The organism is Sphingomonas antarctica, assembly GCF_965137005.1.
Lineage (GTDB): Bacteria > Pseudomonadota > Alphaproteobacteria > Sphingomonadales > Sphingomonadaceae > Sphingomonas_O > Sphingomonas_O antarctica.
This window is the reverse complement of record NZ_CBCRXM010000006.1, coordinates 109,165-166,835: the sequence shown is the minus strand read 5'-3', so window position 1 is coordinate 166,835 and position 57,671 is coordinate 109,165. Positions and strand designations below refer to the sequence as shown.

At 64.0% G+C, this 57,671-nt stretch carries 51 protein-coding genes (2 of these 51 only partly in view); 27 read left to right on the top strand and 24 right to left on the bottom strand.

Annotated elements, in window-relative coordinates; genetic code table 11:
- On the top strand, positions 1 to 2,443 hold the 3' portion of the coding sequence (locus ACM9ME_RS08825; protein WP_415643091.1) for a translocation/assembly module TamB domain-containing protein. The gene continues 1,682 nt to the left of window position 1, outside the view; the window shows 2,443 of its 4,125 coding nt (coding positions 1,683-4,125); its start codon lies off the left edge, out of view; the stop codon is at positions 2,441 to 2,443.
- Between the two features lie 31 nt (positions 2,444 to 2,474).
- Positions 2,475 to 4,352 carry a CHASE3 domain-containing protein gene (locus ACM9ME_RS08820; protein WP_415643090.1) on the top strand — a complete coding sequence of 626 codons (1,878 nt, stop codon included), beginning with the start codon at positions 2,475 to 2,477 and terminating at the stop codon, positions 4,350 to 4,352.
- Here the strand turns inward: ACM9ME_RS08820 and ACM9ME_RS08815 are convergent.
- The 7 genes from ACM9ME_RS08815 to ACM9ME_RS08785 are packed head-to-tail and all read right to left on the bottom strand — an operon-like array spanning position 4,336 to position 12,037.
- The gene (locus ACM9ME_RS08815) at positions 4,336 to 6,270 is read right to left on the bottom strand and encodes a polysaccharide biosynthesis protein (protein WP_415643089.1); all 1,935 of its coding nucleotides are present in this window, start codon (positions 6,268 to 6,270) and stop codon (positions 4,336 to 4,338) included. The genes ACM9ME_RS08820 and ACM9ME_RS08815 overlap by 17 nt on opposite strands.
- Positions 6,271 to 6,312: 42 nt before the next feature.
- Positions 6,313 to 6,873, bottom strand: coding sequence for a sugar transferase (locus ACM9ME_RS08810; protein WP_415643088.1), 561 nt, complete (start codon positions 6,871 to 6,873; stop codon positions 6,313 to 6,315).
- Positions 6,873 to 8,345 carry an aminotransferase class I/II-fold pyridoxal phosphate-dependent enzyme gene (locus ACM9ME_RS08805; protein ID WP_415643087.1) on the bottom strand — a complete coding sequence of 491 codons (1,473 nt, stop codon included), beginning with the start codon at positions 8,343 to 8,345 and terminating at the stop codon, positions 6,873 to 6,875. Before ACM9ME_RS08805 ends, ACM9ME_RS08810 begins: the two co-directional genes overlap by 1 nt.
- On the bottom strand, positions 8,345 to 8,968 hold the full coding sequence (locus ACM9ME_RS08800) for an acetyltransferase (RefSeq protein WP_415643086.1): 624 nt from the start codon (positions 8,966 to 8,968) through the stop codon (positions 8,345 to 8,347). Before ACM9ME_RS08800 ends, ACM9ME_RS08805 begins: the two co-directional genes overlap by 1 nt.
- Complete coding sequence (gene neuC / locus ACM9ME_RS08795; protein WP_415643085.1) at positions 8,958 to 10,079, bottom strand: UDP-N-acetylglucosamine 2-epimerase; 1,122 nt, start codon at positions 10,077 to 10,079, stop codon at positions 8,958 to 8,960. The genes ACM9ME_RS08800 and neuC overlap by 11 nt, the downstream gene beginning before the upstream one ends.
- A gap of 3 nt (positions 10,080 to 10,082) precedes the next feature.
- Entirely contained in the window at positions 10,083 to 11,114 is a 1,032-nt protein-coding gene (neuB, locus tag ACM9ME_RS08790) for an N-acetylneuraminate synthase (RefSeq protein WP_415643084.1), read from the bottom strand.
- Entirely contained in the window at positions 11,111 to 12,037 is a 927-nt protein-coding gene (locus ACM9ME_RS08785) for an NAD-dependent epimerase/dehydratase family protein (protein WP_415643083.1), read from the bottom strand. The genes neuB and ACM9ME_RS08785 overlap by 4 nt, the downstream gene beginning before the upstream one ends.
- 217 nt (positions 12,038 to 12,254) lie before the next feature.
- Here ACM9ME_RS08785 and ACM9ME_RS08780 point away from each other — a divergent pair, with 217 nt between their 5' ends.
- The 5 genes from ACM9ME_RS08780 (at position 12,255) to ACM9ME_RS08760 (ending at position 18,444) form a co-directional block, all read left to right on the top strand.
- Positions 12,255 to 13,538 (top strand): hypothetical protein, encoded by a 1,284-nt coding sequence (locus ACM9ME_RS08780; protein ID WP_415643082.1) that lies wholly within the window; start codon positions 12,255 to 12,257, stop codon positions 13,536 to 13,538.
- 87 nt (positions 13,539 to 13,625) lie between these two features.
- Positions 13,626 to 13,868 (top strand): acyl carrier protein, encoded by a 243-nt coding sequence (locus tag ACM9ME_RS08775; protein WP_415643081.1) that lies wholly within the window; start codon positions 13,626 to 13,628, stop codon positions 13,866 to 13,868.
- 105 nt (positions 13,869 to 13,973) lie between these two features.
- Positions 13,974 to 15,878, top strand: coding sequence for an HAD-IIIC family phosphatase (locus ACM9ME_RS08770; RefSeq protein WP_415643080.1), 1,905 nt, complete (start codon positions 13,974 to 13,976; stop codon positions 15,876 to 15,878).
- Between the two features lie 15 nt (positions 15,879 to 15,893).
- The gene (locus tag ACM9ME_RS08765) at positions 15,894 to 17,327 is read left to right on the top strand and encodes an MBOAT family O-acyltransferase (protein ID WP_415643079.1); all 1,434 of its coding nucleotides are present in this window, start codon (positions 15,894 to 15,896) and stop codon (positions 17,325 to 17,327) included.
- A gap of 1 nt (position 17,328) precedes the next feature.
- Complete coding sequence (locus ACM9ME_RS08760; RefSeq protein ID WP_415643078.1) at positions 17,329 to 18,444, top strand: hypothetical protein; 1,116 nt, start codon at positions 17,329 to 17,331, stop codon at positions 18,442 to 18,444.
- 10 nt (positions 18,445 to 18,454) lie between these two features.
- Here ACM9ME_RS08760 and ACM9ME_RS08755 read toward each other — a convergent pair whose 3' ends face one another.
- The 10 genes from ACM9ME_RS08755 to ACM9ME_RS08710 form a co-directional block, all read right to left on the bottom strand.
- Positions 18,455 to 20,494: an acyltransferase family protein gene (locus tag ACM9ME_RS08755; protein WP_415643077.1), complete on the bottom strand. Its 2,040-nt coding sequence runs from the start codon at positions 20,492 to 20,494 to the stop codon at positions 18,455 to 18,457.
- Positions 20,495 to 20,548: 54 nt separating this feature from the next.
- Positions 20,549 to 21,661 carry a hypothetical protein gene (locus ACM9ME_RS08750; protein WP_415643076.1) on the bottom strand — a complete coding sequence of 371 codons (1,113 nt, stop codon included), beginning with the start codon at positions 21,659 to 21,661 and terminating at the stop codon, positions 20,549 to 20,551.
- Positions 21,662 to 21,773: 112 nt separating this feature from the next.
- A complete protein-coding gene (locus tag ACM9ME_RS08745) occupies positions 21,774 to 23,162 on the bottom strand; it encodes a hypothetical protein (protein WP_415643075.1) in 1,389 nt (462 codons plus the stop codon).
- Positions 23,159 to 24,385 (bottom strand): hypothetical protein, encoded by a 1,227-nt coding sequence (locus ACM9ME_RS08740; protein ID WP_415643074.1) that lies wholly within the window; start codon positions 24,383 to 24,385, stop codon positions 23,159 to 23,161. The genes ACM9ME_RS08745 and ACM9ME_RS08740 overlap by 4 nt, the downstream gene beginning before the upstream one ends.
- Positions 24,386 to 24,400: 15 nt before the next feature.
- Positions 24,401 to 25,204 carry an SDR family oxidoreductase gene (locus ACM9ME_RS08735; protein ID WP_415643073.1) on the bottom strand — a complete coding sequence of 268 codons (804 nt, stop codon included), beginning with the start codon at positions 25,202 to 25,204 and terminating at the stop codon, positions 24,401 to 24,403.
- A 1-nt stretch (position 25,205) separates the two neighbouring features.
- Positions 25,206 to 26,576, bottom strand: a complete 1,371-nt coding sequence (locus ACM9ME_RS08730; protein WP_415643072.1) for a glutamate-1-semialdehyde 2,1-aminomutase — start codon at positions 26,574 to 26,576, stop codon at positions 25,206 to 25,208.
- A 2-nt stretch (positions 26,577 to 26,578) separates the two neighbouring features.
- Positions 26,579 to 27,253 (bottom strand): LbetaH domain-containing protein, encoded by a 675-nt coding sequence (locus tag ACM9ME_RS08725; protein WP_415643071.1) that lies wholly within the window; start codon positions 27,251 to 27,253, stop codon positions 26,579 to 26,581.
- A complete protein-coding gene (gene hisF, locus ACM9ME_RS08720) occupies positions 27,250 to 28,023 on the bottom strand; it encodes an imidazole glycerol phosphate synthase subunit HisF (RefSeq protein WP_415643070.1) in 774 nt (257 codons plus the stop codon). The genes ACM9ME_RS08725 and hisF overlap by 4 nt, the downstream gene beginning before the upstream one ends.
- Positions 28,017 to 28,640 (bottom strand): imidazole glycerol phosphate synthase subunit HisH, encoded by a 624-nt coding sequence (gene hisH / locus ACM9ME_RS08715; RefSeq protein ID WP_415643069.1) that lies wholly within the window; start codon positions 28,638 to 28,640, stop codon positions 28,017 to 28,019. Before hisH ends, hisF begins: the two co-directional genes overlap by 7 nt.
- A 44-nt stretch (positions 28,641 to 28,684) precedes the next feature.
- A complete protein-coding gene (locus tag ACM9ME_RS08710; RefSeq protein WP_415643068.1) occupies positions 28,685 to 29,854 on the bottom strand; it encodes an acyl-CoA dehydrogenase family protein in 1,170 nt (389 codons plus the stop codon).
- Between the two features lie 316 nt (positions 29,855 to 30,170).
- On the opposite strand from ACM9ME_RS08710, the gene ACM9ME_RS08705 reads away from it, so the two are divergent.
- From ACM9ME_RS08705 to acs, 12 genes are all read left to right on the top strand, one after another.
- Positions 30,171 to 30,419, top strand: a complete 249-nt coding sequence (locus tag ACM9ME_RS08705; protein ID WP_415643067.1) for a hypothetical protein — start codon at positions 30,171 to 30,173, stop codon at positions 30,417 to 30,419.
- Positions 30,420 to 30,526: 107 nt separating this feature from the next.
- Positions 30,527 to 31,939 carry an O-antigen ligase family protein gene (locus ACM9ME_RS08700; RefSeq protein ID WP_415643066.1) on the top strand — a complete coding sequence of 471 codons (1,413 nt, stop codon included), beginning with the start codon at positions 30,527 to 30,529 and terminating at the stop codon, positions 31,937 to 31,939.
- A 27-nt stretch (positions 31,940 to 31,966) separates the two neighbouring features.
- Positions 31,967 to 32,680, top strand: a complete 714-nt coding sequence (locus tag ACM9ME_RS08695; RefSeq protein WP_415643065.1) for a polysaccharide biosynthesis/export family protein — start codon at positions 31,967 to 31,969, stop codon at positions 32,678 to 32,680.
- Between the two features lie 11 nt (positions 32,681 to 32,691).
- The gene (locus ACM9ME_RS08690; protein WP_415643064.1) at positions 32,692 to 34,887 is read left to right on the top strand and encodes a GumC family protein; all 2,196 of its coding nucleotides are present in this window, start codon (positions 32,692 to 32,694) and stop codon (positions 34,885 to 34,887) included.
- Complete coding sequence (locus ACM9ME_RS08685; RefSeq protein WP_415643063.1) at positions 34,856 to 36,076, top strand: tetratricopeptide repeat protein; 1,221 nt, start codon at positions 34,856 to 34,858, stop codon at positions 36,074 to 36,076. The genes ACM9ME_RS08690 and ACM9ME_RS08685 overlap by 32 nt, the downstream gene beginning before the upstream one ends.
- Positions 36,073 to 37,197, top strand: a complete 1,125-nt coding sequence (gmd, locus tag ACM9ME_RS08680; protein WP_415643062.1) for a GDP-mannose 4,6-dehydratase — start codon at positions 36,073 to 36,075, stop codon at positions 37,195 to 37,197. Before ACM9ME_RS08685 ends, gmd begins: the two co-directional genes overlap by 4 nt.
- Positions 37,194 to 37,664, top strand: coding sequence for a dTDP-4-dehydrorhamnose 3,5-epimerase family protein (locus ACM9ME_RS08675; protein ID WP_415643061.1), 471 nt, complete (start codon positions 37,194 to 37,196; stop codon positions 37,662 to 37,664). The genes gmd and ACM9ME_RS08675 overlap by 4 nt, the downstream gene beginning before the upstream one ends.
- A complete protein-coding gene (locus tag ACM9ME_RS08670) occupies positions 37,661 to 38,446 on the top strand; it encodes a glycosyltransferase family 2 protein (protein WP_415643060.1) in 786 nt (261 codons plus the stop codon). Before ACM9ME_RS08675 ends, ACM9ME_RS08670 begins: the two co-directional genes overlap by 4 nt.
- Positions 38,443 to 39,171 carry an acylneuraminate cytidylyltransferase family protein gene (locus tag ACM9ME_RS08665; RefSeq protein ID WP_415643059.1) on the top strand — a complete coding sequence of 243 codons (729 nt, stop codon included), beginning with the start codon at positions 38,443 to 38,445 and terminating at the stop codon, positions 39,169 to 39,171. Before ACM9ME_RS08670 ends, ACM9ME_RS08665 begins: the two co-directional genes overlap by 4 nt.
- A gap of 30 nt (positions 39,172 to 39,201) precedes the next feature.
- On the top strand, positions 39,202 to 40,368 hold the full coding sequence (locus tag ACM9ME_RS08660; protein WP_415643058.1) for an N-acetyl sugar amidotransferase: 1,167 nt from the start codon (positions 39,202 to 39,204) through the stop codon (positions 40,366 to 40,368).
- Between the two features lie 15 nt (positions 40,369 to 40,383).
- Positions 40,384 to 42,387: a TonB-dependent receptor gene (locus ACM9ME_RS08655; protein WP_415643057.1), complete on the top strand. Its 2,004-nt coding sequence runs from the start codon at positions 40,384 to 40,386 to the stop codon at positions 42,385 to 42,387.
- A gap of 11 nt (positions 42,388 to 42,398) precedes the next feature.
- Entirely contained in the window at positions 42,399 to 44,309 is a 1,911-nt protein-coding gene (acs, locus tag ACM9ME_RS08650; protein WP_415643101.1) for an acetate--CoA ligase, read from the top strand.
- Between the two features lie 6 nt (positions 44,310 to 44,315).
- On the opposite strand, the gene chrA is transcribed toward acs, so the two are convergent.
- Positions 44,316 to 45,779, bottom strand: coding sequence for a chromate efflux transporter (gene chrA, locus ACM9ME_RS08645; RefSeq protein WP_415643056.1), 1,464 nt, complete (start codon positions 45,777 to 45,779; stop codon positions 44,316 to 44,318).
- Between chrA and ACM9ME_RS08640 the strand changes: the two genes are divergently transcribed.
- The 7 genes from ACM9ME_RS08640 (at position 45,758) to ACM9ME_RS08610 (ending at position 53,504) form a co-directional block, all read left to right on the top strand.
- Positions 45,758 to 46,633 carry a glycosyltransferase gene (locus ACM9ME_RS08640; RefSeq protein WP_415643055.1) on the top strand — a complete coding sequence of 292 codons (876 nt, stop codon included), beginning with the start codon at positions 45,758 to 45,760 and terminating at the stop codon, positions 46,631 to 46,633. The genes chrA and ACM9ME_RS08640 overlap by 22 nt on opposite strands.
- A complete protein-coding gene (locus ACM9ME_RS08635) occupies positions 46,630 to 48,234 on the top strand; it encodes a cation:proton antiporter (protein WP_415643054.1) in 1,605 nt (534 codons plus the stop codon). Before ACM9ME_RS08640 ends, ACM9ME_RS08635 begins: the two co-directional genes overlap by 4 nt.
- Positions 48,231 to 49,496 (top strand): DUF418 domain-containing protein, encoded by a 1,266-nt coding sequence (locus tag ACM9ME_RS08630; RefSeq protein ID WP_415643053.1) that lies wholly within the window; start codon positions 48,231 to 48,233, stop codon positions 49,494 to 49,496. The genes ACM9ME_RS08635 and ACM9ME_RS08630 overlap by 4 nt, the downstream gene beginning before the upstream one ends.
- A gap of 36 nt (positions 49,497 to 49,532) precedes the next feature.
- Complete coding sequence (locus tag ACM9ME_RS08625; protein WP_415643052.1) at positions 49,533 to 50,198, top strand: tetratricopeptide repeat protein; 666 nt, start codon at positions 49,533 to 49,535, stop codon at positions 50,196 to 50,198.
- Complete coding sequence (locus ACM9ME_RS08620) at positions 50,195 to 51,520, top strand: outer membrane protein assembly factor BamB family protein (protein ID WP_415643051.1); 1,326 nt, start codon at positions 50,195 to 50,197, stop codon at positions 51,518 to 51,520. The genes ACM9ME_RS08625 and ACM9ME_RS08620 overlap by 4 nt, the downstream gene beginning before the upstream one ends.
- A 141-nt stretch (positions 51,521 to 51,661) precedes the next feature.
- Positions 51,662 to 53,035, top strand: a complete 1,374-nt coding sequence (der, locus tag ACM9ME_RS08615; protein ID WP_415643050.1) for a ribosome biogenesis GTPase Der — start codon at positions 51,662 to 51,664, stop codon at positions 53,033 to 53,035.
- A 34-nt stretch (positions 53,036 to 53,069) separates the two neighbouring features.
- On the top strand, positions 53,070 to 53,504 hold the full coding sequence (locus ACM9ME_RS08610) for an Hpt domain-containing protein (protein WP_415643049.1): 435 nt from the start codon (positions 53,070 to 53,072) through the stop codon (positions 53,502 to 53,504).
- Here the strand turns inward: ACM9ME_RS08610 and panB are convergent.
- The 3 genes from panB to ACM9ME_RS08595 are packed head-to-tail and all read right to left on the bottom strand — an operon-like array spanning position 53,501 to position 55,040.
- Positions 53,501 to 54,373 carry a 3-methyl-2-oxobutanoate hydroxymethyltransferase gene (gene panB / locus ACM9ME_RS08605; RefSeq protein WP_415643048.1) on the bottom strand — a complete coding sequence of 291 codons (873 nt, stop codon included), beginning with the start codon at positions 54,371 to 54,373 and terminating at the stop codon, positions 53,501 to 53,503. The two genes, ACM9ME_RS08610 and panB, sit on opposite strands and share 4 nt — an antisense overlap.
- On the bottom strand, positions 54,373 to 54,654 hold the full coding sequence (locus ACM9ME_RS08600) for a DUF427 domain-containing protein (protein WP_415643047.1): 282 nt from the start codon (positions 54,652 to 54,654) through the stop codon (positions 54,373 to 54,375). Before ACM9ME_RS08600 ends, panB begins: the two co-directional genes overlap by 1 nt.
- The gene (locus tag ACM9ME_RS08595; protein ID WP_415643046.1) at positions 54,651 to 55,040 is read right to left on the bottom strand and encodes a RidA family protein; all 390 of its coding nucleotides are present in this window, start codon (positions 55,038 to 55,040) and stop codon (positions 54,651 to 54,653) included. Before ACM9ME_RS08595 ends, ACM9ME_RS08600 begins: the two co-directional genes overlap by 4 nt.
- 45 nt (positions 55,041 to 55,085) lie before the next feature.
- Here ACM9ME_RS08595 and ACM9ME_RS08590 point away from each other — a divergent pair, with 45 nt between their 5' ends.
- Positions 55,086 to 55,496, top strand: coding sequence for an EVE domain-containing protein (locus ACM9ME_RS08590; RefSeq protein ID WP_415643045.1), 411 nt, complete (start codon positions 55,086 to 55,088; stop codon positions 55,494 to 55,496).
- Here the strand turns inward: ACM9ME_RS08590 and ACM9ME_RS08585 are convergent.
- The 3 genes from ACM9ME_RS08585 to ACM9ME_RS08575 form a co-directional block, all read right to left on the bottom strand.
- On the bottom strand, positions 55,493 to 55,834 hold the full coding sequence (locus tag ACM9ME_RS08585) for an ArsC family reductase (RefSeq protein WP_415643044.1): 342 nt from the start codon (positions 55,832 to 55,834) through the stop codon (positions 55,493 to 55,495). The two genes, ACM9ME_RS08590 and ACM9ME_RS08585, sit on opposite strands and share 4 nt — an antisense overlap.
- A 373-nt stretch (positions 55,835 to 56,207) precedes the next feature.
- The gene (locus ACM9ME_RS08580) at positions 56,208 to 56,888 is read right to left on the bottom strand and encodes a PEPxxWA-CTERM sorting domain-containing protein (protein WP_415643043.1); all 681 of its coding nucleotides are present in this window, start codon (positions 56,886 to 56,888) and stop codon (positions 56,208 to 56,210) included.
- A 334-nt stretch (positions 56,889 to 57,222) separates the two neighbouring features.
- Positions 57,223 to 57,671, bottom strand: the 3' portion of a protein-coding gene (locus tag ACM9ME_RS08575; protein WP_415643042.1) for a tyrosine-type recombinase/integrase. It continues 184 nt past the right edge of the window; only the last 449 of its 633 coding nucleotides appear in the window; its start codon lies beyond the right edge, outside the window; its stop codon occupies positions 57,223 to 57,225.

Here is a 57,671-nt window from a genome sequence, read left to right as displayed (position 1 = left end):
GGTGCAGGCCCGCTATGGTCCGGTGCGGCTGATCCTCGACGGCAAGATCGACCGCCCGCACCTCGACCTGCGCCTCGCACGGCCGTTCGACGCGCTGGGGCTGCGCGATGTTCACGCGATCCTCGTGCCGACCGCGCAGGGTTATGGCTGGCAGGCAACCGGCGGCGGGTCGCGGCTTGGACCCTTTACGGGCAATGGCGCGATCCTGTTGCCGCGCGGGCAGGCCGCGGTGATCCAGATCGCGACGCTTAACGCGTCGGGGCTGAAAGCGAGCGGCAGTTTACGCTCGGTACCCGCCGGGTTCGACGGCACGCTGGCCCTCGCCGGATCGGGGGTCAGCGGCAGCCTCGTGTTCAAGCCGCAGGGTGATATCCAGCGGATCGACGCGGATCTGGCGTTCAAGGATGCCCATCTGGCCGGGCCGCCGCTGATCACCGTCCGCCAGGGCAGCATGAAGGCGGCGTTGCTGCTCGATCCTGCCGGCCTGTCGACCGATGCGACGTTCCAGCTCGCAGGGGTCCGCTACGGCGCCGTCAGCCTCGGGCGACTGAACGGCACGGCCAAGCTGCGCGGCGGGACCGGCGAAGTGCGCGCGTCGGTGGCCGGGTCGCGCGGGCGGCCGTTCGACCTCCAGACCGTCGCGCAGATTTCGCCCAACCGCATCGTCGTGCAGGCGCGCGGGACGCTCGACCGGCGGCCGCTGGTGCTCAACCAGCCCGCAGTGCTGACCTATGGCCCGAATGGCTGGACGCTCGCCCCGACCGCTTTGACCTTTGCCGGGGGCGACATTCGGGTCGGCGGGACCTTCGGCGGCGGCACCACCGCCTTCGATGCGACGCTCGAGCGGCTGCCGCTGGGCGTGCTCGATATCGCCTTCCCCGGCCTTGGACTGGGTGGCAGCGCGTCGGGTACGGTGTCGTATCGCCAATCCGCCGACGGCGCCGCGCCCAGCGGGACCGCGAACCTTCGTTTCAGGAGCTTGACGCGCTCGGGGCTGATCGCCTCGTCGCAGCCGATCGATCTGGGCATCAACGCCGTCCTCAACGGGTCGGGGCTGGCTCTGCGCGCGGTCGGTGAAAGTGGCGGGCAGATCATTGGCCGGGCGCAGATGCGCGCCGCGCCGCTGGGTGCCGGCGGCACGATCATCGAGCGCATCCAGAACGCGCCGCTGTTCGCGCAGGTCCGTTACAACGGCCCAGCCGATACCTTGTGGCGACTGGCCAATGTCGAAGGGTTGAACGTGTCGGGTCCGGTCGCGGTCGGCGCCGATATTTCGGGCACGCTGGCGCGCCCGCAATTGCGCGGGTCGTTGACGACCAACGCGCTGCGCGTCGAAAGCGCGGCGTCGGGCACGGTCCTGACCAACCTCAAAGGCACCGGCATGTTTTCCGGATCGCGCCTGGTCATTCCGCAATTCACCGCCACCGCCGGGCGCGGCACGCTCAGCGGACGGGCGGCGTTCAGCCTGTCCTCGGCCGAAGGATTCGGTATCGACATTTCCGGAACCGCGCAGGACGCCGAACTGATCCGCCGCGACGATATCGGCGCGACGGTCACCGGCCCGCTGGCGATCAAATCGCAAGGCGCCAGCGGGCTGATCTCCGGTGACGTCACCGTCAATCGGTCATCCTACCGTTTGGGCCGCGCCACGGCCGCGGCGGCGATCCCGCAGTTGAAGGTGCGCGAACTCAACCGGCCGGCGGACGAGGCCGAGCCCGCCGCGCCGCCGACGACGTGGCGCCTGGCGATCAAGGCGCGCATCCCCAATCGGCTGACGGTCACCGGCTTGGGCCTCGACAGCGAATGGCGCGGCGACATCGACCTTGGCGGCACGCTCACCGCGATGATGATCAACGGGCGGCTGGAGCAAGTCCGCGGCGGTTACGAATTCGCCGGCAAGCGTTTCGACCTGCAACGCGGGGTCATCCGCTTCACCGGCAATTCGCCCCCCGATCCGGTGATCGACGTCGTCGCCAATGCCAGCGTCAATTCGGTCAATGCGACGGTCAGCGTACAGGGTGTCGCATCGCGGCCCGAAATCACCTTCGCGTCCACCCCCAGCCTGCCGCAGGATGAACTGCTCAGCCGCATCCTGTTCGGCACGTCGATCACCAATTTGTCGGCGCCCGAGGCGTTGCAGCTGGCGGCGGCGGTCAATGGCCTGCGCGGCGGCAGCGGCATCGATCCGATCAACGCGATCCGCAAGGCGGTGGGCCTCGACCGGCTGCGCATCGTTCCTGCAGATGCGACGACCGGTCAGCAGACTTCGATCGCGCTCGGCAAATACATCACGCGCCGCGCGTATGTGGAGGTGATCAGCGACGGTGCGGGCTATTCGGCGACGCGCGCGGAGTTCGAGGTGACCCGCTGGCTGTCGCTGCTGTCGACCATCTCGACGATCGGGCGGCAATCGGTTTCGGCACGGATTTCAAAGGATTATTGACGCGGTGGCGGCCAGGGTTAGTGGCGTATCGATGCTGCGCAAATCAGGTCTGAGGGCGATTCCGCCGGTGCTTGCCGCAGCTCTGGGGATTCTGGTTGCGATTGCCTTGGCCGGGTTCGCGCTTTCGATTTCGCTCAACCGCTCGGCACAGCGCCAGGAACAGCTGAATTATTACGGGCGCGCCATCGCCGACGTGATCACTTATCTTCGCGCCGCCGAAAGCGGCCAGCGCGGTTATTTGCTGACCCATAACGATATTTACCTCGATCCATACTCGCAGAATGCGAAGAAAGTCGTGCCCGCGCTCCAACAGGTTCGCGACAATGAGGGGCGGGTCGATCGGGACGCCTATCGGCGCTTTACGCCGATCGTCGAGGCGAAGCTGGACGAGATGGCCCAGACGATCGCGCTGGAACGCAGCGGCGATCATGCCGGTGCGATGGAACGGGTGCAGCGCGGTGACGGGCAGAGCGGCATGGCGATGGCCGAGACGCTGTTGTTCACCGAGCGTGCGTTCGTGCGCGAACAACTCGCCACGAGCGCCCGAACCTCGATCCGCCGCGCGCAGCTGATCGCCGTGGCGCTGTTGCTCGGCGCGTTGGCGGTGATCGCATTCTCGCTGATCTGGTTGCGCCAGGCCCGGGCCACCGTGGCCGAGGCCGATGAGGCGCGTCGCGAGGCGGAGGGCGTCGCTGCGGCACTGCGCGTGCAGACCGACGCCCGCGTCGAGGCCGAGGACAAGTTGCGGCAAATGCAAAAAATGGAGTCGATCGGTCAATTGACTGGCGGCATCGCGCACGATTTCAACAATATGCTGGCGGTCGTGATCGGCAGCCTCGATCTCGCCAAGCGGCGCATCGCGACCGATCCGGTGCGCGCCGAAGCAGGCATCGACAGCGCCGTCGAAGGCGCGAAGCGCGCTGCATCTCTGACTGCTCGGCTGCTCGCCTTTTCGCGCCGCCAGCCGCTGGCGCCGACATCGACCGACCTCAACCGGCTGGTCGGGGGCATGTCCGAATTGTTCAGCCGGACGCTGGGTGATAATATTTCGGTCGAAACGGTGTTGAGCGCAGGGCTGTGGCGCTGTTACGCCGATGCGGGGGAGATCGAGAATGCCATTCTCAACCTCGCGGTCAACGCGCGCGACGCCATGCCGAACGGCGGCCGGCTGACCATCGAAACCGCCAACGCGCATATGGATGACGATTATGCGCGGCGGAATGGCGACGTCGAACCGGGTCAGTATGTCACGATCTGCGTCACCGACACTGGGGACGGCATGTCCGAGGAGGTCATGGCCAAAGCGTTCGAGCCGTTCTTCACCACCAAGGACGTCGGCAAGGGCACCGGCCTGGGGCTGAGCCAGGTTTTCGGGTTCGCCAAGCAATCCGGCGGCCACGCCGCAATCTATTCGGAGGTGGGCGAGGGCACGACGGTCAAGCTGTACATGCCGCGCTTTGCGGGAACGGATCATGGCGATGAACCCGCTGTGGCCGACAATGACGACCTGCCATCCGCCGTGGATGGTGAAGTCATTCTGGTGGTCGAGGATGAACAGCGCGTGCGGCACTTCGCGGTCGATGCGTTGCGTGAACTGGGCTATATCACGCTGTCGGCGCATTCGCCGGACAAGGCGCTCGAGGTTCTCGTGGCATCGCCGGACGTGACGATGCTGTTCACCGACATCATCATGCCCGGAATGAACGGCCGGCAGCTCGCCGATCGCGCGCTGGAGCAGCGGCCCGATCTGAAGGTGCTGTTCACGACCGGCTATACGCGCAACGCGGTCGTCCATAACGGCATGCTGGATATCGGCGTGGCTTTCCTGCCCAAGCCGTACACCGTGCGCCAGCTGGCGTGGAAAGTGCGCGAAGTCCTCGAAGGCCGCGGGGTCAACCGGCCGGGTTAGAACAGCGGGCGTGTTCCAGCGCGACCAAGTCGCCGGCATCTCCGGTCGGTGCGAATTCGCGCACCGCCTGCTTCAAAACGGCGATCGCGGCATCGACATCGTGCTGCGCCAGCGCAATGCCGAGCCGATCGATCAACACCGACAATTCGGCCTGCGGCAAATGGTGCTCGCGCGCGCGCATGATCAACGGATGGGCGGTCGGTGCTGGATCGTCCCCGATCAGCAATTCCTCGTACAGTTTTTCGCCCGGGCGCAGGCCCACCGTGCGAATCTCGATATCGCCATCGGGATGCGCGGCATGGCGCACGGTCAGCCCGGACAATTCGGTCATCTTGCGCGCCAGATCGGCAATGCGCACAGGCTCGCCCATGTCGAGGATGAACACCTCGCCCCCCGTCGTCGCCATGCCCCCGGCCTGAATCACCAGCTGCGCCGCTTCGGGGATGGTCATGAAGTAGCGTGTGACGTCTTCATGCGTAATCGTCACCGGCCCGCCATCGGCCAGTTGCTTGCGGAACAACGGCACGACCGAGCCGCTGGACCCGAGAACATTGCCGAACCGGACCATCGACAAGCGGGTGGCGGCGCCATCTTCGGCCAGCGCCTGGAGCACCAGTTCGGCAAATCGCTTCGATGCGCCCATGACGTTGGTCGGGCGCACTGCTTTGTCGGTAGAAATCAGTACGAAATCGGCGACTCCCGCGTCGATCGCCGCTTGCGCCGTCAGCCGGGTACCCATGACGTTGTTGGCGAGCCCCTCGAGCGGATTATGCTCGACCATCGGCACGTGTTTGTAAGCGGCGGCGTGGTACACCGTGTCAGGGCGCCAGGCGCGCATCACTTCGAACAGCCGTGCGGCGTCGCGCACCGACCCGAGCAGCGGCACGATCTCCGCCGTGCCCGGCTTGGCCGTTTCTCGCAACTCGCGCTCGATTGCATACAGCGCGAACTCGCTGCTTTCGAACAGCACCAGGCGTGCCGCTCCTGCCGCGACGATCTGGCGGCACAATTCGCTCCCGATCGAGCCGCCGGCGCCGGTGACCAGCACGGTCTTGCCCATGATGTTGCGGGTGAACAGGATCGGATCGGGCGCGGCGACGTCGCGGCCGAGCAGATCCTCGATATCGAGCGCGCGCAGGGCCGAGACCTGGACGCGCCCGCTGGCGACATCGGTCAGCGGCGGGATAGTGCGCACGACCAGACCGAGCGGGCGCAGCGCCTCGACGATCTCGGCACGTCGGCGGTGCGACGCGCGCGGCATGGCCAGCAGGATGTCGGTGACGCCTTCGCGCAAGACCACGCGCGTGAGCTTGTCGGGCCCGTGGATCCGGCGGCCGTTGAGGATCGATCCGTGCAGGGAGCGGTCGTCGTCGACATAGCCGACGAAATGCATCGTCCGGCTGCTGCCGATCGCCTCCGCCAGCTGTCGCCCCGACGACCCCGCACCGTAGATCAGGACGCGGCTGTCACGCGCCCGGGGTACCAAACCGCGGAGCAGCGAACGGACGAACATCCGGCTGACGCAAACGAAGATGAACAGCAGAACCGGCTGGATGAAGCCGATCGTACGCGGAATCCCGGCGATGCCGAGGAAAGTGAACAATGCGGCGTAAAGCGCGCCGTAGATCAGGCAGGCGCGTCCGACGACGACGATGGCATCGACGCCGAGGTAGCGGAAGATCGCGCGATAAATGCCGAACAGCCCGAAAATCGGCAATGCCGTCAGCGATGCCGCGACCGACACCCATCGCAAATCGGTGAATTCCGGCAGCTCGCCGAGGCGCAGGTAGAAAGCGAGCCAGGTCGTCAGCAAACAGATTGCCGCATCGACGATGATCGCCACCAATCGCTTGGCGGCGCGCGGCAACTCCGCGACTTCCTTCAACTGGCGATGCATGCGGGGAACGGATTCGGGCACGGCAGCCCTATACAGATGGCATTGCCGTAGGGAAATCGGCGGCTAGTGCGACACGCCCGACCCGCGCACGACCTTCAGCGCGGTCAAGACGATAATGCGGACGTCCAGCATGATCGAGCGCCGCTGAAGATACACCGCGTCGAGCGTGGCCTTGTCGGCGATCGACAATTCGTCGCGGCCGTTGATCTGGGCCCAGCCGGTAATGCCGGGACGCAGCGCATCGACCCCCTTTGCGGTTCGCAGGGCGACCAGATCGTCCTGATTGAACAAGGCCGGGCGGGGGCCGACGACCGCCATGTCGCCGGTCACGATGCTCCACAATTGTGGCAATTCGTCGAGGCTGGTCCGCCGCAACAGACCGCCGATGGGAGTCAGCCACGCGCTGCCGTCGGCGACCAGATGCGTGGCAACCGCCGGGGTGCCGACGCGCATGGTGCGGAATTTGGGCATGGCGAAAATGCGATTGTGCCGACCGACCCGGTCCGACCAGTACAGCACCGGGCCGGGCGACGTCGCCCGCACCAGCACCGCTACGATCAGCATCGGGATGGCCAGCACCACCGCGGTCAGCAATGCCAGAACGATGTCGAAGATGCGGGGCATCAGCCAGCCAGGATATTGCGCAGCGTGTCGACGATGCGGTCGATCTCGGCCGGTGCCATGTTCGATCCCGACGGCAGGCAAATGCCCGTTTCGAACAATCGGTCGCTGACCGACGCATTGCCTTCGGTCACGTAATCGCAGCCCGCGAACACCGGTTGGCGATGCATCGGTTTCCACAACGGGCGCGCCTCGATCATCTCTTCGGCCAGCCGCGTGATGAGTTCCGATGCCGAAATGCCCGCCGCATCGGGATCGATCGTCGCGCAGGACAGCCAGCGCGTCGAAAAACTCCAATCGGGTTCGGGCATCCAGGCGAGACCGGGCACGTCGCCAAGCCCGTCGGCATAGGCATCGCGGACCGCGCGCCGCGCCACCACGCGTTCGTCGAGAACCTGCAACTGTCCGCGCCCGACCCCGGCGAGGATGTTCGACATGCGGTAATTATACCCGATCACGCTGTGTTCGTAATGCGGCGCCGGATCGCGCGCCTGAGTCGACAGGAAGCGCGCGCGCTCGATCATTTCGCTATCATCGCTGACCAGCATGCCGCCGCCGGAGGTCGTGATGATCTTGTTGCCGTTGAACGAAAATGCCGCGAGCAGGCCGAACGATCCGCTCGGCTTGCCCTTGTAGCGCGCGCCGAGCGATTCCGCGGCGTCTTCGACCAAGGCCACGCCATAGGCATCGCACAGCGCCATGATCGGGTCGTAATCCGCGCTCTGGCCATAAAGATTGACCGCGATCACCGCCTTGGGCAGCGCGCCGCGCGCCTTGGCCGCCGCCAGCGCGCGTTCGAGCGCGACCGGCGACATATTCCAGCTCGCTTCGTCGGAGTCGATAAACACTGGCGTCGCGCTCTGATACACGATCGGATTGCAGCTCGCGGCGAAGGTAAAGCTGGAACAGAACACCGTGTCGCCGTGCTTCACGCCGAGCAGGACCAGCGCCAGGTGGATCGCCGCGGTTCCGGACGACAAGGCGGCGGCATGCGCGACGCCGGCGATCCGCGCGATGCTTTTTTCGAACGCGTCGACATTCGGGCCGAGCGGCGCGATCCAGTTGGTGCGGAATGCCTCCTCGACATAGACCAGCTCTGCATCGCCCATGTGCGGGGTGGACAGCAGGATCGGTTTTTCGATCTCGCGCCGGTCGAGCACTTCGACCACCCGGCCGTCGGCATCCAGCACCGGAAGTTGATCGATGCGGTGTTCGTCCATCAGCGCCAGCGCCTGTCGGCGCGGCGTGCCTTCCTCGACAGTTAGCGAGGTCAGCGCCGGAAGCTGGGCAATGTCGCCATCGAGCGCGGCACCGGCGAGGAGCACGCGGCGCACGTCGCCATCGGTCACGGTGCGGAGCATGCGGCCATCCGCATCGGTGAGCAGGGCAAAGCCGTGGCCCGACCGGTCGATCGCCGCGAGCAAATCGCGCAATGACGCGCCATCCCCCGCGGCCACAGTTTCGAACCGGTCCATTATTGCTCGCTTTCCATGTTCCGTGCGGGGCTGCCGACCCATTGGCCGCCCGAGACGTCGCGCGTGACGACGCTGCCCGCGCCGATAATGGTCGCCGGGCCGACAGTCACGCCCGGAAGGACGACTCCGCCCGCCCCGACCAACGTCAGCGTGCCAACCATGGCGCCGCCGCCCAGCGTCGCATGGGGCGCGATGTGCGCGAAATCTCCGACGGCACAATCGTGATCGACCACGGCATTATGATTGACGATCGCACCGTCGCCGATGGTCGCGCCGGGTCCGACGATGGCGCCGGCGGCGACGAACACGCCCAGGCCGAGCACGGCATAAGGCGACACCGTGGCGCGCGGATGGACGATCGTCAGCGCTCGGCCACCGTTCAACCCGGCGGCGGCGGACAGGCGCGCGCGCGCTTGCGCATTGCCGATGGCCACATGAAACAGGCTGCCATCGATCGTTTCGTCGATTTCGGGCGCGACCGCGCGATGCATCAGCACTTCGCCGCCGCCACGCGCGTCGCGAACAGTGACGGTGTCGGGCAAAGTGCCGCCGGCGATCAACGCGTCGAAAACCACGCGCGCATGGCCACCCGCGCCAATCAGGATGATGCGATTAATAGCCATTGATCTTCATTAACAGGTCGTCGTCTATCGATGTTTCCGCAAGCAGGCGGACGATCCGGTCCGCCGTGCGGCCATCGCCATAGATGTTTGACGGGGAGAAGCGGCCTCGGTCGAGTATCTCAGGCAGCGTCGCGGCGAGACCCGGCGCTTCGATATCGATGACATTGGCATTGCGTTCGCGCAGACGCTGACGCGAGCCGATATTGACGACCGGCGTGCCGAAACTGGCCGCCTCGATAATCCCGGCGCTGGAGTTGCCGACCATCACGTCGGCGGCGGCCATCGCGGCGACAAAATTGTCGCGCGGGAGGTGGGCGACGACGCGGAAATTGCCATCTTCGGCGGCAAGGAGCGCGGCGCGGACCGCGGCGCTGCCCGCGTCGGCATTGGGCAACAGCGCGAGGGTCGCCGTACCCGCCGCTTTCAGCGCGGCGATCAGCGTTTCGGTCTCCCCCGCCGCGCTACCGGCGGTATGCAACACGGGGTGGAACATCAGCAGCGCGAACGGGTGTGCGGGATCGAGGCCGTGTCCCGTCATGATCGTCGCGCGATCCGGGCGTGCGACATCGGACAAGCCATCGAGTCCGGGGGCTCCGGTGACAAAGATATGCGCCTCATCTTCGCCCATGCGGACCAGGCGCTGTTTGCTGGCCTCGGTGGCGGTGAAATGGAGGTGCGACAGTTTCGATATGGCATGGCGAACCGGCTCGTCGATCGTTCCGGATCGCTCGCCGCCATGCACATGCGCGACTGGAATGCTGAGATGCGATGCGGCTATCGCCCCGGCCAGCATTTCGCCGCGATCGCCCAAGAGCAGCAAAATGTCGGGGCGCGCCGCCTCCAGCGCATCGGTAAATCCGGAGACCATCGCACCGATTGCGCGCGCCATCGTCGCGCCGGTTTCGGGGGTCAGCGTAACCGGCACTCGCGCGAGGATCGGCAATCCCGCCGCCTCGATTTCACGGATCGTTTCGCCATGGGCAGTAGAGAAATGCATCCCCGTAGCAATGATCGACAGCGACAGGGCGGGATGGTCGGCAATGGCGTGGAGCGTCCGCTGCATAAGCCCGAAATCGGCGCGCGTGCCGCTGACGTAAACAACGCTGCGCATGACTTAGACGAGGTCGTCCCAGGCGATTGCGCCGCCTGCGGGAATTGCGTTGCGCAAGCGGCGGCCTGGCAATTCGTCGAGATGTTTGGGAGGAATACCGCTGGCCGGACGAAGCAGGATCATGTCCCCGGCGGCAAGCACGGTCCCGGCGAGAAGCGCGCGCGTCGCCGCGACCGAGCGACGCGCCACGGCGCGCACCGCCAGCTCGGCCGCCGTCGGTGCTTTTTCGGTAGAACCCAGCGCGATCGACACAGCGCGAATCTGAGCAATTTGCGCGACCAGCTCCGCGGGGGTCAGGGATGCGCGATGATCGGGGCCGGGCAGTGCGCGATCGAGCGTAAAGTGCTTTTCGATAATCGTCGCGCCGAGTGCGACCGCAGCGGTCGAAACGGCGAGGCCGAGGGTATGGTCCGAATAGCCGATCGGCATGTTCGTGGCATCCGCAATCGTGCGCATCGCGCGAAGGTTCACGTCGGCGGGATCGGCGGGATAATTGGACGTGCAGTGAAGCACCGTGACCATCGTCGCCATTGGTGCGGCAAACCCGGATTGCGTCCGTGTGTCCGCCACGACCGCCAAGGCCTCCTCGATTTCTGCCAATGTGGCCATCCCCGTGGACAGGATCATCGAGCGGTCAAAACGAGCGAGGTAGCGCAGCAGCGGATGGTTGATAAGCTCGCCCGACGGCACTTTGATCCGCCGCATGCCAAGGGCGATCAGCATGTCGGCGGCGTCTTCGTCGAACGGCGTCGACATGAATTCGATGCCTTGTTCAGCACAGCGCGCGATCAGCGCGCGGTGCGCGGCCTCGTCCATTTCGAGCGCCTTCAGCATGGCGAACTGATCGCCCTCGCCGGTCTCGCGCTTTTGATACTCGGCCTTTTCGGCGCGCGGGCTGGCGAGCTTTTCGGCGGTGAACGTCTGGAACTTGATCGCATCGGCACCCGCCGCAGCGGCGACGTCCACCATTTCGAGAGCGCGATCTAGATCGCCATTATGATTGACGCCCGCTTCGGCGATGAAGAACACGCTCATGCCGCCACCAATGTTTCCGGGCGCCAGTCGAGCCGACGACGGGTCTCGCTGATATCGACCTCAAGATTTCCGAACAATTGGTTCGCGTCGGCGCGTTTCCCGATCAGGCGCAACAACATTGCGAGCACCACCGATGGCACCGGCACCAGGCGCGCGCGCCGGCCGGCGTCAGCCGCGATCCGCCGCACGATATCGCGGGTCGACATCGCTCGGCCATCACTGACCATCAAAACGCCGCCTGGCGCATCCGGATGATTGATCGCCCGCACGATCAGATCGGCGAGCGTGTCGAGTGACACGAGATCGCGGCGATTCCGCTTGGTCAGACCGAACGGCAGCGGCAAGCCCCGGTCGATTGCCTTTCGCAGCGTGCCGAGATTGCCCTTCGGGTCCGGACCGAACACCAAAGGCGGCCTGATCACAACGACCTCTAGGCCCGTCGCCGCGGCGATCTCTGCCAGCCCTTGCTCCGCTTCCCATTTGCTGATCGCATAATCGGATTGCGGGGCTGGCAGGTCGGATGCCTTGAAGGGCCGGTCCCGGGTCTGCTCGCCATTGACCTTGATCGAGGACAGGAACACCAATCGCCGGACTCCGGCTGTGGCCGCAGCACGCGCCAACGTCAGCACCGCATCACGATTGGCGGCACGAAATGCCGCCAGCGTATCCGCCGTCCGGTCGTTCAAAACGTGCGCGCGCGCTGCACAGTGAATGACGCAATCGACGCCCGCCAAGGCCGATGCCCAATCGATTGGGCCGGTCATGTCGCCCAGAGCCACCGGGGTGACACCGACCGGGGCTTGATGAAGTGTGCGGACGGCGGCGATGACGCGGCGGCCGTCCTGAGCAAGGCGCGCGACCACCGCACGGCCGACATAGCCAGTTGCGCCGGTTACCAAAATCGTGCCCTGGCCATCGCCCATGCGGACCCATAGCCCACGGTGCAGGCATCGCAAATCGGGATCACGGCGACGATCGGCCGGGCAGCGTCGGCTTGATCACTTACCGGCGTTATCGTAAAGCCGCCGCCACGCACGACCGAGCGGTGCATCTGCGTTGCCACGCGGCTTCCGACGATATTCAAGGACTTGCATTCGAATGAGATGGCACCCCGCCTCACAGCTGCTGACTGTTTGGGGGGTGTCGATCAGTCTGTTTGTTATGCTGCCGTTTCACATCGTGAATCGCGAAATCACCGTTTACGGTTTCGTCATGTTGGGTCTGTTCATCGCTGCATTCTGCACCGGGGCGTGGTTCAAGACGCCTGTTATTCAGCAACGGCATGCGGCGTTTTTTCAGATGCCTGATTTCAAGCGCGCCGACAATTTGCTCATGCTGGTATCGATTTTCTCGATGATCGTGCTGTTCATCGAATTCCGATCGGGCAGCGCCGGCGACCTGACTGCGGCTTACGAAATCCGAAGTCAGCGATCGACCAGTCTGTTGAACGGAGACGCTTCGGGCAGTTCGCTGGCGTTCCAACTCGGCTTTTTGACGTCGCCTGTCGGGTATACCGTGCTGGTGCGAGAGATCATTTATCGGGAAAAGATAAAGCCGCTCCGCATGATCATTCTGGGCTTTGGTCCGCTGATCCTGAGCTCGCTTGCCTTGGGCGGGCGCGGTCCGCTGCTGTTGGCCTTTACCCTTGCCAGCTTTGCTCTGCTGACGAAACGCACGGCGTTTGCGGAAAAAGTGGCGAAGGTAAAATTGAGGACCAGAAGTCGCTCGAGCAATTTCTTCCTGATCACCATCTCGGTGATCGGAGTGATCGTGGCGTTGAATTATTTCGTGACCGTATTCTTCCTGCGCGCTGGCGAAGGCGGCGCGGCGGGTATGTTCGACGCCATTGGTGACGCGTGGGGCGTGACGTTCGACGGACCGGTCGCGGAAGCCATGAAGGCTACGCTGGGACTCGGCATAACTTATCTGATTTTCGTGTTCTCATGGTATATCGTGCAGGGCATCGTGATCGCCAACGTCCTGTTTACGTCCTACACCGGCCCGGCCCAGCTGGGCATTTATGGTATCGAGCTTGCTGGCGCCGTTGCGCGGCGTATCGACAGCAACTTCGTTGCCGTCCGCAACTACTCACTGTTCGATCTTAACGTCTTCGGCTTCGTTCCGAGCGCCTTTGGGACGCTGTATGTTGATTATTGGTATTTCGGTATCTTGGTCGCCGCGGGCTGGGGCTATTTGACGTCGGTCGTCTATTTACGATCACGCACGAGCAGCGACGCGCGGTGGCTGATCGCCGCGCCCTTCATGATGCAGGGCGTTTTGTATAGCGGGGTCAATACGCCACTTGGTCAGACCAACGGTCTGGTGACCTTTTCGTGGATGATCGTGACCTTCATGATGGCCAAGCCACGCAAGGGAAAATCGCTCAATCCAGGCAGCTTGCAGCCGCGTCGCAAGGTCGCCTGAACAGAGGTTTGGCCTCGCTCAGCCCTCGACATCGACCTGATAGCGGCATGTGTGGCAAATTTCGGAGCATTTCGGTAAGTGACGACAATGGATGAAACGGAAACATATGCCGCGCTGACCGATGTTTTCCGGGACGTGTTCGAGGACGACGATCTCCACCTCAACGCCGATATGACGGCCGACGATGTCGAGGATTGGGACAGTCTGAGCCACATGCGCCTGATCCTGAGTGTCGAAAAGGCGTTCGGAATCCATTTTTCCACGGTCGAAGTGGGTTCACTGAACACGGTCGGCGACCTGGTTCGGCTCATCCGCAGCAAGCAGAGCTAGCGATAAGCCATTGATGCCTCACGTCCCGGCAAGGACTTTGACTGTTGGTGCGTCATAAATGTTGGCCAGTATCGGCTTTGATAGCCCTTCAGGATAACGGTAAAAATGATCGATCGTGCTGAGCTTTTCTGGCTCCCGGCCACGCCCGGCGATTTTAACAGCCAGCTGAGCCATGCCGTGGAGCAGAACGGCGTGCTGGGACCCGAACTGCAACGGCTTTCGCGCTATTCGCTGGATATAAACAAGCTCAATCGGCTGGCGAAAGCGCTGCGCTCGGCACGCGCGGATGGCCGAGATCTTGCGCCGCTCATTCCCTTTCGAATGGGCGTGCTTGGAAATTCGACCATGTCGCTGCTGGTCCCGTCGATCGAAGCGACGGCATTGCGTTATGGCTTCGCGCTGGAGGTGATCGAGGCGCCTTTCGGGCAGGTAATGCAGGAGGCGCTCGATCCGCATGCCGTGCTCGCGACGGCAAAGCCCGATGCCATCTTGGTAGCGATCGATGTTCACGGTCTGCCGATGCGGCCGACCCCGGGCGATGCCGAGGCGGCCGACGCATCGGTTCAGCGGGCGGTCGAACAGATGCAGAGCGTGTGCGCGGGATTGCGCGCAAACACCGGCGCAACCGTGATTGTGCAGAACGTGCCGCGCCAGCCGGAAACACTGTTCGGCAGTTATGATTTCCGCCTGCCGGGGACGCACCGCTGGCTGATCGAGCATTACAATCGGCGCCTCGTCGAAACACTGGCGCCGGACGAACTGTTCGTCGACATTGCCGGCCTCGCCGAAGCGATCGGGCTGGATCGTTGGCACGAACCGCGGCAGCGGCACATGGCCAAATTGCCATTTTCGCAGGAAATGGGTCCGATTTACGCGGAGCATATTGTCCGCATCGTCGCCGCCATGCGTGGGAAGAGCCGCCGCGCGCTGGTGCTCGATCTGGACAACACATTGTGGGGCGGAATCATCGGCGACGACGGGCTCGAAGGCATTGCGATCGGGCAGGGCAGCGCGCTCGGCGAAGCGCATTTGTCCGTGCAACGTGAAGCACATGACCTTCATGGCCGGGGGGTCGTGCTGGCCGTGTCGTCGAAGAACGAGGATGCGGCGGCGCGCCTGCCGTTTCGCGAGCATGCCGACATGCTGTTGCGCGAAGATCATGTGGCGGTGTTTCAGGCGAACTGGATCGACAAGGCGACCAACCTCGCCACCATCGCCAAAGCGTTGACACTCGGGCGCGATGCGCTGGTCTTCCTCGACGACAATCCCGCCGAGCGGCTTCAGGTGCGTGCCGCTTACCCCGAAATTGCCGTGCCCGAACTGCCCGCCGACGCCGCTTATTATCAACGGACGTTGAACGCCGCGGGCTATTTCGAGGCCGTCACGTTTTCGGACGACGACCGCAAACGTTCCGCATTCTACAAGGACAATGCACGGCGGCTGGAACTGCAAAGCGGCGCGGGGTCGCTCGACGCATACCACACCTCGCTCGAAATGGTCGCGACGATGCAGCCCTTCGACCTCGTCGGTCGTGCTCGCATTGCGCAGCTGATCGGCAAGTCCAACCAGTTCAATCTGACGACGCGCCGCTACACCGAGGCGCAGGTCGGAGAGCTGGAAGCCGATCCGGGGCGATGGACGCTACAGGCGCGACTGGCCGATGTCTTCGGCGACAATGGCATGATCGGCGTCGTGGTCTGCGACCGGCTCGGCAAACGCTGGGAAATCGACAGCTGGTTGATGAGCTGCCGGGTGCTGGGGCGGCGCATGGAAGAGGCGATGTTGCAGGAAATCGTTCTCGCGGCCAAAGCCGACGGCGCGGGCGAGCTGATCGGCCGGTACATCCCGACGGATCGCAATATGATGGTCGCGCAGCATTTCGCGAAACTGGGTTTCGAAAAGACTGACGAACTGGCGTCCGGGGAGACAGTCTGGCGCCTCGACTTGGCAGGTTACGCGGACCGCGCATTGCCCATCGAAATCCTGCGCTCCGCCGCGTTAGACGCATAGGCACAAGGCCAGTCGATGTCGTTCACGTCCCTGCTGTTCATGGGCTTCGTCGCTCTGGCGGCGCTGGTCACCCAGCCGCTGCGCGGGACGTGGCGCCTGGCGGCGATCCTGGTCGCGGCCGCAATTTTTGTGGCGAGCTATGTCACCGAACCGTTGATCGTCGTGCCGTTGCTGCTGTTCGTGTTGACCGGCTATCTTTGCGTATTGTTCGCCGCTTCTCGCAAGGCGCGACATGGCGTGGCAATCGCCGTGACGCTGATCGTCGCGCTGTTCATCTGGTTCAAACGCTATCCGTTTGTCGCGTTCATTCCGACCATCCCGTTTCCATACATGGTGCTCGGGGCGTCGTATCTGCTGTTTCGCATCCTGCACCTGATCCTCGAAGTCGGTGGCGGCGCGTTAAAGGCGCCGTCGTTCGGCCGTTTCCTGGCGTACCTGTTTTTCTTCCCCAGTTTCCTGTCGGGTCCGATCAACCGATACGAACCGTTCGAACGCGACCTGCTTCAGCCCGCCGCAATGGACAGCGAAGCGGCGTACGCGACTTTGTATCGGCTGCTCTACGGTTTCATCAAAGTCGCGGTGGTCGGCGAACTGCTGAAAATCCTGCAGGATATGGCAAGTGCGCGACTTGATGCAGTGATTGCCGATGGCGGCTCTGTCACGACGATCGCCATTCTCTATTCCGCCGCAGCGCCGCTATACTTGTTGTTCTTGTACGCGAATTTCTCGGGCTACACCGATATGGCGATCGCCATCGGCCGGTTGTTCGGAATTTCGCTGCCTGAAAATTTCAACAAGCCGTTTCGCGCCGCCAATTTTCAGGACTTGTGGTCGCGGTGGCACATCACGCTGTCGGAATGGTTCAAGATTTACGTCTTCAACCCGCTGATGAAAATGCTCATCCGCCGTTTTCCGTCACGGAACGTCGGGCCCTATCTGGGGGTCATTGCGCTGTTCGTCGTCTTCCTGATCCTGGGCGCGTGGCATGGCGCATCGTGGGAATTCATGCTGTGCGGCCTGCTGTTCGCGACCGGCGTGTCGGTCAACAAACTCTTCCAGATCGAAATGGCCAAGCGGATGGGCAAAAAGCCGTACCAGGCCCTTGCGAAGAAGCGGGTGTATATCTGGGCAGCGCGGGGCTTCACCCTGTCCTATTATTCCATTTGCCTCATGACCTTTTGGCGTTCGGTGGGACAGATGGGCGTGCTGGCGGTTCGCCTGAGTGTGCCGGGAACATTGCTGGCGACCGCGATGATGGGCGTCGTGTTCGTGTTGGTGTTGTGGCCGGTCGAGGCCGCCGGCGATTGGTTGACCAGCCGTTCGACGGCGGTCGAGCATCGTCGCGGTTCGGCCAAACGCATTGCGCTGCTCGGCGGGATGATCGTCCTGCTCGCTTTGGCGGTGCCGATGATCAATTCGTCGACCGACTTCGTTTACAAGGCGTTCTAGAGTGACCCACTTCTGGAAATGGCTGGCTGGTGCGTTGCTGGCGTCAGCTGTCATCTATGCCGGGTTCATCGCACTGTCGGCGGCTGTCATGCCCTGGTCGCAAGCCCGGTTCGATACCGACGTCGCGAGCACGTCGCAGCCGTTCTGGACCAGCGAAACGCGTTATCTCGTCATCAACAAGGCGATGTTCAGGCGCCCGGCGAACCGCGTCATCATCCTCGGTGCATCGAACACGCGCGAGGCGTTCCGACCGGCGCTGGTCGAGGCCGGGCTGTCCGGCTGGGAAGTTTCGGTCGCGGGGTTCGGCAGCGCCAATATGAGCGAGCTGAGCGACGCCGCCGACCTGATTTACGGCGAACTGGGTTCTCAGCGTCGGGACAAGCGGATTTTCGTGATCGGCACGCATTATCTGGCGTTCATCCCCAGCAACCAGATCTGGCCGGGCGTGCCCAATCCGGTGGCTGTCGATGCGCAGCGCGCCGGCCTGTTCACGCGGGAGCGCGGCGCGCTCGTCCCGGCCTATCCCGTCGCGGTGGAACGCGCGATCGAGGCGGCGCTGCGCCCGCAGGCCATGCTCGCCCATGTGCCGCGGCTTCTCGGCCAGACGCTGTTCGACAATCCGGCGTTTCCGCAATTACAGACGTTGGGCGACAAGTATCGCGGCAATTCGCCCGCCGCACAGTGGGGCAAAAACATCGAATCGGCGCGCGATCTCAATCAACTCACGGTGACGCCGGCAGTGGCCAAATTCCTGCTTGCCGAACGCGTTCGCGGGTTCGGCGGCGATCATGCGCTCGAGGCGGATCAGTTCATGGCGCTCGACCGTCTGATCACGAAAATTCGCGCGCATGGTGATGCCGTCATCGTCGTCGATCTGGCTATTCCGCGCTGGCATAGCGAGGGCGTTCCGCTGGCGACGGCATCCTATCGGGCGGGCATCGGCTGGGTGCGGGCGCGCCATGCGGCGGACTCGTCGGTCGATTATCTGTCGCTTCATGATCTGGACGACAGCGACAATTTCTTCGACTCGACCCACACCAAGCCGCGCATGTGGAAAGTGTGGAGCGACCGTTTGGCCTATCGCCTGAACGCCGGTCTCGTCGCTAAGTCACGCTAGCTCTGGCGACTCAGGGCAGTTTCCCCTGCGCCTCGGCGATACGCAGCACCTTGCGCGCGGTGGGCAAGGACAGGTGATTATCGTCCGAATAGAGCGGCATGCCATTTTGGATCGCCAGACAGCGCGTTGCTTCGCACACGGCGGGGACGGGATCGATCATCACCACGCCCGGCCGCTTCGCCAGCTCGGCCAGGCGCGCCAGCACCCAGGCTTGCCGGGCGCGGTAATAGGCCATTGATGTACCGGGCTGAACCGCCGCATGGTTCCTCCCGAAGATGTAGCGCTCGATCGGCATGGGCAACTCGGGGATCGGCTGCAGGATATACACTGTCTTCCCGGCGTTCCGCATGCGCTGAACGACCGTTACGAAATCCGACCAGTATTTTTCGCGCGCGACATCGGCTTTTTCATTCAGCTCGAATCCGGGCGGGTGCGCGTCGGGAACCATCGGATAGGTGTGCATCTGGTCGCCGAACAGATGCGAGCTGTGGCGATAGGCGAGGAGCACGTGGGTGATGCCCCGCTGTTGTTCGAGCCACGACACCGCATCGCGCGTCCACGCGCTGCATTGCCGCATCGTCGAGTCGAAGGTGAGTCCGCCCTGGCAGCCGTTGAAGGTCAGCTGCACGAGGCCTTGACCGCTGCCCTTCAACCGTTCGGCGATCGCATAGCCGAGGTCGATGCCGTGGCTGTCGCCCAACACCGCCCAGGTGACGCGCGAGCCGAAGAAATGGCACGCCTTTTCGGGCGACAGATACGTCAGCCCTTCGCCATTGTTGCACTTTTCGCGGTACGGGCTCGTCTGGATCGAGGCCGCCATCGCCAGCGTTTGTTTGTCAAAGCGCGACGGGACACCTTGGGCGAAGTGGAGCGCCAGACCCACCGCCGCGGCGCAGCCCGATACGGTGATGCCGAAGCCGAAAATGAGCAGACGGCCGATTTTCTGACGCGAGCGAAACGGTGTCTCCACGAACCGCCACGACAGCCAGGCGAGGACGAACGTCAGCGCGATGATCGCGCCGATCGCCCAGCCGGACAGCGCTTGCGTGCTCGTCGCGCGCGCGATGGCGAACAGCGGCTGATGCCAGAGATAGGCGCTGTAAGAGATCAACCCGATCGTCACCATCGGCTTGAGCGACAGCGCCCGCCCGAGGATGGAGGTCGAATTGGCACAGAGGATCACGAGGGCGGTCCCGGCCACGACCGGGATCGTCGCGATGCCCGGCCAGCGGGTCGAAATCGTCGCCATGAAGATGGTGCCGAGCATCAGGGCGGCGCCCGCCAGTTCGGCAACGCGGCCGGCAACGGCCACGTCCCGGCGCACCGCCGTCAGGCGCAACCAGCTAGCCCTGTTCACCGCGACCAGCGCCCCCGCGACAAGTTCCCAGGCGCGGGCAGGGGTCGAGAAGAAATTGGCGACCGGATCGACGGCCTCCTGATACAGGCACCATGCCAGTGAAACGACCGCGATCGCGACCAAAGCCGGGTTGCGGCCGATCACGCGAAAGCGGTGGAGCGCGATCAGGACGATCGGGAAAAAGACGTAAAATTGTTCCTCGACCGCCAGGCTCCACATGTGGATCAGGATGCTGTTTTCGGAATCGGCGTTGAAATATCCCGTCCGCATCCGGAAGAATATGTTGGCGGCAAAAGCGACCGTCGCGACCAGGCTCTTGCCATATTCGTCCAGTTGCCCCGGCGAATAGATGAACCAGGCGCCGACGGTGCTGGCGGCCAAAACAGTGAACAGCGCGGGGAAAATGCGCCGGATGCGCCGCTCGTAGAAGTTCAGGAACCTGAACCGGCTCTGCGCCAGATCGCCGAGGATGATCGAACTGATCAAATAGCCGCTGATGACGAAGAAGATATCGACCCCGGCATAACCGCCGGGGACGAAGGGTACTCCGGCATGGTACAGGATGACCGAACCGACCGCGATCGTGCGCAGTCCGTCGATTTCGGGCCGGTAGGACACGCCGTGCACGGCGGGAAACGACTTGGCGATATCACCGGCATCGTCGCTTTTGGCCGCTCCGTTAGCGCCGCTCACGACCAGCCGCGCTCCGCGCAACCACCCTGAACCCGACACGTCATGCGTTCGGCCTCAGCCCAGCACGCAGGTGAGAACACGGCGTTCACCTTCCTCCACCATGCCGCCGCGGTGGATGCCCTTGGTGTCGAAGGCGACGATCGACCCCTTGGGGCCGGTAATGTCCCAGGTGCTGCCGACGATACGGCCGCTTTCGGGCTGATCGTCGGGCAAATCGTTGCCGAACGACCCCTTTTGCCGCAGCTTTGGCGGCAGCGCGGCAAAGCGTCGCCGTGCGGCGAGATCGGTTGCCGACAAGCCGTTATGGTCGTTGGCTTCGCACAACAGGTCGTCGATGCGTGAAATCACCATGTTGTTCGACCCGACGGCATAGCTGAACGGCCCGTTGGTCGGACCGACATCGGTGCAATAGATGATGACCTTCAGATCGCCGCCCGAGGCGTCGCGGTGGTAGTAGGCGGTCTTGGGGAGCGTGCCTTCGTTCAGGTCATCGAAGATGTCGCGCCAGAAGCTGTCCGACCGATCATTGATCTGCGGATTAACGTCGATCAGCCGCGCCGGGCGGCCAAGATAGGCGGTGGCGGCAGCGCGCAGGCCCGATTCGTCGAACACGGTTTCGATCATCGCGAACAGATCGGGCGACGCGGTGCGGTCGGTCGTGAACCGCGAATCATCGAACTTCCGGCCCGCCGCCTTCGATCCGCGCCGCGCCTCCAGTTGCTCGAAATACGGTGCGGCGAGTGCCAGCAAATCGGCCACGCGCCCCGGCGGCATGGTCAGGACGGCGACACCCTGTTGATCCAGCTGGCCGATCACCGCGTTGGCGGCGAGGTCGGAGCGGCGCGACGTCTTGCGGCCCAAACCGATGGCGTTCCGTGCGGCCATGCCGGCAAAGCCAAGGCGATGGCTGAGCGAGGTTCCGGTGCGATATTCGCTGGGGATCATTTCATAGCGAATGACGCGCTTGGCGGCGAGCAAGGCGAAGCGTCCGGCGTAACTGGCCAGCGCCGACACACGCTGTCCGATGCCGGCGGTGCGGACCAGATCGCCATAAGCGCGATGCCGGGTGTAATCGATCAGATCGCTGCGCCAGACGAAGGTCGCGTCGATCGGTTTCACGGTCGCAGGTGCAGGCTGAACGCCATAATCCGCAGCAGTGACCGTCACGAAAATCCTCCGGGGCGTGAAGTGGGCAAGCGATATCCGTCGTTTGCGACCACTGGCGCTCCTATCCCGTCAATGGCGGTTGGGCAATTACGCACAGCGTCGGTCGCGAACGTCAGCGCGTCAGGCGTGCGGCGATTTCGTCTCCCAGACGCTGTGCAAGCGCCGCGACGCCCGGATCGGGTCGCTCTGCATCGAAGCCGCGAAACGACATGAAATCGCCCGGGAAGCTGCCTTTGAGCAAATGCGTGACGATCCGTTCCTGCCGCGCGCGAAGGTCATCGACCGGCGGGGTTGCTTCCAACCGTGCCGGCAAGCCGGGAATCTGTGCCACGGATTGCAACGGGATGTAATCGCCGGGGGTGTAGTAATAGGCCTCGACCGTGATCGATTTCATCCCGGCCAGTGCCGCCTGCATGCCCAGCGTGCCGGTCTCGGTGAAACTGGCGCCCACGTCGCCGAGCATCGCATTGCCGCTGACTTCATAGGGCACGATTGCGACGTTGGGGATGGCGCGCAGCCGTTCGATCAGGTCGACCTGACGGAACCCGAATTGCAGCGGGTGGTCCTTGACCACGACGATGTAACCGGCCTCGGAAAATGTCCGGGCTGCGGCGACGAGGATTTCGTCATGGTCGATCAGTTCCAGCTTCTGAATCCAGTAATCGATCGATGCTTCAGGGAACAGCTGCAGCGCGATGAACAGGCGGCGGTCCTTGGGAAACGCTTCCATCCGCTGTCGCCAGTCGCGATCGACCAGCTTGAGCATGCGAATGTCGCTCAGCCGCGGTTTGTGCCCCAGCGAGAATTGCGCGTCCATATAGTGAAGGTTCAGCGGGTCGCGTTTGATCCACGAGATGGCACGAAAGACCGCCGAGCGCAGCGCGAAATAGCCAAAGACCTTGAGGAACCGCGCAGGAGTGTAGCGCGACTTGGCCGGAATATAGGCGGGCACGAACAACGGGTCGGCGATCGCATGGATCGCGGCGTCGACCGCCTCCGGCGACGGCATCACGTCGGAGCGCGTCAACAGTCGGCCGCGCAGGACGAGCATCGACATTTCGGGGACCGGGCTCGCCGTCAGTTCGAAATACGGGATGGCGCGCCGCACCGCCAACCGCTCCAGCACGTCGCTGATATAGCGATCGATCGGCCAACTGAGCACGGCCACGGGCGCGGCATCGGCCAGCACGATGTCCATCACTTCGGCCATCGCCAATGCCATCGCGGTTGCGCGCCGTCGCGGGTACCATCGCAGGACACGGCAGCGGGCGATCACGTCGTCGATCTCGTCCGCCGACAGCAACGACGTCCCGGTCGCCGCAGACCGGTAGAGCCGGCGATAAGCGGCATAGAAATCATCGACGATGGCATAATTGCCGTCGCCGCGCAGATCGGAAACCAGCCGCACGCCCTCAAACCCCAGATTGCGGCCGATCTCGCGCCACCAGCCTTCCGAATTGTGGATCGTGTAAATGAGGACGGTTCCGGGGTGAGCGGTCATCTCGATGGGCTTTCGGGCATGGCGCGGACCACACGCCGCAACAGAAGAAAATAGATCGTCGAAGTCGCCACATTGGCGATCGCCGCGCCGACGATGCCCAACCACCAGGTCAGGACCACCAGCAGCAGGCCACCACCGGCAAAGCTGATCAGTTGCGCCTCACCCAGCTTTTTCTCCTGATGGCGGGCGTTGACGATCATCCCGGCGAAATCGGCGGCGACGCGGATCATCGTGCCGCTCAACAGGATCGCGGCAAGCATCACGCTCAAATGATATTTGGCCGAGATCGCTCCCCCCAGGGCGAGGTCGATGACGATGGCCAAGGCAGCCCCGCCAATCGCAATCGCCAGCAGGATGACATATTCGCGGCGCACGGTCCGGATCAGCAACGGGATCGCTTCGGTCTTGGCGGCCTGAAAGACTTTCGGCGTGATGCGATTGAACGAGGCGACGGTGAACAGCTGATAACCGAAGAAGATCAGCAGGACGTGGCGGAAATAGACGCCCGAATCCGTCAGCCCGGCGAATGTCCCGACGGCCAGCCGGTCATATTGCAGCATCAAATAGGCGACGACGCCGATGCGAAAATGCGTGAACGACACCAGATGCTGCGGCCAGATGTTTTTGCGAAGCGAGAAACCGGTGCGCGCAGGGCTGGCCTGTCGCCGCAGAAACCAGACGGTCACGATCGCCAATGTCGAGACGAGCGAGGCAGTGGCCCATGTGGTCATGACGAAATTAAGGGTCAATCGGCTCGGCGCGAACAGTATGTCGGGCAGGGTGATGCCGAGCACGAGCAGATTTTTGGCGGCGACGAGATTGACCAGCACGCGGTAGCGCGGGTTGACGAGCGACAGCTGATACGCCTGGTTGGCAATGTGTTCGGACACCACGACGATGGCCGCTAGCGCGAGTTGCGCGGCGTCGAGCCTGGCCAGCAGCGCCGCCAGCACCAGGAACACCGGCAGCATCACAGCATAATTGAAGCTCCAGAACGGCATGGCGGCCGCGACGGTGCTGTCGAACACCGGCTCGGGCTCGCCGACCATCCGGCGCTGGATGTCGATATGGCGTTCCCATCCAAAGCCGAGCGCGAACAGGCCGATCAGCGTCACGACCAGCCCGAACTGGCCCGCCGCCGAAAGGCCGAGCGAATAGGTTATCCCGGCGATGAACCCCGCACGCGCGAGGATTTCCACCAGCTTGATGGCAATCAGGTACATGTCTTGATTGCGCTGTTACCAGGCCGTCCAGCCGCCGTCGGCAGCCAGCACCTGGCCGGTGACGTAGCTGGATGCGTCGGACGCGAGGAACAGCAAGGGGCCGACCATTTCCTCGGCGCGGGCCATGCGGCCCATCGGCACACGCGCCGAATAGAGATCACCGAACACGCTGTTCTGGCCGCTGCCGACGCCGCCGGGGACCAAAGCGTTGACGCGGATTCCCTGCGCCGCCCAGTGCGTCGCCAGCCAGCGGGTCAGTCCGACCACCGCCGCTTTCGATGCCGCATAAACCGCGGGCGTGTTGATCGCGCCGCCGAGATAGTCCGAGCCCTCGTAAATTCGCGCATCGGGTCCGACGAGGCCATAGATCGACGCGGTCTGGACGATACTGCCGCCGCCGCCCGCGATCATGTGCGGGCCGACCGCCTGCGCCATCAGGAACATGCCGTCGATGTTCACGCCCATGACCTCGCGCCACACATCGGGGCTGTAGGTTTCGAACGGTTCGAAGAATGCGCGTGGGTCGGCGGTCTTGGTCGCCGCATTGTTGATGAGGATGTCGATGCGCCCGAATTGGGCGATTATCGTGGCGACACAGGCTTTGACCGACGCTGCGTCGGCGACGTCGCAGGCGAAGGGCAGGGCGCCTTCGCCCGCCGCCTCGGCGGAGGCCTTGGCAGCATCGAGATTCAGATCGACCACCGCGACCTGCGCACCCGCGCACACCAGTCCGGCGGCGAAGTGCGTCCCCAAAATCCCGCCGCCGCCGGTCAACACGGCGACGCGACCGTCGAGGCGCGGATCGGGCGGCAGCGTCATGTCAGTTGTGCGACCGGAACACCGGCTTGACCGCTGGCCCTTCGAGGAAGCGTTCGACTCCGCCTTCGAGCGCCTGCGCATAAACACCGACCGCTTTGTCGAGCGCCTCAAGCGTCATCGCCAATTCGGTGGCGCCATGCGCCTGGCTGAACGAAATCCACGGCATCATCACGCCGTTGCGCAGCATTTCCTGCGAAAACAGCGTGCGGAACGCGGGCGATGGTTCGCCGCCGGCATCGCGCGTGACGTAATTGAGCGCCACCGCCGGCCCTTCGAGTTCGATATGGTCGGGCAGGCCATGATGCACGACGATATCGCGCCAGCCATCGCGCAGGCGGGTGCCATAATCCCACAAATGGCCGGAGACATTCTCATCCTCATTGATCTTCGTCGCGGCGAGGAAGGCGCCCAAAGCGGGCATTTCGCCGCCATGCGTCGACGATAGTAGGAAGGTGCGTTCCATGCCCGGCTCGTCGATCGACCCGACCTTCATGAACTCGCGTTTGCCGGTGACGGCGGCGAGCGAGAAGCCGTTGGCCATCGCCTTGCCGAACGTCGAAAGGTCGGGCTCGACGTCGAAGAAATGCTGGGCGCCGCGCAGGTCCCAGCGGAAGCCCGTGATCATTTCGTCGAGGATGAACAGGGCACCTTCCTTGCGGGTCAGCTCGCGCACCTGATGAAGGAATCCGGCGGGATGGCCGCCCTTGGGCCAGCTGTCGGGATCGCCGCTGCCTTGTGGCACGATGTGGGTCGCCGGCTCCATCATCACCGCCGCGATCTGCCCCGGATATTGGTCGAACAAGGCGGCGAGACTGGCGTAATCGTTATAGTCGAACACCAATGTCGAACTGGCCTGCGGACCGTCCACGCCGCGTTGAATCTTGGTTGTGCCGATGAACCAGTCGTCGAACGAAAAGAACGGGTGCTGACGCGGCACGCAGACGAAGCGGCGGCCGGTGGCGGCGCGCGCGATCTTCACCGCGGCGGTGGTGACGTTCGAGCCGTTCTTCGCGAACTTGACCATCTCGGCGGAGGGGATGAGCTCGCAAATACGCTCCGCCGCCGCGAGTTCGACGGTCGTCGCGCGGGTCAGGTTCACGCCCTTTTCGATCTCGGCGATCGCCGCGGCGTTCACGCGTTCGTCGGCATAGCCGATGGTGATCGCGCGCAACGCCATGCCGTAATCGAGATACCGCTGGCCGTGCGTATCCCAGACATACGCGCCCTTGCCGCGTTCGAGCATCGGCGGCGCGATCGACGGAAACTGGTCGTCGCCGCGCGAATAAGTGTGCGCCCCGCCAGGGATGACGCGGTGCAATCTTGCGCGCAATTCGCCGAAATCGGCTTCGGCATTGGACGGTTTGGCAGCCATGTTCAGGCGTTAGCGGGTCGGCGCCACAACGGATAGGGTCCGCGGTTGGTGACGATCCGCGCCGCGCCGGGCTTGCCGATATAAATGCTGCCGGGGGGGACGTCTTCGCCCAGCACCAGGCTTTCGGCGGCGATCTGGCTGTTTGCGCCGATGGTGCAATCGCCGAGCACCGCCGCGCCGGGGCGCAGCGTCACATGCGCCTCGAACCGTGGATAGACGTCGCGGTTCGAACCCACGCCGACGCGCTGATACGCAACGAAGTAATCGCTGTAGCGGCCACGCCCCAAGACAGTCCCCAATGGATGGACCAGTAGGAAGATCGACGGCAGTTCGACTTCGTAGAAAATGTCGCAGCCGTGCAGCGCTTTGTTCAGCAAGAATAATTTGTCGCAAATCGCGGAGGGCGCGCCGTCGCGGTGCAGCTGATTGGCGAGGAGATACAGCCACATGGCGTATTGATCGCCGTGGAGGTGGCTGAACACCGCACTCTCGCCATCGAAGAAGTAACGGTTGTCGATCGCCTGAAAACAATGTTCGAGGCGTTCGAGCGCGCGGGGCATCGCGGGCCTGAGGGCATCGGGTGTCAGGTCGCCATCGGGGAACATGTTGCTCGCCTGTCGCGCGACATACGCTGCCAGTGCTTCTGGCGGCAGGCTCATTCTCACGCGCGGGCTCACGACCGGCTGCCCTTCTGGTTGCGCACCGCGACGCCGTTGGTGGCGAGATAGGTGCGCACCTTGATCGGCGAATGGTCGGTGAAGATGAACATCGACGAGATGGTGATCGCCGACGCGCCCGCGTCCAGCGCGGCCTTGCAGTCCGCCAGACTGCCCGCGCCCGAGGAGGCGATGAGCGGCACATTGAGCTTGTCCGATAGTTCGGCGATGAGGTCGAGGTCGTAACCCGACATCGTTCCGTCGCGGTCGATCGAGGTCAGCAGGATTTCGCCGGCATGCGCGTCCTGCATGCGCAGCGCCCATTCGGCGGCGTCGGCACCCGCCGCCTTGTGCCCGCCCTCGGCATAGACGCGCTTGCGACCGTTTTCCTCGCGGTAATCGATCGAGGCGACGATGCATTGATCGCCGAAGCGCGAGGCGGCGCGAGTGATGAACCCCGGATCGGCGACCGCCGCCGAATTGATGCTGACCTTGTCGGCGCCCGCCTTGAGCAGCGCCTCGATCTGTTCGAGCGTGGTGATGCCGCCGCCGACGGTGAACGGGATGAACACTTCCTCGGACACCCGTTCGATGATCCCGCCATCGACGACGGTGCCGCGCGTGCTGGCGTCGACATCGACGAAGATCAATTCGTCTATGCCGTAACTGTCATAGACTTTGGCGGTGGAGACGGGGTTGCCCGCCTCACGCTGGTTCTCGTCGAACCGGACCATCTTCACCAGCCGCCGGTCGCGGATCAGGAATTTGGGGATGATGCGTTTTTTCAGCACGCGAAATCATGCTCCAGCCAGTTCTGGAGAAATTGCAGCCCGTTATCCTGGCTCTTTTCGGGGTGAAATTGCGCGGCGACCAGGTTGCCGCGACGGACCGCCGCGGTCACCGGCCCGCCATGATCGCAGGTCGCCACGCGGTCCGCCGGATCGGCGCAGACCATGTGGAAACTGTGCACGAAATAATAGTCGCTTTCACCCGTCGGCAAACCTTTGAACAACCAGTCGCCGGCCTCGAAATCGAGTGCGTTCCAGCCGACATGGGGCACTTTTGCGGGCGGCGCGACCTGAAGCGGCAGCACCTGCGCATCCATCCAGCCCAAGCCGTCATGCGTGCCATGCTCGTGCGACATCTTGGCGAACAACTGCATGCCAAGGCAGACGCCGAGCACCGGCTTTTTCTCTTCCATCGCCAGCCGGTCGAGTGTGGGCCTGAGCCCGCTTTCGCCGATCGCCGCCATCGCATCGCCGAACGCGCCAACACCGGGAAGGAGCAGCCGATCGGCCTCGGCAAGTTCGCCCGGGTCCTTCGACAACACCACGTCCGCGCCGATATATTCGAGCGCGTTGCTCAGCGAGCGGACGTTGCCCATGCCATAATCGATGATCGCGATCATGGGTCGCCCCTAGCGGCGATGGTCCGGGTTTTGAAGCGGGGGCGTCAGACCTGCACGCCCGCCTCGCGCAGCATATGCTTGGCGATGACCAGTTGCTGAATCTGCGTCGTTCCCTCGTAGATTCGATAAATGCGCGCATCGCGGAAAAAGCGTTCGGCCTTGTATTCCTTGAGGTAGCCTGCCCCGCCGAAGATCTGGACGACGCGGTCGGCCACGCGCCCGCACATCTCCGACGCGAACATCTTTGCCGCCGCCGCTTCGACGATGATCTTTTCGCCCGCGTCGGCGCGACGGCACGCGTCGGTGAGCATGCAATCGGCGGCGTAAATCTCAGCCTTTGAATCGGCGAGCATCGCCTGGATCAACTGAAACTTGCCGATGGGTTCGCCGAACGCCTTGCGCTCGGTGGCATATTTCAAACCCTCGTCGAGCATCCGCTGGGCATAAGCGACGCTGGCGCCGGCCACCGACAGGCGGCCGTTGTTGAGGCTGGTCATCGCGGCGCGAAAGCCGATGCCTTCTTCGCCGCCGAGCAACGCGTCGCCATCGACATGGACGTCTTCAAGGATCACGTCGGCGATCTGCGCGCCCTTCTGCCCCATTTTTTCGTCGGGCGTGCCGATGGACACGCCGGGCGCGTTGCGCGGAACGAGAAAGGCGGAGACGTGCGCATTCTTGGGCAGCGCCTCGGCATCCGTTCGCGCCATGACCAGGATCATGTCGGCAAATGGCGCATTGGTGATGTAGCGTTTGGTCCCGTTGATCCGGTATCCATTGCCGTCGCGCACCGCGCGGGTCTTCATCGCAGCCGAATCACTGCCGCTATCAGGTTCGGTAAGGCCGAATGCGGCGACTTCGCCGCCTGCCAGGCGGGGGAGCCAATATTGTTTCTGCTGCTCGGTCCCAAAACCCGAAATCGCCGAATTCACCATGCCGACGTTGATCGACAGGATCGATCGAAACGCCGGCGCGACATAACTCATGGCCTTCACGAATCCGATATACTGGCTGACGTTCATCCCCGCGCCGCCATATTCCTCGGGCATCGTCACCCCGAACAGTCCCATTTCGCGCATCTCGGCAAGGATGTCGTCGGGTACGCGGTTGATCCGGTCGACCTCGTCCTCGGCCGGGATCAGCCGATCGCGAACAAATCGGTCGAGCTGCTCTATGAAGGCATCGTAGGTTTCGCCGTCCATTCCCGGATTTGGCATCTTCATTCTCTCCGCGATTTATAGTGCAGTGGCAGAAGGCTGGGCGCGCGGGCAATCGATATTGCGCCTGTCGATGGTGTCATGTGGCTGTCATGTCACAGGTTCAATGCTTCTCAATCTTGACATAGCGAGCCAAATCTTCTTTGGATTGCAACAGGATTCGGGCTTATTGTCCGGAGTGCCGTTCACCATAAAGTAAGGAGCAATCCTTACTCGGGGCGCGGAATAGTGTGGAACTCTCCGAGCGTTTCGGGGTTGTGTCCGGAGTAGAATGCTGCCACATGGCGGCCGAATGAAGTTTAAAGGGAGTAGCCAAATGACCGTTTCCAAGATCGTGACCTCAGCTGTCGCGGCTCTGTCGCTGCTGGGCGTTTCGACCGTTGCCTCGGCCGCTCCGGCCGCCAGCAAGCTCGCTGTTTCTGCTCCGGCTCGCGCCGGTGCGAAGGTTGCCAAGAAGAACGAAGCTATCGGCACTGGTATCATCATTGCCGTTCTGGCTGCCGCGGCGGTTGTCGCTGGCGTCGTCATTGCTTCGAACAACAACGATTCGCCGACCAGCGCCTAAGCTGATCGCGCTAATTTGAAATATGAATAGGGCGGCTTCGGCCGCCCTATTTTTTTGCTTTGCGCCGCAGCGGTAGCGTCGCGTCGGATAAGTCGCCAAAGGGCTTCATGCGTTCTCGTCGTCCAGTAAAGTCGAACAGCGTTCATTGGACGTTGGTGGTTACCGCGCTGTTTGCGGTTCTGCTGGTTTTCACCGGTGGCTCGTCGCGCGGCGACGTTTCCTTTCTGATCATCCCGCGTGTTGGGGCGCTGGTCCTGATTGCGCTGCTGCTGATCGGCCTGCCGCCGCGTCAGTTCGCCCATGCCGCGCGCATGTTGGCGGCAGGGACGATTGTCGCGGGATTGGTCGCGCTTCAACTGATCCCCCTGCCGCCTTCATGGTGGGCGGCGCTGCCGGGCCATGCGCCCTATGCGACGCTCGCCGATCAGGTCGCGGGCGCGCGCTGGCGGCCGATGTCGTTGACACCCGACCTGACGACCGAAAGTCTGGTGGCATTACTTCCGGCGATTGCGTTGGGCATGGCGGCCGCCGCGGCGACGCGACGACAGCGCAGCTGGTGGGCCTATGCCATCGTCGCGCTGGCCAGCTTCAGCGCGCTGCTCGGACTCGTGCAATTGGCGGACGGGCCGGATTCGGTGATGCGCTGGTATCCGATCACCAATCAGGCGTCCGCCGTCGGCATCTTCGCCAACCGCAACCATAATGGGGTATTTCTCGCAGCCGCGATCCCGATCGTCGCGATGTTCGCCCGCGAGCGCTGCCGCCGCCTGACGCGGGGTCAGGCCCCAGAGCCGATCCTGTTCGGCGCTGGCGTCGCCATCTTTGGTCTGGCCGCGATGGCGGTGTCGACGGGCTCGCGCTTCGCAAGCATCGCGGCGATGATCGCGTTGATCGCTGTGCCGATCCAGTTCTTCGCAAATCCGCGTCCGGTCTTCGCCTGGCGGTCTTCGCCGCGTTTGCGGCTTGCTCTGTTGGCTGGGACGGTAGCGACGTTTGCCCTGCTTGCAGCGCTGGTCATGCTGGCTGGATCGGGCCTCGGTCGGATCTTCAACGAAGGTCTGGGCGATGATGTGCGATCGTCGATCCTGCCCACATTGTCGCAAATGACGCGCGATTTCCTGCCATTCGGATCGGGTTATGGTTCGTTTTCCAGTGTGTTTCGCAATTACGAGTCGTTCGACCAATTGCGGCTGACCTATCTCAATGCCGCTCATAACGACCTGTTCCAGTTGGCGATCGAAGGCGGGTTGCCCGGCCTGGCGCTGCTCATTGGCTATATCGTCGCGATAGTGCGGGGGACGATCAATGCCTGGCGCACGGGCGGTAGTGACCTTTCGCGCGCGGCAAGCATTGGCATCTGGTTGCTGCTGGCCGCCAGTTTGTTCGATTATCCGCTGCGCACGCCGTTGCTGTCGTCGTTGCTTGCGGTGTTGACGGTGTGGCTGTTGACGACCGCACCGGAGGATGACGCTTTACCGCGCGATGCCCATAATTTAGGAGCGCGCGGACGGGGCGCCTGATCGGCTGACCCTATCTGGAAGGCATTCATGAAGCTGTTGCACCTGACCTCTGGCCTTTTGCTTGGCGCGCTTGCCGCGTGCGCCTCGACGCCGCCGCTTGCCAGCAGCGCCAACGTCACCGTTGTCGCGGCCGATGCGTTGCCCGCGCCGACGCGTGCCGACCAGACGGTGGCGCAGCGTCCCTATCTGATCGGCCCGTTCGACAAATTGGCGATCAACGTGTTCGGAATTCCCGACCTGAGCGGCGAAGTGCAGGCGGATGCCAGCGGCCGTGTCTCGGTGCCGTTGATCGGTTCGGTCGATGCGGCGGGCCAAACGCCGGCTGAATTGGCGGCAACCATCGCGCGTGGTCTGCGTGGCCGCTACGTTCGTGATCCGCAGGTTACGGTCAACCTGAAGGACACCGTCAGCCAGGTCATCACGGTCGATGGCGAAGTGCATGAGCCGGGCCTGTATCCCGTGGTCGGGCACATGTCCTTGATGCGGGCCATCGCGACGGCAAAAGGCGTCAGCGAATATGCCAAGCTCGACGACGTGGTGATTTTCCGCACGGTCGAGAACCGTCACTTGGTCGCACTGTATAGCCTCAAGGCCATCCGCCGCGGCAATTATGAAGACCCCGAAGTCTTTGCCGGCGATGTCGTGGTCGTTGGCGATTCGCCGGGCCGCCGATTGTTCAAGGACATCATCAGCGGCTCTGCCTTGCTGACCGCGCCTATCATCCTGCTGCAGCGTTTATAAAGGGCCGGTCGATGAATCAGTTTCAACCGGCCGCCGACGCCCGCGAGGGGTGGGACATGGCTGCGAACAATCCGCATGACATCAATGACGTGGGCGGGGATCAGCAACAGCTGCCATTGCTGACGCAATATCTGCGCATGCTGATCCGCCGCCGCTGGTTGATCATCGGTGCGATGGCGGTGGCGTTGGTGCTGGGTCTGTTGGCCACACTGCTGACCACGAAACAATATACTGCGACGTCGCAGATCGAGATTCAGCGCGAAGCCGATCGCGTGACCAAGCTCGATAGTGTGCAGCGCGAAACGTCGACCAACGACCTCGAATTCTACCAGACGCAATATGGGCTGTTGAAAGCGCGGTCGCTTGCCGAGCGCGTGGCGCGCGATCTCAAACTGGCGACCGACGCTCAGTTCATCGAAACGTACAAGTTGCAGGCGAAGCCGGGCGTTGTCGTCCCGCCGGAGGTGCGCGAGCGGCAGTTAGGCGATATTTTGCTCGGCAGCATCTCTGTCGCGCCGGTGCGGTCGTCCAGCCTGGTAGCGATCAGCTACACCAGTCCGAACCCGGTCCTGTCGGCGCGGATTTCGAACGCGTGGGGCAAGAATTTCATTCAGGCCAATCTCGAACGCCGTTTCGATTCGGCAGCCTACGCGCGAAATTTCCTCGAAGATCGTCTGGCCACGTTGCGCCAGAAAATGGAGGAATCCGAACGCGCGCTGGTGACCTATGCCGGCAACCAGCAGATCGTGAATCTGCCCGCCACCACAACGACCGGCGCCGGACAGTCGCAAACGACGTCGGAGCATTCGATCGTCGCCGACGATCTCACCGCACTCAATAACGAGCTTGGTCAAGCGACGGCAGACCGGATCAAGGCGCAAAGTCGCCTTGGCGGCGGCGGAGCGGATTCGCCCGAAGCGATCGGCAGCCCGTCGATCGCCGGTCTGCGCCAAAAACGCGCCGAAGCGGCCGCCGAATATGCCAAGACCCTTGTGCAGTTCGAACCCGGCTATCCTGCCGCGCAGGCGTTGAACCAGCAAATCAAACAGCTCGATGCCGCAATTGCGCGTGAAGAGGGTCGCGTCGGCGGTTCCATTGCCGCAACGTACCGCGAAGCATCGGCGCGCGAAGCGGCCCTGAAATCGCGTGTCGAAGGGTTGAAGTCGAACCTGCTCGACCTGCGCCGCCGCAGCATCCAATATAACATTTACCAACGCGACGTGGATACCAACCGCGAGCTTTATGACGGGCTATTGCAGCGTTATAAGGAGATCGGCATCGCTGGTGGCGTCGGCAACAACAATATCTCGATCGTCGATCCGGCCGACGTCCCGCAAGGCCCGTCCAAGCCAAACCTGTTCAACAATCTCGCGCTCGCACTGTTGCTCGGCTTTGCCGGCGGCGTGGCTCTGGCCTTCGCCCGTGAACAAATGGACGAAACGATCACCGATCCGGCGGACGTCAAGGAAAAGATCGGCCTGCCGTTGCTGGGCTCGATTCCCAATGTCGGAGAGATCGAGCCGATCGTCAGCATGGCGGATCGCAAATCGCCGTTGGTCGAGGCCTATCTGTCATTCCAGACCAGCCTCGAGTTCACGACGCCGCACGGTGCGCCACGTTCGCTCGCGCTGACGTCGACGCGCCCGGCGGAGGGCAAATCGTCTTCGGCCTATGCGCTGGCCGTGACGCTGGCGCGCGCCAAGCGGCGGGTGGTGCTGATCGACTGCGACATGCGCTCGCCGTCTGTCCATTACATGGTCGGCAGCAACAACGAGATGGGTGTGAGCAACTATCTGACCGGTCATGACCGGGTCGAGGACCTGCTTCACGGTTCGAGCGAGGACGGCCTGTCGGTGATTACCGCGGGACCGCAACCGCCCAATGCGGCCGAATTGCTGACCGGCGACCGGCTCGACCAATTGATCGCGGCGTTGCTCAAATCTTATGATCATGTCGTGGTGGATTCGCCGCCGGTGATGGGGCTGGCGGATGCGCCGCTGATCGCCAGCAAGGTCGAAGCGACGATATTCGTCGTGGAATCGCACGGCATCCGCCGCAGCCTGGTGCATGTGGCGCTCGACCGGTTGCGTGCGGCGAATGGGCGCCTGGCCGGTGTTCTGCTGACCAAGTTCGATGCCAAGCGGGCGCATTACGGTTATGGCTATGATTACGGCTATGGCTATGGCGAGCGCGATCAAGCTGCCTGAGCATGAGCGCCCGACCATGCGTGTGATCCAGCGCGGGCCGGTTGCGACCGGTGTCATCCTTGTCGTCGTTCTGTTGCTTGCGGTCGTCACCGCACGCGTCAGCATCGCCGCATCGGCCCGTCGCGCCGCGCCCGAACTGGCGCTCAGGGCTTCGCCGGGTGATGCGCGCGCACTCGTGACGCTCGCCGAAAGCGCGCTGATCGAGCCGAACGGCCTGCAGCGCGCCGCCGGCTATGCGCGTCAGGCGATCGAACGTGATGCGACATTGAGCACACCTTACCGGATACTTGGTTTTGCAGCGGACGAGCGCGGCGATTTGCCGATGGCAGAGCGCCTGATCGCCGGATCGGCACGGCTGTCGCGGCGCGACCTGCCGGGCCAATTATGGCTGATCAATCGAGCGGTTGCGCGCGACGATGTGCCGGGTGCGCTGGAACATTTCGATGTTGCCTTGCGGACATCGGACAAGGCGCCGGCGATTCTGTTCCCGGTGTTGGCGGGTGCGACGGCGGAACCGCGTGTGATCGAGCCGCTGGCGCGTCGTATGACAGGGGCGCCGTGGGCCGATCCATTCCTCCGCTGGGCCATCGATAACAGTCCGGAAACCCATGGGCTCGCCGCGCTTTCGCTCGCTTTCAACAAGCATCGCCCGTTGCCCGATGAAGTCGTCGCGCAACTCGCCAGCCGGTTGTCGGACAAGGGCGCCTATACCGAATTGCGACCGGTCCGCGCCATATCCGCCGCTCGGTTGACTGGCGGAGATTGGATCAGCGATCCGGCTTTCGCGAAACCGACCGGCGTCGGCGCGTTCGAATGGGCCCTGGGCCAGGATGGTTCGGCGCAGGTCACGCGCGGGATCAATGCGGACGGCAAAGCGGGCATGATGTTCGAGGCACCGGTCAATCGGGTATCCGAAATCGCCCGGCAGCTGCTCACCCTCCCCGCAGGCGATTATCGGCTGACGATCGACGGCAGCATCGATCACGGCAAGGCCAACTGGTCGATCGTGTGTGCGGGACCGGGGGGCGCTACGCTGGGTTCATTGCCGATGGCCTCTCGTCCGATCGACATGATGGTCAAAGTGCCAGCGAATTGCCCCGCGCAATTGCTGACGTTCCTGTCGGTGGCCTCGGATGATGGCGCGACGGGCAGCGTGTCGCGCGTTTCGCTGCGGAAGCAGGGAGCATGACCGCAGAGCGCAAGATCGCCTTGATCACCGGAGTCACCGGGCAGGACGGATCGTATCTCGCCGAATTCCTGTTGGACAAGGGTTATGAGGTTCACGGCATCAAGCGCCGTTCGAGCCTGTTCAACACGCAGCGCGTCGACCACATTTATCAGGACCCGCACGACAAGGATGTGCGGTTCAAGATGCATTATGGCGACCTGACCGACACCAGCAATCTGGTGCGGATCATCCGCGAAACGCAACCCGACGAAATCTACAACCTCGGCGCGCAGAGCCATGTCGCGGTGAGTTTCGAAGCGCCCGAATATACGGCCGATGTCGATGCCATCGGCACGCTGCGCTTGCTGGAAGCGGTGCGGTTCCTGGAAATGGAAAAGCGGACGCGCTTTTACCAGGCATCGACATCGGAATTATACGGCCTGGTGCAGGAAACGCCGCAGAGCGAGACGACGCCGTTTCATCCGCGCAGCCCCTACGGTGTGGCCAAGCTCTATGCCTATTGGAGCGTGGTCAATTACCGCGAAGCGTACGGCATGCATGCGTCGAACGGCATCCTGTTCAACCATGAGTCCGAGCGTCGCGGCGAAACCTTCGTCACCCGCAAGATTACGCGCGGGCTGGCGGAGATCGCGCAGGGACAGAGCAAATGCCTGTTCCTCGGCAACCTCGACGCCTTGCGCGACTGGGGCCATGCCAAGGACTATGTACGCATGCAGTGGATGATGCTGCAGCAGGATGAACCCGACGACTATGTCATCGCCACGGGCGTCCAATATAGCGTGCGTCAGTTCGTCGAGCAGGCGGCGATGCGGATCGGCTTGGCTCTCGATTGGCGCGGGGCCGGTATCGAGGAACATGCCGTGGTGACGGCGATCGCCGAGGGCGCCGCCGAAAAGCGCTGTCCCGCGGTCAGCGTCGGCGACGTCATCGTCCGTGTCGACCCGCATTATTTTCGCCCGGCTGAAGTCGAGACGTTGCTCGGCGATGCGACCAAGGCGCGACAAAAGCTGGGCTGGACCCCGGAAATCAGCTTTGCCCAATTGGTGGACGAAATGGTCGAGTCCGATTTGCTGGCGGCGCGCCAGGCGCGGCATGTTCAGGCCGTCGACTGGACCTCATGAGCGCATTCGAGGCGGTCGATGCCGAGGGGCCGCGCTTCGAGGATGCGCGCGGCTGGTTGCAGGTATTGCATGAGAGCGAGCGCTGCGTGCTCAAGCGGTCATTCTCCAAGGCCGGGGTGTTTCGCGGGCTGCACGCGCAGATGACGCCGTCGCCGCAGACCAAGGTTATTCGCGTCGTATCGGGGCTCATTCTCGACGCCGTCGCCGATCTGCGCGAAGCGAGCCGTCCGCTCGAAACGCGCGAATTGTCGCCCGCCGACGGCTGGGTCCGCATCGCGCCGCACTATGCCCACGGCTTTCTCGCGATCGAGGACACTCTATTCGAATATATGTGCGACGGCCGCTATGACGAGGCGAGCGAGCAAGCCTTTGCGATCGGCGACGAGCTGGCAGCGATGGGTTATGACAGCCCGATCCTGTCCGCCAAGGACCGCGCGGCACCGCCGCTACGCGCGACAGCCGCATGACCACCATCAGCCTGCTGACCGTTTGTTACAATAGCGGCGCGACCATCGCCGACACGCTGCGTTCGGTGGCGGCACAAACCTATCCCGAGATCGAGCATATCATCGTCGACGGCGCGTCGAAGGACGATACGATGGCGGTCGTCGCGCGCGACGGCGGGCATGTTACGCGCACCGTTTCCGAACCCGACAAGGGGCTGTACGATGCGTATAACAAGGCGCTCGGCCTCGCGACAGGCGAGGTCATCGGCTATCTCAATTCGGACGATTTGTACGCGCACGACCGCGTGATCGAGCGCGTCATGCGTGCCTTCGAAGACCCGTCGGTCGAGGCGGTGCACGGCGATCTGTTTTATGTGAAGCAGGACGATGTTTCGCAGGTCACGCGCTATTGGAAGTCGCGGCCGATGCCCCGCACGGTGGTGCGCCAGGGGTTTCACCCGCCGCACCCGACGCTCTTCCTGCGCCGCTCGGTGTACGACCGGGTTGGCCAGTTCGATCTGAACTATCGCATGGCCGCCGACGTCGAATTCATGAACCGCGTCTTTTACCGCTTCGGCGTCAAGGACGTGCATCTGCCCGACGTGATGGTGCGGATGCGCGAAGGCGGCGTCACTGGCGGCAATGCCGCGAGCATCAAGCTGCAGAATGACGAGGTCCGGCGCGGGCAGGCGGCCAACGGCATCCGTTATCCGCTGCCCTTGTTCTATGCGCGCAAGATCGTCGATCGCTCCCTCCAGCGCATTCGTGCGCGACTGGGCGCTTTACCGACACCCGGCGCATGATCGACGGCGCGCGCGTCCTGTGCATCGTACCCGCACGCAGCGGATCGAAAGGGCTGCCGGGAAAGAATGTACGGATGCTGCACGGTAAACCCTTGCTCGCCTGGCCGATCCACGCTGCGCGCGCCTCCGCGTGCATCGACCGGGTGATCTGTTCGACCGACGACCCGGACTATGCCGAATTGGCGCGGCAGGCGGGGGCCGATGTGCCGTTTCTGCGGCCTGCTGAACTGGCGGTCGATACCGCGCCGAGTCTGGGCTTCATCCTCCACGCCGTCGATACGCTGGCGGCGGATGACGAGGTTTATGATTACGTGGTGTTGCTCGAGCCGACCTCGCCGCTGACCGAAGGGGCGGATGTCGATGCGGCACTTGCCCAGCTCCATGCCGCGCGCGACCGCGCGGATGCGATCGTCGGGGTGACGTTGCTTGAAACGGTGCATCCGGCGTTTTGTGTGACGCGCGATGATGAAGGCGCGATCAGCCCGTTGGGTGGCGGAGACTTTGCCGAACTGCCGCGCCGGCAGGACTTGCCGCCGGTCCATGCGCTGGACGGATCGCTGTATATTTCGACTCCCGATGCGCTGCGTGAGCATCAGGGTTTCGCGCATCGGCGGACGCTGGGTTACGTGACCGCACGGCACAAGGCGCTGGAGATTGACGACATCGTGGACTTTTGGTGCGTCGAAGGGGTAATGGCGCACCGAGAAGACTTGCCGCGCGGCTGATCGCCGAGGCGCTCCCGAAGGACCATAACCTTGCGTAAATGCACCCGCTGCCTCGTGCCCGAGACGGTCGACACGATCACATTCGATGAGGAGGGCGTGTGCAGCGTCTGCCGCCAGGTCGAATTCAAGCAGGACAAGATCGACTGGGTCGATCGCGGCCGTCAGCTCGACGCGATCGTCGAGGAGTATAAGGGCAAGGCGACGTACGACTGCATCGTGCCGTTTTCGGGCGGCAAGGACAGCGTGTTCCAGCTGTGGTACATCGTCAAAGTCCTCAAGATGAAGCCGCTGGTCGTGCGGTACAATCACTGGGGGTATCGCCCGCACATCGACGAGATGAACACGATGGTGTTCAAGAAGCTGGGCGTCGACGTGATCGAGTTCACGACCAGTTTCCATACCGTCCGCGAAACGATGCTGGAAGCGTTCAAGCGCCGCGGCGATTTCTGCTGGCACTGCCACACCGGCATTTACGCGGGCGTGATGCATTTCGCGGTGAAGTTCGAAGTGCCGCTCCTTTTCTGGGGTGAAAGCACCGCCGAATATCACAGCTGGTACACCTTCGAAGAAATGGAGGAGGTCGACGAAAAGCGCTTCAATCGCCTGATGAATCAGGGGATCACCGCCGATGATATGTATGAATTCCTGGAAGGGCGCGTCGAACGCCGCGACCTGTGGATGTTCGATTATCCCAAGCGCAAGGACCTCATCCGCCTGAAAGTCCGCTCGATCTGCCTCGGCAATTACATCGAATGGGACACGCGCGAGAATGTCGAAACGATCGGTCGCGAACTCGGCTGGGTCGGCCAGCGCGTCGAGGGCGTGCCGCCCGAATTCCATTACGAAAAGGTCGAATGCACATTCCAGGGGATGCGCGACTTTTCGAAATTCGTGAAGCGCGGCTACGGTCGCACCAATCACCTGATGTCGATCGATATCCGCAACGGTCGCAAGACGCGCGAAGAGGGCGTCGAGACCGAGTTTCAATATGATGGCAAACGCCCCGCCTCGATGGACTGGTTCCTCGACATCCTGAAGATGAGCGAGGACGAATATTACGACATCCTCAAGCCGCAGCAGGTTCATCCCTGGAAGTTCGACAAGTTGCAGGTTCAGCCGGGCGAAGTGATGCCCGATTTCGAGCAATGGGATCGCACCGACCTGTCGGAACTGCCGCTAGGCCCGGAGCGGCGATAGCGCCATAAGGGCGTCATGCCCGCGCTGCCGCCCGATCCGCCAATCATAGTCGTCACCGGGCAGGGGCTGCCCGCGCCGGTGGCCCAGGATGCGTTCGGCAGCGTGACCATCGCGCGCGACCGGCTGACGGGGAGCGCCTCGAACCGCATCGAGGACGTCCTGTCCGACGCCGCGGGGTTCCAGCAGTTTCGCCGGACCGACAGCCGTGCCGCCAATCCGACGAGCCAGGGCGCGACGCTGCGCGCGCTGGGCGGGAATGCCGCCAGCCGCGTGCTGGTGACGCTGGACGGGGTGCCGCAGGACGATCCGTTTGCGGGCTATATTCCCTATTCGGCGCTGAAGCCCGAGACGCTGGGCGCGGCGCGTGTGACGCGCGGCGGCGGGGCGGGGGCATTCGGAGCGGGGGCGCTGGCCGGGACGATCGAATTGTTCAGCCGCGCGCCTTCGCCGCGGACCGAGGCGAGCCTGGCGGGCGGGTCGCGCGCTTCGGTGCAGGGTGATGCGCTGATCGGACGGCGGCTGGGCGACGGGTTCGTCACGATCGCGGGCGGGTTCGACCGGGGCGATGGCTATGTGATCATCCCGCCGGACCAGCGTGGGCCCGCGGATGTCGCGGCGCGCTATCGCAGCTGGACCGGGCAAATGCGCGCGGTCGTGCCCGTGGGCAATGGCGAGCTGCAACCGGCGCTGCGCTTGTTCGAAGACCGGCGCCTACGCGGATTGCGCGGCACGGATTCATCGAGCAAGGGGGCCGACGCCTCGCTTCGTTTTGTCGGCCACGGCGCGTGGCGCGTCGAGGCGCTGGGCTATGTTCAGGCGCGTCGCTTTACCTCCGGGTTCGTGGCGATCGATGCGGCGCGCGCGATCGTCACCCCGACGCTCGACCAATTCAACACGCCGGCTTTGGGAATTGGCGGCAAGGTCGAAGTGCGCCCGCCGCTCCCCGATAATATCGTGTTGCGGGTGGGCGCGGATGCGCGGCGGCAATCGGGTCGCACCAACGAACGCTTTCGTTACGTCGCGGGCGCCCCCACCGCGCTCCGCCGTGCGGGCGGCGTCAATGCGGTGGCGGGGCTGTTCGCCGAAGGGAGTGCGGAATTTGGCGCGCTGACGCTGACCGGCGGGGCGCGTGCGGACCATTGGCGGATCGCCGACGGAACGCTCGACGAAACGCTGATCGGCAGCGGGACGCCGATCCAGTCGGCGCGCTATCCATCGCGCGATGGGACGTGCGTTTCGGCGCGTGCGGGGGGATTATGGCGCGCGAGCGAGATCGTCCGGCTGCGCGTCGCGGCGTATACCGGCTTTCGCCTGCCCACGCTCAACGAACTGTATCGCCCCTTTCGCGTGGGCGCGGATGCGACGGCGGCCAATGCCGCGCTGGGTCTGGAACGGCTGCAGGGTGCGGAGGGCGGCTTGGAGATCGGACACGGGGCGACGTTGTCGCTGACCGGATTCGTCAACCGGCTGGACGGCGCGATCGGCAATGTCACTTTGGGGATGGGGCCGGGCACGTTTCCGCAAGTCGGCTTCGTCGCGGCGGGCGGGAGTTTTCGCCAGCGGCTCAACCTCGATGCGATCGACGTGACAGGCGCGGAAGCGGAGGCGCGCGTGCCGCTGGGCGCGTTCACCCTGCGCGGGTCGTTGGCGCTTGCCGACGCGCGCGTGCGGACAAGCGGCATCGCAGCGGGGCTGAACGGGCTGCGACCGGCGCAGTCGCCAAAGTTGCAAGCAACCGGCTCGGTCGATTGGACGCGCGATGGCTGGCGGCTGGGCGCGACGTTGCGGCACAGCGCGGGCCAATATGAGGATGACCAGAACGTCCGGCGGCTGCCGTCCGCGACGACGATGGATGCGGTCGTGGCGTTGCCGGTTGGACATGGATTGCAGCTGACGCTGCGGGGCGAAAACCTGTTCGACGCGCGTGTGGTGTCGGGTATTTCGTCAAGCGGCGTGCAGGACCTCGGCACGCCACGGACGTTGTGGGTGGGTTTGCGATTTGGCGGGGACGGCGGGTGAGCGAAGAAGCGATGGTGACGGCACAGGCATTTCCGGGCGCGCTGGACCGCGACGGGCGTGAGGCGCTGAATGCCGGTGTAAGCGACGCCTTCTGGCTCGACGCTGTCAAGCGGCTCGACTGGATGACGCCACCGACGCAGGCTGGCGACTGGTCGTTCGAGAAGGACGATTTCCACATTCGCTGGTTTGGCGAAGGGGTGCTGAACGTCAGCGCCAATTGCATCGACCGGCATTTGACGGAACGGGGCGACCAGGTGGCGATCGTGTTCGAGCCGGACGAACCGGACGATAGGTTCCATAAGTTCACGTACCGAGAGGTTCACCGCGCGGTATGTCGTTTCGCTAACGTAATGAAATCGCAAGGCGTCCGTAAAGGCGACCGCGTGACCATTTACATGCCGATGATCCCCGAAGCGGCGTTCGCGATGCTGGCGTGCGCGCGGATCGGGGCGGTGCATTCGGTGGTGTTCGGAGGGTTCTCGCCCGAAGCGCTGGCGGGGCGGCTGGAGGATTGCGGTAGCCGCATCGTGATTACGGCGGATGAGGGGCGGCGCGGCGGCAAGTCCGTGCCGCTCAAGGCCAATGTCGATGCGGCATGCGCGATCGCCGAAATCGATACGGTGATCGTCGTGCAGGCGACGGGCGGCGAAGTCACGATGCAGGACGGCCGCGACATCTGGTATCATGAGGCCGCCGAGACGGTCTCCGCCGACTGCCCGCCCGAGCCGATGAACGCCGAAGACCCGCTGTTCATCCTCTATACCAGTGGATCGACCGGCAAGCCCAAGGGGGTGATGCACACCACCGGCGGCTATCTGTTCTGGGCGGCGTACACGCACGAACTCTGCTTCGCGCATCAGCCGGGACAGCTATTCTGGTGCACCGCCGATGTCGGCTGGGTCACCGGGCACAGCTATGTCGTCTATGGCCCGCTGGCCAATGGCGGCGCGACGTTGATGTTCGAGGGCGTGCCGAACTACCCCACGCCGTCCCGGTTCTGGGAGGTGTGCGACAAGCACCAGGTCGAGACGATTTTTACGGCGCCGACCGCGCTGCGTGCCTTGATGCGCGAGGGTGACGATTTCGTCACGCGGACCAGCCGCAGCTCGCTGAAACTGCTCGGCACGGTGGGCGAGCCGATCAATCCCGAGGCATGGCGCTGGTATCACGATGTCGTCGGCGAGGGCCGCTGCCCGGTGATCGACACGTGGTGGCAGACCGAGACCGGCGCCGCGCTGATCGCGCCAAGCCCGGCGATGCCGCTCAAGCCCGGGTCGGCCACGCTGCCACTGCCGGGCGTGACACCCGAACTGGTCGATGCGGACGGCCAAGTGTTGGAAGGCGCAACGAGCGGCAATCTGTGCCTGACGACGAGCTGGCCGGGGATGATGCGCGGCGTGTGGGGCGACGCGGATCGGTTCTTCCAGACCTATTTCACCGCCTATCCGGGCAAATATTTCACCGGCGACGGGGCGCGGCGGGACGCGGATGGCTATTGGTGGATCACCGGCCGGGTCGACGATGTGATCAATGTCAGCGGGCATCGCATGGGCACCGCCGAGGTCGAGAGCGCGCTGGTGCTGCACGCCGACGTTGCCGAGGCGGCGGTGGTCGGCATGCCGCACGACATCAAGGGGCAGGGCATTTATGCCTATGTCACGCTCAACGCCGATGCCACGCCGTCCGACCAACTGCGCCGCGAACTGGTGCAATGGGTCCGCCGCGAGATCGGCCCGATCGCCAGCCCCGACGCGCTGCAATTCGCCCCCGGCCTGCCCAAGACGCGCAGCGGCAAGATCATGCGGCGGATTTTGCGCAAGATTGCGGAGGGCGAAGTATCGGCGGCGGCGCTGGGCGATACGAGTACGCTGGCAGACCCGGCGGTGGTCGACGATCTGGTGGCGAACCGGATCGGACAGTAGCGCCGTTCAAATTGGCAAGGCGGCTCCCGCCAACGCTCCCATGGCAAGGATCGCAGGCGTCACCCAAGCGCCTTTCAGCCGCCAAGCGGCCGCCAGTGCGATGACGAAAAGCAGGGCGGCGATGGCCGGGGAGGACACGCGGCCGGCAGCGGCTGCGCCCAGTTGAAGGACGGTTGCGGCGATGATGCCGACGACCGCGGCGGCGATACCCGTCAACACGTCATGCAGTGCCGGGTTTTCGATGATCGCTTCGAGGCGTTCGAACAGGATCATCGAAAAGGCGAAGGCGGGGAGGAACATGCCGGCCGTAATCGCCAGCGCGCCATTCGCGCCGCCGATGACATAGCCGGCGAAGGTCGCGAAAATGACCAAGGGCGCGGGCAGGACGCCGGCAATGGCCACGCCGTCAAGAAAGCTGGCATCGGCGATCCAGCCGCGCCCCACCGTATCCGCCCGAACGTACGGAATGGCGGTGTACGCGCCGCCAAAAGTCAGCATTCCGCCTTTCAGACCAGCCAGGAATAAGGCGATCAAGGTGACTGCGCCGCCTTTGACGGCGATTGGAGCCGCCGCAGCGTCGCCGTGGAGCAGCCATGCAAGGGCCGATGCTGCCGCGACTATTGCAGACACAAGGATGGGCCTGTGGCGCACGGCGTAAGCGAGCCCGCCGACGAGCAAAGGAATCCAGAATGCGATACCCAGCAGCGTCGCAACGCAGCTGGCCACGGCAACGGCCCAGAGCCACGGAGTTTCCAGGACATGTTCGCCAATGCGCACGACAGCGCGAACGATCACTGCCAGCACAGCGATCTGCAAACCGATTAGCGGGCGGGTCCAAACCTGGTGGCCGGCAACCCAGCCGACATAGAACCAACCGGCAACCAGCATCAGAAGGAATCCGGGCAGCATGAAGCCGAGGCCGGCAAGCAAGCCGCCCAACCGGCCACGCGCGACGATCCCGAGATGAACGCAAAGCTCGTGCGCTTCGGGGCCGGGCAACACCTGCAGCACCGCGAGCAGCCGGTTGAACCGCGGCTTGCTGATCCATTGTTCGTCTTCGACCAGAGCCTGCCGCACCATTGCGATCTGCGCGACCGGACCGCCAAAGGCCAGCAAACCGAACCGGAGGAATTTCAGGAACAATGCGGACAGGGAAATGACCGGGGTTCGGCTCGTGTCGGGAAGATCATCCATAATTCGCTCCAAGCCGCCGGCGCGGCACGTGGAGCGGAACTTGGACGGCGCGCCGTCTAACCGGGCGTCCGCGTTAGCCCGCAAAACGAAACTGCCTCTGTCGGGCGGTGGCGTCAACATTTCCCTGGCGCGGAAACGTTGCGCATGCGTGGTCTCTATGAAGCGCCGAATGCTTCGCTTATCGCCTGTGCGATGAGCCCGTTCGCCGCATGACTGTCGCCGTTTGTATCGTGTCGTTTCGCAGTCAGGCGGACGTGGCGCGGTGCCTCGAAGCATTGGCGCGGCAGACGCATGCGGATTTCGACGTCGTCGTCTGTGAAAATGGCGGCGCCGAGGCGACTGCCGCGACGCAGGCGGCGCTTCCGACGACACTCGCCGCCGGGCAGGCGGTCGAGGTGATCGACGGGGGCGGGAATATCGGCTTTGCCGGCGGCTGTAATGTCGGGATGCGGGCGCGGCCCGATGCGACCGCGTGGTGGATCCTCAATCCGGATACCGAGCCTTCGCCAGGGGCGCTGGCGGCGTTGGTCGCGCGGCTGGCGCGCGGCGATGTAGATGCGACCGGCGGCGTGCTGCATTTCGAGGACGAGCGCGTGCAGGGGTGCGGCGGGCAGTGGCATGGCTGGGCCGGGCGGCCGGTGTCGATCGGCTACGGTCTGCCGGTGACCGCCTTGCCCGATGCGGCGGAGGTCGAGGGACGGCAGAATTATCTGCTTGGCGCGTCGATGCTGGTCTCGCCGCGATTTCTCGCGCTGGCGGGGCCGATGCGCGAGGATTATTTCCTGTATTGCGAAGAGGTCGAATGGTGCCTGCGGGCGCGGGCGCGCGGGTTGAAGCTCGGCTTTGCGCCGGAGGCTCTGGTGCTGCACCGGCAGGGCGCGGTGACGGGGTCGAATGCGGCGATGCGGTCGCGACCAAAGCTGCCGATCTATCTCGACGAGCGCAACAAGGTGAATGTGACGCGCGACGTGTGGCCGGCGCGGGTGCCGGTGGCGTTCGTGCTGCTGATCGCGCAGTTGCTGCTCAAATTCGTGCGGCGCGGGGCGTGGGCGCAGGCGGGATATGCGTGGCAGGGGCTGTGCGCCGGTCTGCGTGACGAGCGCGGGCCGCCGGATTGGCTGAGCAAATGAGCGAGACGGTCCAGCTGTTCGCGCTGCCGCTGGCGGCGATCGCGCTGGCGGTGCTGAGCGTCGTGGCGCGGGTGACCAAGATCGCCGCGCCGATCGTCCTGCTGCTCGGTGGCATGGCCATCGCGTTCGTGCCCGGCATGCCGCCGGTACATGTCGAGCCGCAGCTGGTGCTGATCACATTGTTGCCGCCGATCCTGTATTCGTCGGGCGTCGGGATGAGCTGGCGCGGGTTCCGGTCGAATTTGCGCGCGATTCTGCTGCTGGCGATCGGATGCGTGATCTTTACCGCGAGTGCCGTGGCGGGGCTGCTGTATTTCGTCATGGGCATGCCGTTGGCGGTGGGGTTCGTGCTCGGCGCGATCGTGTCGCCGCCCGATGCGGTCGCGCCCGCCGCCGTGCTCCGCGATGTCGCGGTGCCGCGGCGCGTGCGCACGGTGCTGGAGGGCGAAAGCCTGATCAACGATGCGACGGCGCTGGTCGCGTTCAGCTTCGCGGTGGGTGCGGTGGCGACGGGGGCGTTCGAGCCGGCGCGCGCCGCGCTGAGCTTCATCGGCATATTGGTCAGCGAGACGATTTACGGCTGTGCGATCGGCTGGATCGCGCTCAAGGCGCGGCATTACAGCAACGATCCGCGGTCCGAAGTGCTGTTGGCGCTGGCGACGCCGTATCTGGCGTTCCTGCCGGCGCATGAACTGGGCGGGTCGGGCGTCATTGCGACGGTCGTCGCCGGGCTGTGGGTGTCGTGGAACGGGCGCGATCTGATCCGCCCGCAGACGCGGCTGCAGGGCTATTTCATCTGGGACCTGGTGGCGTGGGGTGTGGAGGGTGCGGCGTTCCTGCTCACCGGGTTGCAGGTCAAGGCGCTGGGCGCGGCGATGCAGGGCTTTGGTTGGGTCCATGCGCTGGCGGTTGCGGCGCTGACGTGCGTGACCGTGGTGGTGGTGCGGTTCGCCTGGGTCTTTCCGGCGACGTATTTGCCGCGAATGATCCCGGCGATCCGGCGGATCGACCCGCCGCCGCATTGGCGTACGCCGTTCTTCGTGGCGTCTGCCGGGGTGCGCGGCGTGGTCAGCATGATCGCCGCGCTGTCGATCCCGCTGATGGTCGGCGGCAAGCCGTTTCCAGAGCGCGACACATTGTTGTTCGCGACGTTCGCGGTGATCGTCATGACGATGCTGGGCATCGGGCCGTTCATGGGCACGCTGGCGCGGTTGCTGGGGCTGACCAACGAGGGGGCCGAGGAACGCAAGGGCAATAGCGCGGACGAGCGCCGCGTCCGGCGGCTGGGGATCGAAGCGGTGCTGGCGCACCTCGATACCGTCGAAGGCAATAGTTGCGAGGCGGAAGAGATTGAGGCGCTCAAGCGGCGGCATGGCGACCGGTTGCATCAACTCGATGGCGGGCGATGTTCGATCGACGACGAATCGCGCGAGGCGGGGCATTTGCAGCTCGATTTGATCGAGATCGAACGCCGCACCGTCAGTGCCGAATATCTCGAAAACCGCCTGACCGATGGCGCGCGGCGGCGGATCGAGCGCGAACTGGACCTGGAGGAAGCGCGCGTCCACCATGCGATCGCGAGCATCGGGGGCGGGCATTGAGCGCATTTGAGTTGAAGGGCCGGCTGGAAACGGTCGATGCGATCCGCGGCTTTGCGGTGTGCGGCATCCTGATCATGAACATCGTGTCGATGGGCGAGCCCGGCTATGCCTATATCGACCCAAGCTATTACGGCGGGGCGACGGGCGGCAATCTGGCGGCGTGGGCGCTGGCCTACGTCTTTGCCGACGGCAAGATGCGGATGCTGTTCACGATGCTGTTCGGCGCCAGCCTGGCGATCACCACCGACCGGGCCGAGCATCCGGCGCGGGTGCATTACAGCCGCATGGTGTGGTTGCTGGCGTTCGGTATGATCCATGGCTGGCTGTTCTGGTATGGCGATATTCTGGTCGAATATGCGTGCATCGGCGCGATCCTGTTCGTCGCGCGCAAATGGCCGGTGTCGGCGTTGATCTATGCCGGGTTGCTGTTGATCGTCGTGGGCGCAGGCATGGAACTGGCCAATGGCGCGGCGGCGGAAAAACTGCGTGAGGCGGCGAGCATGCCGGGCGCGAGCGCAGCGGCACGGCAGGCATGGACCGAGATGTTGGTGCAACTCGCGCCGCCCAAATCGGTGATCGCGTTCGAACTGGAACATTATCGCGGCGGGTTCTGGAGCGCGTTCGAGGCACGCAAGCCGATGATCACGATGTTTCAAACGCTGTTCCTGCCGGTCAATCTGCCCGGCGGCGTCGGCATCGCGGCGCTGGGACTGGCGGCGTATCGCAGCGGGTTTCTGGGCGGGGCATGGCGGCGGCGGCGTTATGTGTGGGTGGCGTCGGCCGGAGCAGTGGCGTTGCTCGCTTACGTGCCGATCGTGCGCTGGCTGATCGCGTCGCATTTCGATCCGGTGTTGATGACGCTGACCAACAATCTGAGCCTGTTGCTGCGGCTGTTCGTGGCGTTCGGATATGCGGCGGCGTTGATCCTGCTGGTTCAATCGGGGGCGATGCGGTGGCTGGTGACCCGGCTGGCGGCGGCGGGGCGGATGGCATTTTCGAATTATCTCGGGACGACGCTGATCACGACGACATTGTTTTACGGCTATGGCTTCGGGCTGTTCGGCACGCTGGAGCGGGCGCAGCTGTACTGGATCGTGCTGGGTGTGTGGACGTTGATTCTGTTGTGGTCGAAGCCGTGGCTGGCGCGGTTCCACTACGGCCCGCTTGAATGGTTATGGCGCAGTCTGGCGCGGGGTGAGCGCCAGCCTTTCCTCCGGCGCGCGGGTCAGCTAGGGCCGCGCGAGCAATTTCCCGGAGCCTGAACTTTGGCCATCGCGCCCGAAACCAATGAAGCCTTTATGCGCGAAGTCGATGACGAGCTGCGCCGCGACCAGGCGATGGGCCTGTGGCGGCGGTGGGGTCGCATCGCCATCGTCGCGATCGTCGTCGGGCTGATCGCATTCGGTGGCTGGCTGTTCTGGCGCAACCAGCAATATGAAGCGCGCGGCGTCGAGGGCGAGCAGATGGCGCAATCGCTCCAGAAGCTGGAGGCGAACGACGTCACCGGTGCGACCGCGCTGCTGACCCCGCTCGCCGCATCCAAGACCAATGGCTATCGCGCGACGGCGCAATTGGCGCTGGCCGCGACCGCGCTCGACAAGGGCGATGTGGACGGCGCGGCAAAGCGTTATGCCGCGATCGCCGCCGACACGAGCCTCGACCAGCCGTTCCGCGACCTGGCGATCATTCGCCAGACCGCGGCCGAATATGACAAATTGACGCCGGCGCAGGTCGTCGACCGGCTGCGTCCGCTGGCCGTCCCCGGCAACAGCTTTTTCGGCAGCGCCGGTGAAATGACCGGCATCGCCTATATGCGGATGGGCAAGCCCAAGGTGGCGGGGACGATGTTCGCGGCGATGGCGATCGATCAAGGCGTGCCGGAGGCGATGCGTTCGCGCGCGGTTCAGCTTGCCGCGGCCAACGGCGTCGATGCCACACAGGCACCAAGGGCGGTAGTTCAATGATGAAGCATAATCGCGGGGCCATCGTCCTCGCCATGACCCTCGCGCTCGCCGGGTGCGGCGTGTTCAAAAAGGCCAAGCCCAAGGGCGTGTTGCTGGGCGAGCGGGTCTCGATCCTGACGGCGGAGAGCGGCGTCGAAACCGATCCGTCGCTGGCGTCGGTGCCGGTCAGCCTGCCCGCGCCGATCGTCAATGACAGTTGGGCGATGACCGGGGGCAGCGCGGACAAATCGCTTGGTCATCTCGCGCTGTCGGCGACCCCGACACGCATATGGGAAGCACGCATCGCGGGTGGCAACAAGCAATCTCGACTGGCGGCGACGCCGGTGGTGGCGGGCGGCCGGCTGTATGCGATGGGTGTCGATGCGACGGTCACGGCGTTCGACGCGAATACCGGCGCGAAAATCTGGGCGGTGCAGTTTGGCGATCCGGCCAAGGGCGACGCGAAGTCGCTGTTCGGCGGCGGCGTCAGCGTCGATGGCGATACGCTGTACGTCACCAACGGCCTGGGCGATGCCGGGGCGTTGAAGGCGGCGGACGGATCCTTGATCTGGCGCAAGAAATTGGGCGCACCATTGCGCGGCAGTCCGACGGTGGATGCGGGCAGCATCTATGTCATCACGCAGGACAATCAGCTGTTCGCGCTGAACACCGCCGACGGCGCGACGCAGTGGACCAGCGCCGCCGCGGTGCAGCTGGCCAACGTCTTCGGGGCCGCGGCCCCATCGGTGGCGCAGGGTACGGTCGTCGAAGGTTTCTCGTCGGGTGATCTCAACGCCTATCGTTACGAAAACGGGCGGACGTTGTGGAACGACGCCTTGTCGCGGACCAGCATCAACACCAGCGTCGGCAGCCTGACCGACGTCGATGCCGGCGCGGTGATCGATCAGGGCCGGGTGTTCGCGCTGGGCCAGGGCGGGCGCATGGTGGCGCTGGAGCTGGTCACCGGACAACGCGCGTGGGAGCTGAACATTGCGGGGATTTCGACCCCCTCGGTCGCGGGCGATTGGGTGTTCGTGGTCACCGATGAGGCCAAGCTGCTGTGCGTGTCGCGCGGCACCGGCAAGGTGAAATGGGTGACGCAGCTGCGCCGCTACACCGGCAAGAAGAACAAGGGTCAGCCGGTCAGCTGGTCCGGTCCCGTGCTGGCGGGCGGCAATTTGTGGCTGGTCAATACCGAGGGCCAGATGCAGAGCGTGTCGCCCGAAACCGGCGCGGCGGGCGGCATCATGCAGTTGAAGGCGCCGATGAGCCTGCCGCCGATCGTCGCCAATTCGACGTTGTACGTGTTGACGAACGACGGGCGGATCATCGCGTTTCGATGACCCCGACCCGCATATTCAACCCGTTTGTCCTGAGGAGGGACTGAGCTTGGCGAAGGCCCATCTCGAAGGACGTGGCACTGACGTCCTTCGAGACGCCGTTTCGACAGGCTCAACGGCTCCTCAGGACAAACGGAGAGTTTCGTGAAACCGCGCGTCGCCATCATCGGCCGACCGAACGTCGGCAAATCAACGCTGTTCAATCGCCTTGTCGGCAAGCGCGTGGCGCTGGTCGACGACCGGCCGGGGGTGACCCGCGACCGGCGTGAAGGCGAGGCCGAGCTGATCGGGCTCAAATTCACCGCGATCGATACTGCCGGGTTCGAAGACGACGATGCGGCGACTTTGCCCGGGCGGATGCGCGCGCAGACGCAGGCGGCGGTCGATGTCGCCGATGTTGCGCTGTTCGTGGTCGATGCGCGTGCGGGCGTGGTGCCGCTGGATGCCGAAATCGGGCGGTGGCTGCGTGAGAGCACGACGCCGGTGATCCTGATCGCCAACAAGGCCGAGGGGCGCAGCGGTGAGAGCGGCATCCTGGACGCATGGTCGCTGGGGCTGGGCGAGCCGGTGGCGATCAGTGCCGAACATGGCGACGGGATGGTCGATCTGTTCAACGAGCTGTTGCCGTTGATCGAGAAGGCCCCCGCCCGCTCGGCTGATGCCGAGTCGCCTCCCCCCGAGGGGGAGGACTTGGAGGACGAAGAACGTCCAGCTGGGCCTCTGAAACTCGCGATCGTCGGGCGGCCGAATGCGGGCAAGTCCACGCTCGTCAACAAGATGCTCGGGGAGCAGCGGCTGATTACCGGCCCCGAGGCGGGGATCACGCGCGACAGCATCGCGGTCGAATGGGAGTGGAACGGTCAGGCGGTGCGGCTGATCGATACGGCGGGGTTGCGGCGCAAGTCGAAGGTTGAGGACAAGCTCGAAAAACTATCGGCGGCGGATACGCAGCGGGCGATCGATTTCGCCGAGGTGGTCGTGCTGTTGCTCGACGCCACGCGCGGGCTGGAGGCGCAGGATCTGCGCATCGCCGACAAGATTTTCGAAGAAGGCCGCGCGATGCTGATCGTGCTGAACAAATGGGACGTGGCCGAGGATCAGTCGAAGCTGTTCAACGGCGTCCGCGCCGCGCTCGACGAAGGCTTCAGCCAGGTGCGCGGTGTGCCGCTGCTGACGGTCAGCGCAGCGACGGGCAAGGGGCTCGACACGATGCTCAAGGTCGCGTTCGAAACGCGCGATGCGTGGAGCCGGCGCGTGACGACGGGACAGCTCAATCGCTGGTTCGAACGCGCGGTGGAGGCCAATCCGCCCCCGGCGCCGGGGGGCAAGCGGATCAAACTGCGTTATGCGACACAGACCGCGACGCGCCCGCCGGGCTTCGTCATTTTCGGGACGCGGGTCGATCAATTGCCCGAAAGCTATCGCCGCTATCTGATCAACGGACTGCGCCGCGATCTGGATTTCGGCGCGGTACCGGTGCGCCTGACGCTGCGGTCGTCAAAAAATCCGTTTGCGTAACCGGGCTTTAACACCGGCGCGCTAAGCCCATGCTGTGTTCGATACCGAAGCCAAGATCGATTGGGACAAATTCGCCGGGGCGCGCGGCGCACTGGGCTCGGACTTCGTCCGCATCCTCGGCTATTTTCGCGAGGACGGCGAGAAATCGATCGCCGCGCTGGAAGTGGCGATGCGCAGCGGGAGCGCGGTGGCGATGATCCTCCCCGCGCACACCCTGAAGGGCGAAGCGCGGCAATTCGGCGCCGACGGCGTCGGCGATCTGGCGGAATTCATCGAAGGCCATGCGCGCGATTGCGTGGAGCGGCACGACCAGCCCGACCAGGCGCTGGCCGCCGTCGTCAAGCTGCGTCCGATTTTCCACGCGACGATGGATGCGTTCGGGCGCGAGACCAACCCGCTGGTCGAGCGCCGTGTCGGTGGGTTCGGACGCAAGGTCGAGACAGCGAACCAGGGGTTTGGGCGGCTTTAAGGCTTAGGCTTGTACACCTGCGCCTCGCCCGGAAACGCGCGAGACTTTACTTCATCCGCGTACGCCTTGACCGCATCCTCCACGAAACCGGCCATGTCCGCGTAGCGCTTCACGAAGCGCGGGGTGCGTTCGAACAGGCCGAGCATGTCTTCGGCGACCAGCACTTGCCCGTCGCATTTGGCCGAGGCACCGATGCCGATCACCGGGATGTCGAGTTCGGCGGTGGCGGCGTCGGCGATGGTTTCGACCACGCCTTCGACCACCACGCCGAACGCCCCTGCCGCTGCGACCGCCTTGGCATCGTCGAGGATGCGTGCATGTTCCTCCTGGGTCCGCCCGCGCGCGGCATAGCCGCCGAGCTGGTTCACCGCCTGGGGCGTCAGGCCGACATGCGCCATGACGGGGATGCCGCGTTTGGAGAGAAATTCGATGGTCGGGGCCATCGCTGTGCCGCCTTCGAGTTTGACGCCCGCGCAGCCGGTTTCGGCCATGACGCGGCTCGCGCTGGCGAACGCCTGTTCGGGCGAGCCTTCGTAAGAGCCGAAGGGCATGTCGACGATGACGACGCTGTGCCAGCTGCCGCGCACCACCGCCGCGCCGTGCGCGCACATCATGTCGAGCGTGACGGGTAGAGTGGAGGGAAGGCCGTAAATCACCTGCCCCAGCGAATCCCCGACGAGGAGGATGTCGCAATGCGGGTCGAGCAATTGCGCCATGCGCACGGTGTAGGCGGTGAGCATGACCAACGGCTCGGCGGTCGCGCCCGCATTTTTACGCGCGCGGATCGCGGGGACGGTCAGGCGTTTGAGCGGCGCGGAGACCGGGTTGGCGCGGCTGGTCGCGCTGTCGAGGGTGAAGGTCGAGGACATCAGCGGACCTCGACGCCCTTCCAGAAGGCGATGCGGTCGCGGATCTCGGCGGCTTTCGGTTTGGGGTCGGGGTAATACCAGGCGGCGTTGGGGTTTTCGGCACCATCGACGCTGAGCGAATGGTAATGCGCGGTGCCCTTCCACGGGCAATGGGTGGTCGTGGCGCTGTCTTTCAGGACATCGGCGCGCACATGATCGCGCGGGAAATAGTGATTGCCCTCGACGACCACGGTGTCGTCGCTTTCGGCGATGGTGACGCCGTTCCATACAGCCTTGGTCATGCAGTCCTCCTGAGCGCGGTGACTTCGATTTCGATCTTCATCGCGGGATGCACCAGCCCCGCGACGACAAGCATCGTCGCGGCCGGGGCGATGCCGGCGAATTTTTCCGCGAGGATCGGCATGATCGCATCCTGCAACGCGGCGTCGGTGATGTAGTAGGTCGCGCGGACGACATCGGGCAGTGCGAAACCTGCTTCGGACAGCGCGGTTTCGATGATCGCGAAGGCGTTATAAGTCTGCTGGCGAACATCGTCGGGCATCGCGCCGGTCGCCGGATCGCGGCCCGTGGTGCCCGCGACGAAGCACCAGTCGCCCTGCACCACCGCGCGACTATATCCCGCAGCGCCCTCCAGCGGGTTGCCCGACGAAATCAATCGACGTGTCATCTGCGCGCGCTTGCTCGCATGGACGCACGCTGGCAAGCGGCGGGCATGCAATATTGGCTGATGAAGTCCGAACCCAACAAGTATAGCTGGGACGATCTGGTGCGCGACAAGCGGACGGTGTGGGATGGCATTCGCAACCATCAGGTGGCGATCTGGCTGCGGCAGATGCAGTTGGGCGATCAGGCGATCTTCTATCATTCGAACGAGGGGCTGCAGGCGGTCGGGATCATGGAGATCGTCGGCCTCGCGCATCCCGACGCGACCGATGCCGCGGGGCGGTTCGTGGCGGTGGATGTCGCGCCGGTGCGACCGTTGAAGAAATTCGTCCCGCTGGCGGCGATGAAGGCCGAGCCGGTGCTGGCCGACATGCCGCTGTTCCGGCAATTCCGCTTGAGCGTCGTGCAATTGACCGACGCGCATTGGGCCAAGCTGATGGAGATGGCGGGCGAGCGTTAGAGTTTCCCGCTCCATTCGTCGGGCTTGAAGCCGATCAGGATGCCGTTGTCATGCTCGACCACCGGGCGCTTGATTAGCGATGGCTGGGCGATCATCAGGTCGATCGCTTTGGCGCGGTCGATGTCGGCCTTGTCCATGTCGGGCAGTTTGCGAAATGTCGTTCCCGCGCGGTTGAGCAGCTTTTCCCAGCCGACCGAGTCCGCCCAGTTTTCGAGGTGCGCGCGGTCGATGCCGGATTTCTTATAGTCGTGGAAGTCGTATGCGACGCCGCGATCGGCGAGCCACCCGCGCGCCTTCCTGACCGTGTCGCAGTTGGTCAGGCCATACATTATAACCATCGTGGACCCACCCAAAACTGCCAAAATCTGTCTGTGGCATCACTAATTGGACATTCAAAGCGGAATGGCAGCTAACGACCCAATTGCGGACGTTTGTTCCGCAACAGCTTTACGCCCTCTATTCGGCCATCCGACTGATAAGCTGCCGGTGCCCAATGCGGTCGTGAAGTCATAGCCCCCGTCTCGGCCGCCAGCAGCTCTCAGGGGTCGAAACGAGCGGCCCGAGGGCGTTGTCGCGATTACCCTCGAACCGTCCGTGCCACGCCTCGCGCGTCTAGGAAGACGCGCACAACCCGGTCACGCCTAAAGCAGGAGCCGGGTGAATTTCGACTTAAGTGCTCGTTCGGATCGGTTCTGCTTTTGAATACGCCTTTTACGCGGGGTGCAGCGTGGTGTTTGAGCGACGGCGCGCCGCCATGCCGATCAGGCCGAACCCGCCGATCAGCAGTGTCCATTCCGCAGGCTCGGGAACGTTACCCGCTACGAAATTGTCAAAAGTGACATTGTCGTACTTGATGTAGAACGCACTGTCGGCCGGATCGCGCAGCGTGACCGACAGGATCGTGTCGCTGCCGGTATAGCCGAAGAAGTTGGTCTGGCCGGCGACGGCGAGCGACGCTACGACATCAGGTGAATTGGCAAGGTCGATCGTCGCGGTGAACAGGCCCGCACCTGATGACGAGCCGAAATCAAAGCCGAAGCTGGTCGCCGCAACTTCCATTGTGAAGCGGCCGCCAAGCTGATCGAACATGCCGCTTGCCGAGTTGTTAAGCTGATAGCCGCTTGGCGCGTCGAAGATGTAAGTCGGGCAGAATGGGCCAATGCCGCGCGAGTCGAAATTGACGCCTTGCAACGAATAGCCAGTGCAGCTGTAATACCCGCCCGTGGCGTAGGTCTGATAATTGGCAGTGCCGACCAGGCCGGTAAAGGTAATCTTAGTCGAGGTCGCGCCGAGGACTGATTCGAAATCGGTGCGCGAACTGTAGCTCGCCGCGCCAGCGCTCGTACCAGCCAGCAGCGTTGCGGCAAGCGCCGCGCGTGTGATGCTCTTCACGTTTCAATCCCCCACTTATGGTGCGTCATTAATAATTGGGATCAAGCCGGAGGAATATAGGCCGAATGGGCTAGGCAGTCCCAAATGGATGTTTCGGGGCGTGAAAACGCGCACCATGTGCGTGTCGTTAGCCGAGCACGAGATCAGCATCCGGCCCCTTGCAGCAGTTAAAATTCAGCCGTCGAGTGTCCGCTTTCCACCCAATTGCGGACGTTACGGCGAGCCTAACGAGCGTCTGATTACGAGCGTAACGCCTGGCCGGTTAAGCGACCGCAGATGGGTAGTAAATGTTTTTGGTAGGCGGCCTCGCCATTTCTGGAGAGGCCGCCTGCATTTAAATCTCGATGCGTTCAGAGAGGACCAATGCGTCCTCGACATCGACGCCGAGATACCTCACGGTGTTTTCAATTTTAGTGTGTCCAAGCAAAATCTGGATCGCGCGCAGATTGCCGGTTGCCTTGTAGATCATGGATGCCTTGGTACGGCGGAGCGAATGCGTCCCATATTCAGCACGCCGCAGGCCAATCGCCGATACCCACTCGTCGACCAGTCGGGCGTATTGCCTGGTGCTGAGGTGCCCACCATCGTCCACGCGACTGGGGAAGGCAAAATCACTGACCGCGCCACGCCGCGCCCCAAGCCATTGCAGTAGACTTGCTCTGACGTCCGCCGTCAGCTCGAACTGAACAGGGCGTCCGGTTTTTTGCTGCGTTACGATCGCGCGGGTTCTGATGTCCTCGCCAGATATCAGATCAGAAATTTTGATCTTTACCAGATCACATC

Coding starts and splice junctions, on each gene's coding strand:
- ACM9ME_RS08820 (WP_415643090.1), top strand. CDS start 2,475: ATGCTGCGCAAATCAGGTCTGAGGGCGATTCCGCCGGTGCTTGCCGCA.
- ACM9ME_RS08810 (WP_415643088.1), bottom strand. CDS start 6,873: ATGCCCCGCATCTTCGACATCGTTCTGGCATTGCTGACCGCGGTGGTG.
- ACM9ME_RS08805 (WP_415643087.1), bottom strand. CDS start 8,345: ATGGACCGGTTCGAAACTGTGGCCGCGGGGGATGGCGCGTCATTGCGC.
- ACM9ME_RS08800 (WP_415643086.1), bottom strand. CDS start 8,968: ATGGCTATTAATCGCATCATCCTGATTGGCGCGGGTGGCCATGCGCGC.
- neuC (WP_415643085.1), bottom strand. CDS start 10,079: ATGCGCAGCGTTGTTTACGTCAGCGGCACGCGCGCCGATTTCGGGCTT.
- neuB (WP_415643084.1), bottom strand. CDS start 11,114: ATGAGCGTGTTCTTCATCGCCGAAGCGGGCGTCAATCATAATGGCGAT.
- ACM9ME_RS08785 (WP_415643083.1), bottom strand. CDS start 12,037: ATGGGCGATGGCCAGGGCACGATTTTGGTAACCGGCGCAACTGGCTAT.
- ACM9ME_RS08775 (WP_415643081.1), top strand. CDS start 13,626: ATGGATGAAACGGAAACATATGCCGCGCTGACCGATGTTTTCCGGGAC.
- ACM9ME_RS08770 (WP_415643080.1), top strand. CDS start 13,974: ATGATCGATCGTGCTGAGCTTTTCTGGCTCCCGGCCACGCCCGGCGAT.
- ACM9ME_RS08765 (WP_415643079.1), top strand. CDS start 15,894: ATGTCGTTCACGTCCCTGCTGTTCATGGGCTTCGTCGCTCTGGCGGCG.
- ACM9ME_RS08745 (WP_415643075.1), bottom strand. CDS start 23,162: ATGACCGCTCACCCCGGAACCGTCCTCATTTACACGATCCACAATTCG.
- ACM9ME_RS08740 (WP_415643074.1), bottom strand. CDS start 24,385: ATGTACCTGATTGCCATCAAGCTGGTGGAAATCCTCGCGCGTGCGGGG.
- ACM9ME_RS08735 (WP_415643073.1), bottom strand. CDS start 25,204: ATGACGCTGCCGCCCGATCCGCGCCTCGACGGTCGCGTCGCCGTGTTG.
- ACM9ME_RS08730 (WP_415643072.1), bottom strand. CDS start 26,576: ATGGCTGCCAAACCGTCCAATGCCGAAGCCGATTTCGGCGAATTGCGC.
- hisH (WP_415643069.1), bottom strand. CDS start 28,640: ATGATCGCGATCATCGATTATGGCATGGGCAACGTCCGCTCGCTGAGC.
- ACM9ME_RS08710 (WP_415643068.1), bottom strand. CDS start 29,854: ATGCCAAATCCGGGAATGGACGGCGAAACCTACGATGCCTTCATAGAG.
- ACM9ME_RS08705 (WP_415643067.1), top strand. CDS start 30,171: ATGACCGTTTCCAAGATCGTGACCTCAGCTGTCGCGGCTCTGTCGCTG.
- ACM9ME_RS08700 (WP_415643066.1), top strand. CDS start 30,527: ATGCGTTCTCGTCGTCCAGTAAAGTCGAACAGCGTTCATTGGACGTTG.
- ACM9ME_RS08695 (WP_415643065.1), top strand. CDS start 31,967: ATGAAGCTGTTGCACCTGACCTCTGGCCTTTTGCTTGGCGCGCTTGCC.
- ACM9ME_RS08690 (WP_415643064.1), top strand. CDS start 32,692: ATGAATCAGTTTCAACCGGCCGCCGACGCCCGCGAGGGGTGGGACATG.
- ACM9ME_RS08685 (WP_415643063.1), top strand. CDS start 34,856: ATGGCTATGGCGAGCGCGATCAAGCTGCCTGAGCATGAGCGCCCGACC.
- gmd (WP_415643062.1), top strand. CDS start 36,073: ATGACCGCAGAGCGCAAGATCGCCTTGATCACCGGAGTCACCGGGCAG.
- ACM9ME_RS08675 (WP_415643061.1), top strand. CDS start 37,194: ATGAGCGCATTCGAGGCGGTCGATGCCGAGGGGCCGCGCTTCGAGGAT.
- ACM9ME_RS08670 (WP_415643060.1), top strand. CDS start 37,661: ATGACCACCATCAGCCTGCTGACCGTTTGTTACAATAGCGGCGCGACC.
- ACM9ME_RS08665 (WP_415643059.1), top strand. CDS start 38,443: ATGATCGACGGCGCGCGCGTCCTGTGCATCGTACCCGCACGCAGCGGA.
- ACM9ME_RS08655 (WP_415643057.1), top strand. CDS start 40,384: ATGCCCGCGCTGCCGCCCGATCCGCCAATCATAGTCGTCACCGGGCAG.
- acs (WP_415643101.1), top strand. CDS start 42,399: ATGGTGACGGCACAGGCATTTCCGGGCGCGCTGGACCGCGACGGGCGT.
- chrA (WP_415643056.1), bottom strand. CDS start 45,779: ATGCTTCGAGGCACCGCGCCACGTCCGCCTGACTGCGAAACGACACGA.
- ACM9ME_RS08635 (WP_415643054.1), top strand. CDS start 46,630: ATGAGCGAGACGGTCCAGCTGTTCGCGCTGCCGCTGGCGGCGATCGCG.
- ACM9ME_RS08625 (WP_415643052.1), top strand. CDS start 49,533: ATGCGCGAAGTCGATGACGAGCTGCGCCGCGACCAGGCGATGGGCCTG.
- ACM9ME_RS08620 (WP_415643051.1), top strand. CDS start 50,195: ATGATGAAGCATAATCGCGGGGCCATCGTCCTCGCCATGACCCTCGCG.
- panB (WP_415643048.1), bottom strand. CDS start 54,373: ATGTCCTCGACCTTCACCCTCGACAGCGCGACCAGCCGCGCCAACCCG.
- ACM9ME_RS08600 (WP_415643047.1), bottom strand. CDS start 54,654: ATGACCAAGGCTGTATGGAACGGCGTCACCATCGCCGAAAGCGACGAC.
- ACM9ME_RS08595 (WP_415643046.1), bottom strand. CDS start 55,040: ATGACACGTCGATTGATTTCGTCGGGCAACCCGCTGGAGGGCGCTGCG.
- ACM9ME_RS08590 (WP_415643045.1), top strand. CDS start 55,086: ATGCAATATTGGCTGATGAAGTCCGAACCCAACAAGTATAGCTGGGAC.
- ACM9ME_RS08585 (WP_415643044.1), bottom strand. CDS start 55,834: ATGGTTATAATGTATGGCCTGACCAACTGCGACACGGTCAGGAAGGCG.